This is a genomic window from Ruegeria sp. CK2 (assembly GCF_056536585.1).
In genome coordinates this window covers 1-50,823 of sequence record NZ_JBQFPW010000023.1, presented here as the reverse complement: position 1 = coordinate 50,823, position 50,823 = coordinate 1, and the positions used below count along the sequence as shown (strand labels likewise).

42 protein-coding genes and 4 pseudogenes are annotated in these 50,823 nt (G+C 53.2%); 28 read left to right on the top strand and 18 right to left on the bottom strand.

The window, feature by feature from the left end; translation table 11 throughout:
- Positions 1-713 precede the first annotated feature (713 nt).
- Entirely contained in the window at positions 714-1,865 is a 1,152-nt protein-coding gene (locus ACR0BU_RS23255) for a helix-turn-helix transcriptional regulator (RefSeq protein ID WP_298937396.1), read from the top strand.
- Between the two features lie 99 nt (positions 1,866-1,964).
- Here the strand turns inward: ACR0BU_RS23255 and ACR0BU_RS23250 are convergent.
- A pseudogene (locus ACR0BU_RS23250) lies at positions 1,965-2,583 on the bottom strand (IS6 family transposase).
- 483 nt (positions 2,584-3,066) lie between these two features.
- Between ACR0BU_RS23250 and ACR0BU_RS23245 the strand changes: the two are divergent.
- The 4 genes from ACR0BU_RS23245 to ACR0BU_RS23230 all read left to right on the top strand — a co-directional run bounded on the left by ACR0BU_RS23245 (position 3,067) and on the right by ACR0BU_RS23230 (position 6,880).
- Positions 3,067-3,624: an outer membrane protein gene (locus ACR0BU_RS23245; RefSeq protein WP_480739211.1), complete on the top strand. Its 558-nt coding sequence runs from the start codon at positions 3,067-3,069 to the stop codon at positions 3,622-3,624.
- A 1,289-nt stretch (positions 3,625-4,913) separates the two neighbouring features.
- On the top strand, positions 4,914-6,008 hold the full coding sequence (locus tag ACR0BU_RS23240; RefSeq protein ID WP_480739212.1) for a hypothetical protein: 1,095 nt from the start codon (positions 4,914-4,916) through the stop codon (positions 6,006-6,008).
- On the top strand, positions 6,005-6,583 hold the full coding sequence (locus ACR0BU_RS23235) for a toxin-activating lysine-acyltransferase (RefSeq protein WP_480739214.1): 579 nt from the start codon (positions 6,005-6,007) through the stop codon (positions 6,581-6,583). The genes ACR0BU_RS23240 and ACR0BU_RS23235 overlap by 4 nt, the downstream gene beginning before the upstream one ends.
- Before the next feature lie 108 nt (positions 6,584-6,691).
- Positions 6,692-6,880: a hypothetical protein gene (locus tag ACR0BU_RS23230; protein ID WP_298937400.1), complete on the top strand. Its 189-nt coding sequence runs from the start codon at positions 6,692-6,694 to the stop codon at positions 6,878-6,880.
- Positions 6,881-7,268: 388 nt separating this feature from the next.
- Here the strand turns inward: ACR0BU_RS23230 and ACR0BU_RS23225 are convergent, their stop codons facing one another.
- A complete protein-coding gene (locus ACR0BU_RS23225) occupies positions 7,269-8,174 on the bottom strand; it encodes a LysR family transcriptional regulator (protein WP_480739215.1) in 906 nt (301 codons plus the stop codon).
- Between the two features lie 89 nt (positions 8,175-8,263).
- Here ACR0BU_RS23225 and ACR0BU_RS23220 point away from each other — a divergent pair, with 89 nt between their 5' ends.
- From ACR0BU_RS23220 to ACR0BU_RS23210, 3 genes are read left to right on the top strand one after another with little or no spacing between them, the layout of a single operon-like run.
- The gene (locus ACR0BU_RS23220; RefSeq protein ID WP_480739216.1) at positions 8,264-9,277 is read left to right on the top strand and encodes a TAXI family TRAP transporter solute-binding subunit; all 1,014 of its coding nucleotides are present in this window, start codon (positions 8,264-8,266) and stop codon (positions 9,275-9,277) included.
- A 60-nt stretch (positions 9,278-9,337) separates the two neighbouring features.
- Complete coding sequence (locus tag ACR0BU_RS23215; RefSeq protein ID WP_299084091.1) at positions 9,338-11,254, top strand: TRAP transporter permease; 1,917 nt, start codon at positions 9,338-9,340, stop codon at positions 11,252-11,254.
- Complete coding sequence (locus ACR0BU_RS23210; protein WP_480739218.1) at positions 11,251-12,822, top strand: sulfatase family protein; 1,572 nt, start codon at positions 11,251-11,253, stop codon at positions 12,820-12,822. The genes ACR0BU_RS23215 and ACR0BU_RS23210 overlap by 4 nt, the downstream gene beginning before the upstream one ends.
- 86 nt (positions 12,823-12,908) lie before the next feature.
- On the opposite strand, the gene ACR0BU_RS23205 is transcribed toward ACR0BU_RS23210, so the two are convergent.
- Both ACR0BU_RS23205 and ACR0BU_RS23200 read right to left on the bottom strand, forming a co-directional pair.
- Complete coding sequence (locus ACR0BU_RS23205) at positions 12,909-13,634, bottom strand: putative quinol monooxygenase (RefSeq protein WP_480739219.1); 726 nt, start codon at positions 13,632-13,634, stop codon at positions 12,909-12,911.
- 296 nt (positions 13,635-13,930) lie between these two features.
- Positions 13,931-14,461 (bottom strand): annotated as a pseudogene (locus ACR0BU_RS23200) (IS6 family transposase); the annotation flags it as partial.
- A gap of 24 nt (positions 14,462-14,485) precedes the next feature.
- On the opposite strand from ACR0BU_RS23200, the gene ACR0BU_RS23195 reads away from it, so the two are divergent.
- Positions 14,486-14,959 carry a hypothetical protein gene (locus ACR0BU_RS23195; RefSeq protein ID WP_480739220.1) on the top strand — a complete coding sequence of 158 codons (474 nt, stop codon included), beginning with the start codon at positions 14,486-14,488 and terminating at the stop codon, positions 14,957-14,959.
- Positions 14,960-15,311: 352 nt separating this feature from the next.
- On the opposite strand, the gene ACR0BU_RS23190 is transcribed toward ACR0BU_RS23195, so the two are convergent.
- The 6 genes from ACR0BU_RS23190 to ACR0BU_RS23165 form a co-directional block, all read right to left on the bottom strand.
- Positions 15,312-16,736: a glycosyltransferase gene (locus ACR0BU_RS23190; RefSeq protein WP_480739222.1), complete on the bottom strand. Its 1,425-nt coding sequence runs from the start codon at positions 16,734-16,736 to the stop codon at positions 15,312-15,314.
- The gene (locus ACR0BU_RS23185) at positions 16,733-17,398 is read right to left on the bottom strand and encodes an HAD-IA family hydrolase (RefSeq protein WP_480739223.1); all 666 of its coding nucleotides are present in this window, start codon (positions 17,396-17,398) and stop codon (positions 16,733-16,735) included. The genes ACR0BU_RS23190 and ACR0BU_RS23185 overlap by 4 nt, the downstream gene beginning before the upstream one ends.
- Positions 17,395-18,498, bottom strand: coding sequence for a hypothetical protein (locus ACR0BU_RS23180; protein ID WP_480739225.1), 1,104 nt, complete (start codon positions 18,496-18,498; stop codon positions 17,395-17,397). The genes ACR0BU_RS23185 and ACR0BU_RS23180 overlap by 4 nt, the downstream gene beginning before the upstream one ends.
- Entirely contained in the window at positions 18,440-19,762 is a 1,323-nt protein-coding gene (locus tag ACR0BU_RS23175; RefSeq protein WP_480739227.1) for an aminotransferase class III-fold pyridoxal phosphate-dependent enzyme, read from the bottom strand. Before ACR0BU_RS23175 ends, ACR0BU_RS23180 begins: the two co-directional genes overlap by 59 nt.
- Before the next feature lie 15 nt (positions 19,763-19,777).
- A complete protein-coding gene (locus ACR0BU_RS23170; RefSeq protein ID WP_480739228.1) occupies positions 19,778-21,253 on the bottom strand; it encodes a GMC oxidoreductase in 1,476 nt (491 codons plus the stop codon).
- Positions 21,254-21,628: 375 nt separating this feature from the next.
- Positions 21,629-22,906: an MATE family efflux transporter gene (locus tag ACR0BU_RS23165; RefSeq protein WP_480739229.1), complete on the bottom strand. Its 1,278-nt coding sequence runs from the start codon at positions 22,904-22,906 to the stop codon at positions 21,629-21,631.
- Positions 22,907-23,331: 425 nt separating this feature from the next.
- Between ACR0BU_RS23165 and ACR0BU_RS23160 the strand changes: the two genes are divergently transcribed.
- A complete protein-coding gene (locus tag ACR0BU_RS23160) occupies positions 23,332-24,030 on the top strand; it encodes a helix-turn-helix transcriptional regulator (protein ID WP_480739231.1) in 699 nt (232 codons plus the stop codon).
- 381 nt (positions 24,031-24,411) lie between these two features.
- On the opposite strand, the pseudogene ACR0BU_RS23155 reads toward ACR0BU_RS23160, so the two are convergent.
- Positions 24,412-25,092: pseudogene (locus ACR0BU_RS23155) on the bottom strand (IS6 family transposase).
- A gap of 243 nt (positions 25,093-25,335) precedes the next feature.
- On the opposite strand from ACR0BU_RS23155, the gene ACR0BU_RS23150 reads away from it, so the two are divergent.
- Positions 25,336-26,391 carry a tyrosine-type recombinase/integrase gene (locus ACR0BU_RS23150; RefSeq protein WP_298937416.1) on the top strand — a complete coding sequence of 352 codons (1,056 nt, stop codon included), beginning with the start codon at positions 25,336-25,338 and terminating at the stop codon, positions 26,389-26,391.
- 56 nt (positions 26,392-26,447) lie between these two features.
- Here ACR0BU_RS23150 and ACR0BU_RS23145 read toward each other — a convergent pair whose 3' ends face one another.
- Both ACR0BU_RS23145 and ACR0BU_RS23140 read right to left on the bottom strand, forming a co-directional pair.
- Positions 26,448-26,792, bottom strand: a complete 345-nt coding sequence (locus tag ACR0BU_RS23145; RefSeq protein ID WP_298937417.1) for a type II toxin-antitoxin system RelE/ParE family toxin — start codon at positions 26,790-26,792, stop codon at positions 26,448-26,450.
- Positions 26,789-27,046: a type II toxin-antitoxin system ParD family antitoxin gene (locus ACR0BU_RS23140; RefSeq protein WP_298937474.1), complete on the bottom strand. Its 258-nt coding sequence runs from the start codon at positions 27,044-27,046 to the stop codon at positions 26,789-26,791. The genes ACR0BU_RS23145 and ACR0BU_RS23140 overlap by 4 nt, the downstream gene beginning before the upstream one ends.
- 394 nt (positions 27,047-27,440) lie before the next feature.
- Between ACR0BU_RS23140 and ACR0BU_RS23135 the strand changes: the two genes are divergently transcribed.
- The 7 genes from ACR0BU_RS23135 to ACR0BU_RS23105 all read left to right on the top strand — a co-directional run bounded on the left by ACR0BU_RS23135 (position 27,441) and on the right by ACR0BU_RS23105 (position 33,858).
- Positions 27,441-27,668: a site-specific integrase gene (locus ACR0BU_RS23135; RefSeq protein ID WP_298937418.1), complete on the top strand. Its 228-nt coding sequence runs from the start codon at positions 27,441-27,443 to the stop codon at positions 27,666-27,668.
- A 514-nt stretch (positions 27,669-28,182) separates the two neighbouring features.
- A complete protein-coding gene (repA, locus tag ACR0BU_RS23130) occupies positions 28,183-29,367 on the top strand; it encodes a plasmid partitioning protein RepA (RefSeq protein ID WP_037317392.1) in 1,185 nt (394 codons plus the stop codon).
- A complete protein-coding gene (gene repB, locus ACR0BU_RS23125) occupies positions 29,367-30,335 on the top strand; it encodes a plasmid partitioning protein RepB (RefSeq protein WP_298937419.1) in 969 nt (322 codons plus the stop codon). Before repA ends, repB begins: the two co-directional genes overlap by 1 nt.
- Before the next feature lie 178 nt (positions 30,336-30,513).
- Positions 30,514-31,608 carry a helix-turn-helix domain-containing protein gene (locus ACR0BU_RS23120; protein ID WP_298937420.1) on the top strand — a complete coding sequence of 365 codons (1,095 nt, stop codon included), beginning with the start codon at positions 30,514-30,516 and terminating at the stop codon, positions 31,606-31,608.
- A 23-nt stretch (positions 31,609-31,631) separates the two neighbouring features.
- Complete coding sequence (locus ACR0BU_RS23115) at positions 31,632-31,988, top strand: CopG family ribbon-helix-helix protein (protein WP_298937421.1); 357 nt, start codon at positions 31,632-31,634, stop codon at positions 31,986-31,988.
- Positions 31,985-32,266, top strand: a complete 282-nt coding sequence (locus ACR0BU_RS23110; protein ID WP_170555473.1) for a type II toxin-antitoxin system RelE/ParE family toxin — start codon at positions 31,985-31,987, stop codon at positions 32,264-32,266. The genes ACR0BU_RS23115 and ACR0BU_RS23110 overlap by 4 nt, the downstream gene beginning before the upstream one ends.
- A gap of 491 nt (positions 32,267-32,757) precedes the next feature.
- Positions 32,758-33,858: a Fic family protein gene (locus ACR0BU_RS23105; protein WP_480755765.1), complete on the top strand. Its 1,101-nt coding sequence runs from the start codon at positions 32,758-32,760 to the stop codon at positions 33,856-33,858.
- A gap of 74 nt (positions 33,859-33,932) precedes the next feature.
- Here the strand turns inward: ACR0BU_RS23105 and ACR0BU_RS23100 are convergent.
- Positions 33,933-34,613 (bottom strand): annotated as a pseudogene (locus tag ACR0BU_RS23100) (IS6 family transposase).
- Between the two features lie 111 nt (positions 34,614-34,724).
- Between ACR0BU_RS23100 and ACR0BU_RS23095 the strand changes: the two are divergent.
- The 5 genes from ACR0BU_RS23095 (at position 34,725) to ACR0BU_RS23075 (ending at position 40,654) form a co-directional block, all read left to right on the top strand.
- Positions 34,725-35,903 (top strand): ATP-binding protein, encoded by a 1,179-nt coding sequence (locus ACR0BU_RS23095; RefSeq protein WP_480739232.1) that lies wholly within the window; start codon positions 34,725-34,727, stop codon positions 35,901-35,903.
- A 174-nt stretch (positions 35,904-36,077) separates the two neighbouring features.
- Entirely contained in the window at positions 36,078-37,463 is a 1,386-nt protein-coding gene (locus ACR0BU_RS23090) for an IS1182 family transposase (RefSeq protein ID WP_480739233.1), read from the top strand.
- 313 nt (positions 37,464-37,776) lie between these two features.
- The gene (locus ACR0BU_RS23085; protein WP_480739235.1) at positions 37,777-38,730 is read left to right on the top strand and encodes a DUF1403 family protein; all 954 of its coding nucleotides are present in this window, start codon (positions 37,777-37,779) and stop codon (positions 38,728-38,730) included.
- A complete protein-coding gene (scpB, locus tag ACR0BU_RS23080; RefSeq protein ID WP_480739236.1) occupies positions 38,727-39,326 on the top strand; it encodes an SMC-Scp complex subunit ScpB in 600 nt (199 codons plus the stop codon). Before ACR0BU_RS23085 ends, scpB begins: the two co-directional genes overlap by 4 nt.
- Positions 39,327-39,538: 212 nt before the next feature.
- On the top strand, positions 39,539-40,654 hold the full coding sequence (locus tag ACR0BU_RS23075) for a Fic family protein (protein ID WP_480739237.1): 1,116 nt from the start codon (positions 39,539-39,541) through the stop codon (positions 40,652-40,654).
- 153 nt (positions 40,655-40,807) lie between these two features.
- Here ACR0BU_RS23075 and ACR0BU_RS23070 read toward each other — a convergent pair whose 3' ends face one another.
- Together ACR0BU_RS23070 and ACR0BU_RS23065 are read right to left on the bottom strand one after the other, a co-directional pair.
- Complete coding sequence (locus ACR0BU_RS23070; RefSeq protein WP_480739238.1) at positions 40,808-41,377, bottom strand: ImmA/IrrE family metallo-endopeptidase; 570 nt, start codon at positions 41,375-41,377, stop codon at positions 40,808-40,810.
- Positions 41,378-41,695, bottom strand: coding sequence for a helix-turn-helix domain-containing protein (locus ACR0BU_RS23065; RefSeq protein WP_170637803.1), 318 nt, complete (start codon positions 41,693-41,695; stop codon positions 41,378-41,380). It lies immediately after the preceding gene.
- 156 nt (positions 41,696-41,851) lie between these two features.
- On the opposite strand from ACR0BU_RS23065, the gene ACR0BU_RS23060 reads away from it, so the two are divergent.
- The 5 genes from ACR0BU_RS23060 to ACR0BU_RS23040 all read left to right on the top strand — a co-directional run bounded on the left by ACR0BU_RS23060 (position 41,852) and on the right by ACR0BU_RS23040 (position 47,557).
- The gene (locus ACR0BU_RS23060; RefSeq protein ID WP_480739240.1) at positions 41,852-42,073 is read left to right on the top strand and encodes a DUF2188 domain-containing protein; all 222 of its coding nucleotides are present in this window, start codon (positions 41,852-41,854) and stop codon (positions 42,071-42,073) included.
- Between the two features lie 69 nt (positions 42,074-42,142).
- Entirely contained in the window at positions 42,143-43,273 is a 1,131-nt protein-coding gene (locus tag ACR0BU_RS23055) for a ComEC/Rec2 family competence protein (protein WP_480739242.1), read from the top strand.
- Positions 43,273-45,561 (top strand): ThiF family adenylyltransferase, encoded by a 2,289-nt coding sequence (locus tag ACR0BU_RS23050; protein WP_480739243.1) that lies wholly within the window; start codon positions 43,273-43,275, stop codon positions 45,559-45,561. Before ACR0BU_RS23055 ends, ACR0BU_RS23050 begins: the two co-directional genes overlap by 1 nt.
- The gene (locus ACR0BU_RS23045; protein ID WP_480739244.1) at positions 45,554-46,750 is read left to right on the top strand and encodes a patatin-like phospholipase family protein; all 1,197 of its coding nucleotides are present in this window, start codon (positions 45,554-45,556) and stop codon (positions 46,748-46,750) included. The genes ACR0BU_RS23050 and ACR0BU_RS23045 overlap by 8 nt, the downstream gene beginning before the upstream one ends.
- A 60-nt stretch (positions 46,751-46,810) precedes the next feature.
- Entirely contained in the window at positions 46,811-47,557 is a 747-nt protein-coding gene (locus ACR0BU_RS23040) for a hypothetical protein (protein WP_480739245.1), read from the top strand.
- Positions 47,558-47,746: 189 nt separating this feature from the next.
- Here the strand turns inward: ACR0BU_RS23040 and ACR0BU_RS23035 are convergent, their stop codons facing one another.
- Positions 47,747-48,865, bottom strand: coding sequence for an endonuclease/exonuclease/phosphatase family protein (locus ACR0BU_RS23035; RefSeq protein ID WP_480739247.1), 1,119 nt, complete (start codon positions 48,863-48,865; stop codon positions 47,747-47,749).
- Positions 48,866-49,405: 540 nt separating this feature from the next.
- Positions 49,406-50,425 (bottom strand): IS110 family RNA-guided transposase, encoded by a 1,020-nt coding sequence (locus tag ACR0BU_RS23030; protein ID WP_299085507.1) that lies wholly within the window; start codon positions 50,423-50,425, stop codon positions 49,406-49,408.
- Between the last annotated feature and the right edge of the window lie 398 nt (positions 50,426-50,823).

The following is a 50,823-nucleotide window of genomic DNA, read 5'->3' as shown; positions in this document are numbered from 1 at the left end:
AAAACACCAGCTCCCCGACGCTGCTTGACCATTTGTGCAGGTCTACAAGTCGTATGGTCCCCGCATCTGATGACGCGGCTTGAACCGCACCGGGTTTACCGGAGGCTCCAACTCGAGAATATGATGAAGCCACAATGAGCAAGGCAACAGCTTGTCATACACAAAATCGACACGCCAAACGTGGTTGGGGTGGGATGGCCGAAGCCAAATGATTTTGCGGTAGTGGTGGTATAGCCGTTTGCGTTTCTTGTGACGCTGCGGTTGCTGCAGCCCCTGCCTTGCCCAGAGGCATTCCAGCTTCGTGTGATTCACAATCCTGCCTATGATCCGCAACAGTTCAAAAACCATGTAGTAACCGTAACGGTCACAGCTCTTGGCAAGGCGAATCATCGCAAAGCACAGATCATGATCATTCCTTGCACAGGCCAATACTGCATCTAGTTGAGGGCTTTGCGTTTTACCACGCCGCGCCGGCGACTATGAAAAGCATGGATCCGCCGACATCCATCCTTTACAGCACCATGTCCCACACCGCTTAAGCGCCGGGGTAGGGCTACCTACGTTTCACATCGGCAGGTTTTTGCTCTGTTCCCCATTCCAGTACAAAACGTCGCTCACTTCTATGATAGTCTACGGGAAATCCCGAATACCTTGCGCAACACTAGGTCGATAATCAGTCTCAAACGCTTGAAGCTGCGGAAAGACAATCGATAATGGCACGCCGAGGAGTAGTTAACTCGTTCAATCTGGATTCGATCGCTTGGCGGTCTTCAGACCAGTTTGAGTTTTTGCGCGAAGAATTCGCACCTATGTCCGGAATGCTGGTGGAACGACGAGAACCCACAAGATCACCGTTCGAGTTTAGAGTTCAGCGCTATAGTGTTCCGAGTATTGCCTTGGAGAGCGCAACTTTCGGGAATCCACTGCAAGTTCGCGTAACAAAAAAATCTATGGCGACTGCGATGTCGGATCGATTGTCTTTACACTACCGCACGGCTGGAACGGATAGTGCAGCCATTTTCGGAAACAACACAAGCGTTGCTGGACCTCAAGATCTGAGAATTATCGATTTTCAGCGACCCTTTTATTCAGACTTGTCCAGATTTCAAAGCTTGAATCTGGTGTTGAACCGCAACGACGTACTGAGTGAACTTCCCTTAATACGCGACCAAGGCGGCGAGTTTATTCACAATAGCTCACTATCCAATACGCTGCGTCAGTTGATAATATGCATTTTCCAAGAACTTAAATCTGCCCCCGATGCAGAAGCTGCTCAGATGCTCAGTCATCTTCGCCAGCTTACCATCGACACACTCCGTTTTCACATGATTCGAGATTTGAACAGCACAGAAATACCAAGTCAGTCCAGGCTGAACGTAGTGCTTAGCTACATTGAAAAGCACTACAATGAACAAAACCTGACACCTGAAAACCTCGCCGCAGCGACTGGCATGTCTCGAGCAACACTTTATCGACTTTGTCGTACAATAGGTTCACCTCGGTATTTAGTCCAAAAAACAAGACTCAGGAAGGCGGCTGAACTTATTAGATCAGGTGAAGGTACAAACATTGAGGCTCTTTCGCATAGAGTTGGTTTCTCAGGAAGGCAGTCTTTCACCCGCGCCTTCCAAAGGGAATTTGAATTGTCACCCAAGGAATACAGACAGGAATATTCATCCTGCGCCAAGAGTACTCCAGATCAAAAAAAGACGCCTTGCCGATGGAGCAAAATACGAAGAACTTCGCTTGAGCGTGTCGACAATAGGGGTTCATGCTGCTGGTTAGGTGTTAATCAAGCTGGCGTCTGCAACGGAGAGAAATTTGGCACAACACCCGGTGTAGCAGGAGGAATAGGCATTCTTTGAGCGCCTCATTCTTTCAATCCTCATCCCTCGAACGGGCACAAACTTAGGTTGTGTCGCAAACTCTTAGCAAGGCTATAGTCCACCTCCCGCTGGTCACATTTATCCTTCCAGTTTAGACAATTGCTGAAAGCCAGAAATCCTAGCGCGGGGGAATTGACGTTTTCCGATCATGTTCGCTACCTCGATGCCGTCCAACGTAGCGGAGGCAGATCCTAAAGACTTGAAACCGCACATGTGGCGAACACGCCGCTTTAAGAACCGATGATCCTGCTCGATCATGTTATTCAAAAACTTCGATATGACTGTGTGTACGTTGACCGGGCAACCAAATCGCTTCAGAGTTTGGTTCACCCCTCGAATGCCTGCCCCATTGACGCCACTCTTGTCGATCACGATTTTGTCCCGGATGCCGTTTGAAGCCAAAGCCTTTGCAAAGGACATAGTCGCGGCCGCACCATTCCTCCGCCCAGGCAGCATGAGATCAAGCATGTCTCCTGCCCAATAGAAATACATGCACTTGTCACGAGCTCGCACGAAGGTTTCGTCCATACGCCAGGATTTCTGTGTTGAGCGCTTCTTCGATTGCGCTCTTGCAGCGACCAACTGCAAATACTTTACAACCCACCTGTTGGAGACGCGCGGTCAATCCGCACACCGCGTTCGGCCTGATCTTTTCTAAGTCACGATAGGATACTGTGTACCGCAGATAGAAGTACACAACTTACAATACTGCTGCTCTGGGGAACTGGCAGCCCTTCAATGAAATCACACTAAAACATGTTTGAAAACTGCTCGGCGGGAACAAACTTCAAATTTCACACGCCAGTCCACCGGGCAACAGAGTTTGCAACACATCCCACTAGGCCGTGTTGACAGAATGAAAGTCTGACATGTGCGCGCATCACGATAGCTGGTGCCTATCTAAATATAGGATTCCGGTATTTTCCAATACAGCTATCTGGTTCTAATGCTGGATCGGGGTGATTGGACGCACTTACGGGCAATCAAACAGCAATACTTCGCAACGCTGGCTGGGAGTACAACTTCAAATATCCGCTCATCACTATCGCGTTCAGGATGCGAGCCAGATCAACATCGATAGCCTTCCAATTTAGATTGGATGTGCCAGCGCCACAGAATTCATCTTGGTGAAGAGATACTTCAACATTACCTAGCCGATCTCACTTCTGGAGTTTTATCAATGACTTATTATGTAAAATCCGCTCTGTTGGCTCTTGCTTCCGCCTTGCCAACGCATGCGCTTGCAGATTGGGGCGGCGCATATGGTGGCCTTTCACTTGGCTCAAATATTACAAATGAGCTGTCCGCCCAAGCGGGTGACATTTCCGTGAATTCTGAGGCTGACTCGAGCATTACTCTTGGCGTGTTCGGCGGTTACCATGTGCAAAATGGCGATTTCGTTTTTGGCGGCGAAGTAGCTGTCCTACGAGCCCCCGATCTTGAATTCGAGTTTAATGGACGAGAGTTCGATACAGACTTTGATCTCTTGGATCTGAAAGGTCGTGCTGGTTACGCGGTCAACAATACCTTGATTTATGGTGTAGCAGGCTTCTCGCGCGTCTCAGAAAATGACGACGATGCCACCGGGTTTAACTTTGGCGTTGGTGCTGATTTCGACTTCGGTAACAACTTCGTAGTCGGGGCAGAGTACCTCGCGCGGCGTGCAACGTTTGACAATGATATAGATATTGACGTCGATCTTGATACACTTACTCTCAAAGCGGCATTCAAATTCTGATCTAGAATTGGTACCATCTCAAAGCAAGCCGCGCCAAGGATCGTGGCTTTTCAGACTAGCTTTTGGGCTTTGGTAAGGCCATTTTGATCGAGTGGTTTCCGGTCGAAAACCTCGTGCCATTGGTCAAGGTCATGCTGCGCTATTTGGTGTTGATCAGCCACTTTCTACCCCTTCTCTCTTCGCGTTAGCCTTTAGAGAATTCTGGATGATCGGCTGATCATTCGTACTAGTTGGCCGTCGTCTGTTTTGCTGAAACATAATAATGGGTTTGGGCATTCACTCTAAACGTTGTGACGCTTGCCTAGAGTACTCAACATGCGGAAAAGGCCCACAAAGGGCAAATTGTTTTGCCTTGCCTTTCATCGCTGAGCCAAGCGAAGACGTCAAAGAACGCTTGCAAACTGCTTTGGTCCGATCTGCCAAAACCGATGACCGATAAACCAACTTGGAGCTATATGACAAGCGGATTGACCAGCGTGATCTTTGAACACATGACTTCAGGAAACTTCGAAGCTGTAGGAGTTCAGCTAAAAAATGCCTTGGAATCGATAACGTGACGAGCGAAACCATGGTGACGGCGCAAGTGCCCGAGGAGGGAAGATCAAGACGACCAGTGGCTATGGGCTTTACGCGCTCAGCAAGGGCGATGGCAAGGCGGTCGCCACTGCGGTGCGGCAAACTCGCCGTGGAAGGGTTAATTATAGAAATGGTCGGCGATACCTCGAATGAATGTGCTTGCCCGTTAAACTTAACCTGTTTGGCCAGGGCATGACCTGTTACGCTGTTTGAGCAGCGCAACGCCAGTGTGTCAGCTCGTCGAGACGCGTGATCTTGTGGTCAACGATTTGACAAGCACCCACGTGAGCCATACGTGGTGATCGACGCCCTTGAGCTTGGCGGTTTCGATCAAAGTGAAGGCGTAGCCATGGTTTTCCCATCGGCTTCGGAGCCTGCGAACATCCAGTTTTACGGCCTTGAGTAACCTCATCTGACTGATCCAATCAACCAGATCTCGAATTCCTCTTCTATTGATTATTCATAGAGCTCAACTGAATACTACCAACTGGGTTCTGCATCTCCGCACCGATCCATAGCTCAAACCTATCGTAAAATAGAAACTAGGAATTGGCGCTTCGGCGCGATGTCGTGGGATGTGTTTAATAGCAAATACCACGCGAGGCGGTCGGAGTTATGAAAAAAGGTTTCACTACAGGTGGTGCGATTGCGTGCTGAACTCCTGAATATATTAGTCAAAATCTTGTCAAATTTGTTGGTTTGAAGGTTCTAACGTGTTCACGATTTCCGACTGGTTGGCATTACATGACCTGCAAGCATCCGCGCTGCGCAATGTGCTCACGGCCCACTACATGGGTGAATTGAAAGACCATTTGTTGGAAGCTGAAGAATTGCCCGCTACGAAAACTGCTGCAGCACGTCTCAGAAGCCAAGAAGAGTGTTTCAAGACTTATGTAGTCCCTGCTTTGGCTGCGGGCTTCCCAGAGAATTCAGATGTTGCGAAGATACTTCAATGCAGCGAATTCAAATCACTGACAGAAGGGCAAGTCTATCGACCGCAGACTGTAGATCGGGGCTCGGTATTACCGCCCGTCATTGTGATGGACTGGCGGACGCGACCGGAAGACCTGATGTGTTTGGCCCACGAGGCCGCGCATACTCTTCAGATCATACTCTCTGGCAATGACACAATGCCTCCCATTGCACGCGAAACCTGCGCATTCATTGCAGAACTACTTCTTTTGCGTTTTGTGCAAAAGAATGATCCCGCCCTTCACCTGGCATTGGAACAAGTCTGGGCGGAAGAGAACGCAGCCTACCTGCTAGGTAATCTGGATAGTTTGGCTGACGGATTGCTAAACCTGAATACGCCATATCACTATTACATGAATTACCCTCTTGCGCGGCTATCGGCGGTGCGTCTCTTCGCCAGCGACAGCATCTCTCTGATAGATTTGTTTTCGAGCGGAGTATCGGCAATGAAGCATCTGCCGATAGAGGAGATGGCAGCACAAGCCGCTAAGCTCAACTATTACTTCCCCAAGCTTCCTGAACCAAACAAAAACACATCGAAACTGGATTTCTACCGAGATATTGAGGCAAACAACAATCAGGAGAGATCGAAGCTTCAAGGCTACTACACTACGCTTCAGGCTCACCTGTTCGCGGAAACCGTTCTTATCTGGCTATCAGAAAATCAGCGGCCAATGGGATGCGCGACTTGGGCTAGGCGGTACAACGACAACACATCTGAAGTTACACAGCTAACCACACCGTTCGGTGGGCATGTTCGATTACAGCGATTACTGGACAAAAAACGCAAACCTGCAAACTCGAATGACCTTCACGGACGGGGTGAGCCAGCATGATTGCCGATTACTATTACGGTGTTGGCGCTGCCAACGAGCTTCTGGCTCATTCTGAATGTCATCAGAATATCGAGACGGGCGAGTATCTCGAGATAGAAGTTGTACCTCCGCTCTGGTGTAACCAAGCGCGCTTTTACCTGAATGACGACATACCCACAGCGACAATCACATGGGCTTGGCTGTCTGAAAACGCCCAGACGGACATTCATGCGGCAAGCCGCGCTTTTGCGGAAAGCGAGTGGAACTGCGAAGTTAGGTTCTTCTTCAACGATTGGATTTCGCCCTATGACGACATCCGTGTTGTTCTAATAGATATTCCGCACAACGACGTTCCAAATGAAATCGCCACAAGCCTATGCCGCATTCCCGACGGTACTGTTCGGCCGATCAATCGCTGGACCGGGATCAATCTAAGAAAGTCCCAAAACAAGAATACGGCCTCTGAGTTGATTGAGGACGTACAGAGTGGGAAGAAAGTTTGTTCTCTTCCCAAACCCAAGAGACAGGCGCATCAGCTTGATCTCGAAAATCCGGCTGATGTCAATACAGCCACAACAAGAGGGATTCTCCAATGAACCATGATCTAGAAACCGCCAGGGCCGGCAGTAGTGGAAGAGGCCGTATCCAGACGCCGGTTTCGAATTCTTTCGTAATATCAGAAGTTTAATAGAGGATTGACGGACATGGGACTCAAATTTTCTGCCGTTTGCGCAATTGCCCTTCTTCTTGCTGCATGCTCGCAGCCAGAAGAACCTACGCCGGTTTACACTGCACCCGAATATGACAAGTTCGGCACACCAAGCTGCCCGGCAGGCACAGAACTGGCCAAAACCGAGGCGGGTGAAACTGTCTGTAACCAGGCCGCATCGTAAACAGCTCGCGGTCGGTTTATACCCAGAACTGCCCTTACGTATCGCCTAGGAAAACCGCCCACGTGGCGGTTTTCTTCTTGTCTGCGAGTCGCCATTCGGTTGTATTACTCAACGACCAGACCGCAGAGTATTAATTCGAAATTTCTTGACCCACCTTATCGATAGCACCCTTTAGAGCTGGCCGTGACCTAGCCCGAAGAGTATTCCTTCCGCGTTTGGGTTTGTTCAAACCTCGTTTCGGCAGCCTTTTCCTTTTCGCTGTCACCAAGCCAACATTGACAGTCAAATTTTACAGTTCCCGATGCATTGGTTGCGGGTATCGTGTCCAAGTCAGCATCGGGTGGGTTGAGTTTAGAGATCACTCCCTAATTCTAAACAGAGATCATGTTTAACCTGTCGTATGAAATCTCTGCCTCAATAGTTGGAGGAAACGGGTCTCTAAACGACTTAACGAAGAGTTCGTCCTTCGGATTGCTCCAAGGGGTCTATAGAACTGGGGGTGATCAAAGGGCAAAAAAACCAGACGGTCTTCCAGATAAGGTGTCGTTGTCGCCATTGGCATCGTGGTGATCAAATCAGTCTCGGCAACGATCTCTAGCACCGAGCGAATTGAATCGGTTTCACAGCCAATCTGCATTGACCGAACACCAGAGGCGATCATGGCTGCTTCAGTCTGTTGCCTCAGTAGGCTACCTCGTGAATGCGCAAGCCAGATCTGGGCTTCGAGATCAGATGACATGATTTGTTTGCGATACGTTAGCGGGTGGCCTACTCGGCACATTACTCTGACACCGTCATCGATGAGGTTTTCGAATTCCAACCCATCAACTTGCTCTGCCAGGTTCTCTGGCCCGAAGACGAGATCAACTTGGCCGCGCTTCAACATTGTCCGAAGTTCATGGACCAATCCAGTACGTATCTCGACACTACAATTAGGGTTGGCCCGAATGAATTTAGTTAAAACGCTGCTGAGAAACCTTCCCGACACAATCGGCGGTGCGCCGATACGCAATTCGCCCACGGAGCCTTTTGCTGCTTGATCCGCGACGATACCTGCTTGCTCTTCGGCCAAACGGATCGCCAGCCCGTTTCGAGCCAGCCGCAGAGCTAAGTTGTTAGGAATAGATCGGCGACCCTCCCTTTGAAACAGGGATGTACCCAGGCGGGCTTCCAGGGTCTTCATATTCCGGCTGAGCGCCGGTTGGGTTGTGCCAAGCCGATTGGCAGCGGACTGGAAAGAGCCAGCCTCGACAATAACGGACAACTGAGCCAGGTGCTTGGGATCTATTTTCATATCTGATTGTTATGTATAGAGCCGAATGTTTGATTATTCCATATAGTTTAAAACAGATAGTCTCGGGGCAACGTCTATGGGAGGACACAATGCTTTATTTCAAATTACCAAGCCGGATCATTCTGGCTGCCGCACTTGCAATGGCGCTGCCTGGAGTTGTCTCGGCAGAGATTTTCAAAGGTGAGACTGCCGGGGTTGGTGACCCGGTGCACACCATGTTTGTCGCCTTTTCGAACCAGGCCGGAAAGGTAGGTGTCGAGATTCAGGTGAATGCGGGGCAAACACTTACAAAGTCGATGCTCGAAGGGGGCAAGGGTGATATCGATTTTTTCTCGACCGTACCGTCTCTTGTCAATCTCATGGCTGGGCAAAAGAGGATGTACGAAAAGGTTGAGGGTGCGCCAGAATTCGCAAGTAACATCCGCGCTATTCTTGGCTTCAAGGCCGGGGCGTACCATCCTGTCACACTTTCCGGCTCGGGCATCGAAACATGGGACAACATCAAGGGTAAGACGGTCTTTACTGGGCCGCCTGCTGGTTCGGCTTCGGCTACGTCGGAAGCGTTGATCAAGATCATCACGGGATATGTGCCGGGCGAAGACTATACTGCGGTGCGCCTGAACTGGGGTGAAGGGTACGCAGCACTTGCAGATGGCAAGATCGACATGATGGTGCGACCGGCGGAAATCGGCTCCGCGAACATCGAACGGTTTGGCCTGTCAGGTGAGTTCCGCATTCTTTCCATCCCCGAAGACAAGATTGACAGTGAAGAGATGATGGCGCTGTTTGGTCGGCCCGGGCGTGGCATGATGCGGTTTGATGGTGACGTCTACAAAGGCCAGCTGACTGATGGAGAGATCACCGCACTTGGCTTCACACAATTTGTTGGCACCCATGCCGGTGTATCTGAAGACGTCGTATACGATGCGACTAAAGCGTTCTGGGAGAACCTTGATGAGGTTCATGCGACGGCGTTCTTCCTGAAGGACGTGACAAAAGAGAGCGCCTTTACCTCGGTCAATGTTCCGCTGCACCCAGGCGCCTTGCGCTATTACCAGGAAGCTGGGTTCTCAGTCCCCGACGAACTTCACCCCGATTCTTGATGCGCCGACAAGCCGGATTTTCAGCTCGGCCGACAAACGCACTTTTTGAAAGATGATCTGATGACGGATGCGATCCCTCTCGTTCGTTTCGCCCTGCGGCTGTTCTCTGCCGCCTCTGTGGCTGCTTGTTTAGCACTTGGCCTCATTACACTCTATTCTTCGGGCGTTGGGTTGATTGACCCGAAACTGCACCGGGCCATCGGATTTGCCTTGGCGCTGATCATCGCCGTTGCGGTTTCGCAAACACGTCGGGCCGATCAGGGAATATCGACGCAACTATACCTTGCCATTGATGCTGCCCTGGTCGTCGCCGGGCTCTGGTCGATCTGGTCGTTCCTTTTCGTTCAGACAGAAATGGAAACGGCATTATACGATGTCACTACCAAGGATGCGCTGCCTGCGCTCGCAGGTTTGGTTGTCTTGCTCGAGCTCTGTCGTCGCCTGTGGGGATGGGGCCTTTTCGCGGTCGGTACATTTGGCGTCCTGTATCTTTTGTTCGGGCAAGATCTGCCTGGCATTATGGCGCATTCCGGTTTCTCACTGAAAGAAGTCGCCGAAGCGCTCTGGTACAACACCAACAAGGGTGTTTTCGGTTCGATCACCAATATCGTGCTCAGTACTGTCTTTATATTTATCATCTTCGGCGTATTGCTCGAAGGTACAGGAGCGGGCGATACCCTGTTGAAATTTGCTTTTCTGGCCACGCGCCGCACGCGAGGTGGTCCGGCTCACGCCGCTATTCTGGCCTCGTCATTGTTTGGCACCATGTCGGGTTCGACCGTCGCGAACATCGTCGGAACCGGTACATTCACCATTCCTATGATCAAGAAGCGAGGATTTTCACCGACATTCGCGGCGGGAATCGAAGCAACGGCATCCTCGGGCGGTCAAATCATGCCGCCGATTATGGGAGCAGCGGCGCTTGTGATGGCCGATCTGACCGGGGTTGGCTACCTCAACATTATCATCGCGGCTCTGTTCCCCGCATTGTTTTACTATTTCAGTTTGTTTTCAGCCGTAACGGTCGAGGCGCGCAGACAAGGTATCGAAGTTCAAGAAATGACCGTAGATGACCACATTACCCGAACGGACATGATCAATTCAGTGCTGTTTGCCGGACCCATTCTTGTCGTGATCGGGTCACTGCTGTTCGGCCTGTCCACCTCCGCTGCCGGGTTCTATGCCGTCGTCGCTCTGTTGGGGCTTTCCGTCATCAATCCTGAGGTCAGAGGAGATCCTTCACGGATTTGGCGGTCTTTTCTCAAAGGGGCGGAAGCCGGAGCAACCCTGTTGATTGCCATTGCTGCCATCGGAATTCTTGTCGGGTCACTGGATTCTACCGGGCTTGGCCTGAAGCTGGCCAACATAATCGCGTCGATCCGGGGCGAAAGCCTGTTCTCTGCTCTGCTTGTTGCCATGGCTGGGGCACTGATCCTCGGCATGGGAATGCCGACACTACCCGCCTACCTCATCATCATTCTCGTGATGGGCCCGGCGATCCAGGCATTGGGAGTGTCAATGCTGACCGCACATATGTTTGTTTTCTACTATGGTGTTGCATCCTCACTGACACCACCTGTCGCAATCGCGGCCTATGCAGCGGCACCAATCGCCCGGGCGAATCCGCTGATGACCGCATTCATGTCGTTCCGGCTGGGTATGGCCAAATTCATCATCCCGTTCGTCTTTGCGTTCTACCCGACAATCCTGATCGTTGAGGAATTCAGTTTGCTGCCATTCCTGTGGATCGTCGCCCGCACTTGCTTTTGCATCTGGCTGTTTTCTTCGGCTTTGTCCGGATTTGATCGGCGCAAATTGTCCGTGCCGGAAATCGTGGTCCGCTTTGTGACTGCGTTCGCCTGTCTTGTGACCGAGCCTATGTTCCATTTGCCTGCCGTTGCGCTAGGCCTCGCACTCATAGCATTTGATGTCCGTGCGGGCCGGTCTGCGGCAACGAAAACCGAGGCAACCCAATGACAAAACAACCCAACTTTTTGTTTATCATCACGGACCAGCACCGGGCCGATCACCTTGGCTGTTATGGCAACAGACTTGTAAGAACTCCGAACATCGACAGGATCGCTGAAGGGGGCACTCGTTGGGACAGGTTCTATGTTGCTAACCCGATTTGCATGCCCAATCGTGCCTCGATCATGACCGGGAGAATGTGCTCAGTGCACGGGGCCCGTCATAACGGCATCCCGCTTTCAAAAGATCACACCACCTTTGTCGAATTGCTTCGCGACGCCGGATACAATACCGGACTGATTGGAAAATCTCACTTGCAGAGCTTTACCGGTCTGCCCGCAACCAAGAAGTTTGAAGCCAAAGAGGGGGCGTCCGCCCCATCCCAGCACCTGCGTGACGCGTACAAGAACAACCGCCATTCACCCGATTATGATCTGGAAGTCGCACCCAGGTGGGATACACCCTTGGCCGAGCGGTTAAAGGGTGATTTCTACGGGTTCGGTCATGTTGAAGTGTGCGCCGACCACGGGGATCAAGCCTCTGGTGACTATCTTCTTTGGGCCCGCGAACAGCACCCGGACTTCGATGGACTAACCGGCCCTGGAAATGCGCTTCCAAGCAATCGAATAGATGCACCACAGGCCTGGAGAACGGCGGTCCCCGAAGAGCTTTATTCCACGTCTTGGGTTGCCGAACGCTCAGAATCCTGGTTGACTCAACACGCAGAACAGGACGCTCCGTTCTTTCTGCAAATGTCTTTTCCTGATCCACATCACCCCTTCACTCCGCCCGGGCGTTACTGGGACATGTACGATCCCGCAGATGTTTCCTTGCCTGCATCCTTTGGCAAGGGCGACCTGCCCCCCATCAAAGCGATGCGCGACGCGATGAAGAAGGGAACCGATCCAAGGGACAACCAGAACCCGTTTGTCGTGACCGAGAACGAAGCCCGAGCCATTATCGCATTGACCTATGGCATGATCACCATGATTGACGACGCCATTGGCCGGGTTCTGGCGCGACTTGAGGCGTTGGGGTTGGCGAACAACACGGTGGTGATTTTTACCTCGGACCACGGGGACTACATGGGCGATCACGGCCTGATGCTGAAGCTGTTGCTACACTTTCAAGGGATCATCCGGGTGCCGTTCATTTGGAAAGATCCAGCGGCTTCGGCTGACGGGAAGGTAGAAATGGGCCTAGGCTCTTCCATCGATATTGCCGCCACCATCCTCGCCAGGGCCGGGATAACTCCTTTCAACGGCATACAGGGACGTGATTTGCTCACAACCGAACCACCTGAGGCAATCATCGTCGAAGAAGACAGTCAGCGCACTATGACAGGTTTTGAACGCCCACAGCGGGTGCGAACGGTGGTAACAGACAGATATCGAATGTCACTTCGTGAAGACGAGGAATGGAACGAATTGTATGATCTGAAACGCGACCCGGAAGAGGTCGTGAACTTGTTTGACGATCGTTCAAGCAAAGATGCCCGACACGCGCTGACCGAGGCGATGCTGCGTAGAATGATTGAACTCCAAGACCGCGCGCCCTTGCCCGCTTATCGGGCTTAATGCAACGCAGGAAACGTCAATGAGCCGCTAGCAGAACAAAATGAACCCGGCAATCAATAGCCCGGCTCCGAAATTTCGATACGATCTTAATTGATCGCGAGGATCTCGTAGTTGCTCACATTAGTAACGACACCGTCGTCCCAGCCGCCTTTGACCAGTTCGGAGGCTTGTGCATTAAGCAGTCCTGCAACCTGTCCTGCAAAATGGGCTTCGCGACCTGAGTTATCAGCGAAGATGTCGTAGATTGCGAAATTACTTTCGTCGATCTGAAGAGCAACCCAGAACAAGGTCTTTGGCTCGGTCTCAGCAACGATCGGGCCAGCTGCGGTCAAAAGAGCTGCCAATTCGTCAGCTTTGCCGGGTGCAGCTTCGATAGCGATATAAGTGGCTGTCGTTGCGCTGTAGAGATCAACAGGTGCCTTCGCAGAAAGCACATTCGAGTTGTATATGTTGGCAACGACGCCAGCATCCCATCCGCCGGCGACAAGAGCATCGGCGTTCTTATTCAGCGCACCTGCGACGACACCGGAGAAGTGCGCGTTCCGCGCTGCTTCATCGACGAATATGTCAAAGATCGCTAAAGTGTCATGATCTTGAAGTGCGAACCAAAGATCGGTTCCCGGCTCAGTTTTTTTCACCAAAGGCGCAGCACCGGCAAGAAACCGGGCGAAGGCTTCAGTTTGGCCGTCGGCGGCTGGCATTGTGATGTAGCTTGCGGTGTAGTTGTCCATGACATTTTCCTGTGCGTGAGAAGTCGTAGATGTTGCAATCAGTGCGATTGCGGTCAGTGCGATAAGGATATGAGTTTTCATTGGCCGTCTCCTGCTTTTGCAGTTTATCTGAATTCTTTTCGATGCACTTTTCTCACGATCGTTGCCTCAATCTCCAATAGCGAAATTCTATTCTATGATAGTTAAAAGCTATGGCCGTTGATGGTGATAAGGGTGTTGTCACGTTAACCGTCGTTCGGTTGCCGATGATATTATTTGGACGCAAGTGACATCGATGAATTCATCATCCATCAGCTACAAGCGTCACCGATTTCCCCCTCAGAGGATCTGTCGAAATCTTTGGCGTTGGTCAAAGCTAGCGCTCTGATTGGACGGATTTATTCCGCGAGCTCAGCAAATTGACAGAATCCACTTGTCGAAGATCCGAACTGACCTTTGCGGATCATGTTGGCTACTTCAATGCCCGCGAGTATCGCCGCTGCTGATATGAAGCTTTTGAAACCGAGCATCGGCTTCGTGAGCCGCTTGATGAAACGATGATCCTGCTCGACGATGTTGTTGAGGTATTTCGATCTAACGGTGTCGATCTGAACAGGTATCTGCAACCGTTTGAAAATCTTGTTTACCTCCTTGATCCCGGCGGCGTTCCTACGACGTCTGTCAATTGTAATTCGCGTTGGGATACCGTTGTGATACAGCGCATTGGCGAAGAATTTCTTGGCCGCGGCGGTGTCTCGCTTCGCCGACAACATGAAATCAAGGGGCTGGCCGTCACGGTCCACAGCGCGGTACAAATAGACCCATTCACCGCGAGCCTTCACATAGGTTTCGTCCATGCGCCAAGATTCAGCTGTCTTGGCCTTCCTTTTCTGCACCATCTGAGCGACCTTAGGCGAGTACTTTGCAACAGAGCCCACCGAGGCCGGTGCACCATGAAAAAGAACTCGCGCAAAGCAAGACCGCCCAAGAAAACGCCAGCACAGGCCAAAACCGTCTCGCCGCCGTGCAATCTGACGCCAGAGCTCTGTGACCGCCTGCGCAGAGATATGATGAAAGCTTGTCAGGCCGTGGCTGAAACTCATGGGCTGACAGTGGAAGGTGGCGATCTCGCGGATATCGACCTGCGCCACAGCTTCGAAATCAGTTTCCGCGTCGGCATTCCGATGGAAAACGGTGCGATCTACTCACCCGACAAGGCCATGTTCGAGGTTCTCGCGTCACATTTTGGGTTAGAGCCCTCCGACTACGGTCGCACCTTCCGGTCGAAAGATGAGCTCTTCCGCATCGTCGCCATCAACCCCAACAGACCAAAATATCCTATCAGCGCAGAACGCATCGCGGATGGCCGAGGCTTCAAATTCCCCGCCGACAATGTTGCGATGTATTTGCAGCGTTCAGGATTATGAAATGTACACCGTTTGTTCCGCCAAAAGCCCAAATATACAGCTTCGAGCCAGTCAGGCCAAAACCTCGCCTTGCGATGTCCAGCCAGCTCTGCCTTCAGCTTCTCGTTTTGATACGTCAGAGACTGAACCTCCGCCATCAAACGCTGGCTGACAGCCCGCAGTTCAGCGGGGTCGTCCGGCGCGGCACGAGGCTGGTGAGCATGTTTTGGGGTCACCGCTCACTCAGAAGGGTCGGCTATTTACCCCCTCGACCGACCCTTCAAGGCAGCAGCTACGCGACGCATTTCCAACCAAGGCAATCAAAAGTCAGCTTCAGCCTTATACGATGATGAAGACCACCCTATGAAGCTGCTCAATCCCTGCATCGACCATATGGTGACGCCTCAAACTCATTGACAACGCGCGTCAATATCCCAAACCACTCGGGTATTCTGGCAATTTGCGTAGAGGACTGAATACAGATCTCTCTCGCACGCGCAGCCATCTTGACCAGTTCTGGTGCACCCCGAGCGAGTGCGGCCATCTGAGCGGCGGCATTGGCTTCTATATTCGGCTCGCCAATAACAACGCCATTGACGCCATCTTTCACCTGCTTTCGCAGTCCAAAGGCAGTCGATACGATCAAGGGGCGTGACCTGAACAACGCCTCTGTTGAGGTCAGCCCGAAACCTTCCTCGCGAGACAATTGAAACACACCAAGTGCGTTTTGTTGAAGTCGGCCCACGATTTCGGCATTCACATTTGCATCATCCATCGACAGGCATGTTAGATATACTTTGTTTTTTATGTCCTCGGGCAAAGCCTCACACATTGCCTCACAGAGGCGATAGTATTTCTCGCCCTCGGGATCATCCGAAACACCTTTTGGGTCTGGCCCAGCCACCACCAATCGTGGAAGGTCCGGAGTATTAGCCTTGGTCTCATGGAATTGCGCATAAGCGTCGATCACACGATCAATTCCCTTGAGGGCATCCCAACGTGATACGTGCAAAAAATATCGAGACGCAAGAATACCAAGCAATGTAGATGATGCATGAGCTCCAAGGATTTGAGCCGCATCATTCAGTTGATCACCCGGAAGCTCTTCATAGTGCCGGTTTTTGTAGGAGAATGGGCATATAGAGGGTTGGATGAACTCCGTTGGCTTAGTTACATTGAATTGATACGCGGGGTCACTGAGGACAATCCGCTGGAACGGATGCAAAAACTCTGTCAATCGCGCCCAGGTCTCTCGCACCAACAGTTGCTTGTGAGGATGGCCAATATGACAGCGCCAAACGGCGGGGTGTGGGTGAGCTTTCAAAAAGCTAGCTGCAGCCCCAAGGGGTTGTGGATCGTGGACGAACAGCATGTCATCTGGCGCGATCAGACGTCCCAGTTCGGCCGACCCAGCCTCAGACTCCATCCGATAAACAGACATCAATGCGCCGAGATCTACACCACCTTTATTATGAAGTGCATTGTGCAAGCCTTTCGTGAATTGAAAGAACTCTTGGTCACACGGCTTGAACACGAGCCACCCCACTTCGAAACCAAGTTCACGCATAAGACATATATGAGACGGAAGCATTTCGGCGACCCCCCCGCCAAATGCGGTTGAGTTTATGTGCCAAATCTTGCGATCCCCAAGCGCATGGTGGAATTGCGCAGCAGCTTGTTTGACGCATTCAAGCAGTGCGCCATAGAGCCCAAGTTGTTCTTCGTATTTATCTAAAACTGACCCTTGAACGTTAACCTCATCAAAGCGAAGGCTGCGCGAAGTCGTGGTAACTATCATGCTTGTTGCCACTGCTCAACTTCTTGCGCACGCACTTGCATTGTATTGGCCTCCAAGAAGTTTTGGAAGTCAGGTAGCCAATCGATAATCTTGGGATGGCCATGAACCGCATCGCCGATACCGATACAATCGCACCCAGCAGCCACGGCTGATGCGACGCCTGTGTGGGAATCCTCAAATACCAGACACCGGTCGGGATCCACTTTACACTGTTTTAACATGGTCAAATACGGCTCCGGATATGGCTTTCCAAGCCGCACGTCTTCCGCCGTGATCATGACATCTGGTGGGATTATTCCTGCAACATGGAGCCGATGCATGGCAGAGATGCGCGAGGAAGACGTCACAATACAGCGATTATGTAGTGGGAGACTGTGGAAGAATTCCGCAGCGCCAGGAACAAGAGACAACCGGTCCATTGCGTCAACCTCGTATGCCGCGATCCGCTCTGCCTCACGTTGCGGCCAGAGCCCCGGGAGAATATCCGCTACAAGATCAACGTCCCGACGGGAACGAGATTTTCGGAGGACGTAGTTGGGACAGACGCGTTCTTCGATAGCCCAGCGGCGTAGCGCTGCCTCCACAACAGCTTCTGAGGCGACGAGGACGCCGTCGAGATCAAACGCAAAGCGGTCATAGCTCTCCATATCAAGCTGAATCATGATTGGTAATCTTCTAGAAGACCGTTGCGACGAACATCAAGCGACATGCAGTGCAACCCGCCACCCAATATCTGCCCGTGCCTCCAGCGCACAGGCATGGTATCAATTCCATGCTTCTCAAGCTTGCGCATTAATGGAATCTGCTCCTCTTGGAGCATCACTTTATCCGGTCCCAAAGACAATAAGTTCATCCCGATCGACTCACTGGCCAATGCGAGCATTTCACTATTACCAGAATGGGAGAGATCCATCGGATCATACCAGATCTTGTCCCAAGTGCGCATGAATTCCGGTAGTAAGTCGATGTTCAACCCGCGGTGAACAAGCAACAGTCCGGGACGTAGTGCCACGAGCTTTGCATCAATATGATTGTCAGCAATGTTGATCTCGTGGACGCGGTATTTCCCTTGAACGTGATTTTCTAGCCAAACGCGTCCTAACCGGTGATTTTCAGTGGAGCAATTAAACACTAGATCGCGCCCGAGACGGAGGATCTGCGCACCATCGAACATGGCTTCGAACTTCTGCAACTTGGGAGCTTCTTCAGTGTAGCCGCGCTCGATTGCGTAGCTGAAATCGAAGTTCTCTTCGCGCATTTGAGACCTTGGCACAGCCGTGTATCGCGCTCCATTGCGCATGTACTCGGTGAACATCTCTTTATAGAGATCCGCTTCGAAATAACGGCTGCGCACCATCGGTGGCGTTTCAATGATCTCGTTGTCTAAGACGATGAAAACGTCGCGAGTCATCATCGCATGGCCGAACGGAGCTTCCCACCAAGGCGATTTGGTGATCATCACATCGCTTAGCACCTCAGGCCGACGAACAAAGATACCCTCACCCTTAAGCTTACCTGTAATGCCCTCCAAATCCTCCAATGCCTCATCGCGAATTTGGTTCGTCGGCTTACCGCCAAAAGTCTTCCAAGTGCCGGTTTCGTCTTCGAAGTAAACCTCTTTCCCAATATTGTCGTGAAAAAACAGCCGAAAGGAAACATCGTTGGAGTAGTCGAGATCGAAGGGAACGCCAATGACAACTTCTTCAAGCGGATCCCACCCATTGTGTGAGTTCACCGTTGCGGTCAATACTTGGTCTTTCATAGTCGGTCTCCTCTATAGTTGCCCAATGATGTTTGTTGGAAAGGCACGCTTGTTCGGTCGCGCAAAAGGCATCTTTGCAATATTCGATGATCGAGGCATCGGATATTTGGTCGTCGAGGTTGACTGCTGTCGCGTACTCCACCAGGCAACGGTCCAATGAGGCGTGAAGCATATTAAAAAATTCGACATTCATAGCCACGTTAGACATGTAAGTGGCTGGATATCCAATATAAATCCCGTTGCGAAGGCAGGCTTGCGCAAATGCTTCGCCATGTGCTTTACTTGGTAAAATGATGTCAAACATCGTTTCTTTTCCGAGCACACGGGCAGGTATACCGTGGCGTTTAAAAGCTGCTTCAAACAACCGTTTCAAAGCATGGCCCCGGTCTTCTAACAGCGACGGGATAAAAGCCTGTTTGAAGATGTCTTGCGTGATATTTGCCGCGACAAATGCCCGGTTCTCCCGCAAGTACGTATTGCCGAGATAGGCGGTATTTGCCCCGGTCATCGCGGCCTCGGTTCCTATGACTGCCGACAGACCCACGCCTTGTGCCAAACCCTTGGCCAACGTGACCAGATCCGCCGGAATGCCATGTGCTTGGCAATATCCCCCCTTTGCATAGCGCAGGCCGCACAACACTTCATCTACGATCAGTAAAGCACCTTCTGCATGCGCGAGACGGGCGGTTTCGTGCAATAACTCTGGCCCAAAAACAGACGGCTCTGGTGTAAAGAACACGGCAGCGACTTTACCTTTGTGGTGACCTAACTGTTCCTTTAAGAGACGGAGGTCATACTGAAAATCTTGTATGTTTGTATCCGCCGCTGGAGCGTTTTGTGACCAAGGCGGTTGTTGAAAAGTATCATGCCAACCGTGAAAGCCTGCCGTTAGAATTACCGGTCGATTTATTGTGTACCGGGCTATCCGCACGGCAGCTTCGGTGGCGCAAGATCCTGTACGCAAAAAGAACACTCGATCATGTTCTGGAAATTGCTTAAGCAAGTTGCGCGCCAATTTTTGACGTTGCTCGCCTACGGGTGAGGGAAGAATGTCAGTTTCCTTCATCATCGCACCTGCGAAGCGCGATTTGAAGCCCACGTCGTTGCTCCCAAGCGGAGATGCTCCGCTGCAGGAGGTCAGGTCCAAATAGACCTTGCCATCGATATCTTCAGCAATAGCTCCATTTGCGGTACGGAAAATGATAGGAGACCGGGATTCACGCTCCCAATCGGTGAGATAGCCAGTGACTTCAATATCTGACATACGAACGGCTCCCTTTTAGCAAATCGAAGATGCCATCCGACGCGCATTGGCCATGATGGTATTGGTTGGGTTGCTGCTGCCGGCAAAGTTCATGACCGATCCGTCCATTGTGAACAGATTGTCGATTCCGTGAAATTTGCCCAAAGAATCAACGACGGAATGCGATGGATCGTATCCGGCGCGAAGTGTTCCATGTAGGTGCGAACTGCCCTTAGCATGTTCGAAAGGTTCGCGTGAAATCTTGGACGCGCCAAGGTTGCGCAGCACATCTTCCGCTCGCTCAGCCAGAAACTGGATCCGAGCCAAATCCATATCGGAATTACGGTACTCAAACCGAATACGCTGCACACCCATTTCGTCGGTTTCATCGCCCAGAATGATACGGTTATGCGACCAAGGTTCCTCACCCGCGATATAGTGGAGACGGATTAAACCGCAATTTGCCTCTGGCGTGGCCAAATTGGCCTCATAAATCAAACCGGCGAACCCACTTGGCGCCTGTTCATTTTCATAGAATGCGTCTGTGTACACCGTGGCGTGCGGGCCCCAATGTGGCGATGAGAAGGTATCATCGCCACTAGCATGGCCCGTGGAATACCCGCTAATCTTGAACGACAAACCACGTCCAACAAGATCATAATTGTTACCCAAACCATTAGGTGCGTGCGGCCCTTTTGATCTCAGCATCAAGGCGGCGGACTGAATAGCATTACAACAAACAATAACTTTGTTTGCTGGCAAAAAAAGTGTTTCAGAGGTCAGGGCTACCAAGCATTCCACACCATCCACGACATTTGAAGTTTTTTGCAAGATACGATTTACGAAGCATCCGTAGAACACTGATATCGAGCCTGACAGTCCGCTATCGCCCAAGATATCGCGCGTAAATACGGACGCTTTCGCAGAATTTGGGCATACTCGTTCATCACATGCCGAGCATTTGGAGCACCCCCCCTCCATTCCTGGGTGCAAGATTGCCAATGGAATGCTCTTTGGCTTCATTCCAAGATCGCGCATAGATTCAGCAATCCGCAGACCTCGTGCACTTGCCGGGTAAGCAGGAAAACCATTTGTGCCACTAACACGCAATAATTGCTCTATCTCGGTGTAGAATGGCTCAAGATCTGCCAGTTTGATTGGCCAGTCTATTTTTAAGTCTGAGGAAATATAATATGATGCTGACAAGTCTGGTTGCTGATACCGAAACGTAATGGCGTCGTAAAATTGCATACCACCGCCAACGCAACACGCCGTCCAGGGGTCACCATCGACGGCATTATCTTCAGTAATAGCTTTGCTGTAGGGTGCTTGGTGAGCGTGATGAATTTGACCAGGAAACGTGAGCCCACCATACTCTAAAATTGCGACATTCTGACCATTTTCAGCAAGCGTCCGCGCAACGATCATTCCGGAGGGTCCCGATCCAACAACCAACGCATCAAATTGCGAAAAGTCTACTTTAGATGACAAGATATGCGAAATATGTGTCACTCTAAATAGTTCCCCATGCCATATCGATAATGATTTGACTGCAAGTTCATGGCCCGCAAAAACCCAACAAGTAATCGAGTTACTAGGATGCGGTACTCTGTTGAGGTATTCGTAACTGGCCCTTCTCATTTCGATCTATCCTCAAAAATGAGGGGTTGAATTTGGCCATGCCTGCACCATGCGCTTTCCGAGATTGACGTATTGCCCCTAAAATTTCCGCGTTCAGATTTGGAGTTCGCTCACCCTTGAAGTAGCTGGTCGAGTAGCAAACGAACGCGCAAGAACCGTTTCGCGGAAACCCAAATAACTGGGATAATCTTCATCAAACGCTATGATCTGCTTTGACGGCTCAGCAGGATCGCTAAGCGAAAGGCCTCATAGCTGCTTCGCGCTACGGAACGCCATGATTGCCATCAGTGCCGCCGCACACGCCAATCCGGCACAGAATCCTATCCAAACACCTGGTGCGCCAAGTTCAACTGGCCCGGCCAACGCCATCCCCCCACCAAGTCCGACTACCCAGTAGCATGTTGTGCTAAGAACCATCGGCAAAACCGTTCGCCGAAGACCACGCAGAGAATGAACAAATACGATCTGCCAAGCGTCAAACAAGAAGAAAGGTGCGGTCCAGCGTAGTAGCCCGACCATCAAGTACTGCGCCTCGACCGACGTCTGAGAGCCGGAGAAAACACCGACCACAGCATCTGCGAATACACCGACTATGACGGCTAGCATAGCAGCAGCTGCGCCCGACACTCCACCACCCAGAAGAAGCAGGCGGGAGAGGTAACGATCTCCAGCTGCACGTGCAGCTGCGATGCGTGCCGATAAAACCTCACCCAAGGCACCGCTCATTGCGTAGTTTAATTCCATCACAGCGAAAACGACCGAGCCTGCAGCAAGCCACAGTTCAGAGTAGAGGCCGAGCAAATAGAGGACAACGATGAACAGAACGCTTTCGAGCGCCTGCTGCGCCCCGGCCGCCCAACCCACACGTAGGATCTCAGCAGCTGTCCGCATAGTCGCCATAAATTGGAAAGCCCTAAAACGCACAAAACGGACGCGCATTGTATAGCCCAACAGAGCAGTCGCCGCCGCCGCGTTTACGGCAGTCGTGGCCCATCCCGCCCCGGCGACACCGAGACCGTCCCAAGAGCCCGAACCATGAACGAGGACGATGCTACCTACAAGGTTGCACAGCACGATTCCGATAGACAGCCATGTAATTGCACCAGTATGACCAACGGCGTTCAAGACGTTCTTCAGCGCTACAAACAGTAAGGCAGGGGCTATGGCCCAAGCCAGCACGCGGGCATACGCATCGAACGCGATAACGAGGTCCGCTTCATATCCGCTAACAGTGAGAATGCGTCCCGCGCCATGCCCGATCAGCACAGCAGCCAACGTAATTGGTACTCCCACAATGATCGATGCGACAACCACGCTTCCGCAGTGGTCTGGGTCGGGCCTTTCCGCCATAAGAACAGCACCAATTGATAGTACTGCGAAGCCGACCACCATAACAGACAGTAGGATTGTCTTAGCTAAACCCACGGCAGCTAATTCGGTAGTGCCGAGTGATCCAACCACGGCAAGGTCGGTCAAGCCGACTAGGATTTCGGTAAGGTAGAAAGCGCCAATGGGAAGCGACATCCTCACAAGAGATCGTGCAGTGATTGAAGGAGTTGATGATTGCGTGTCAGACATAGAGATACCGTGCGTTTGCACAGTCACCCTAAGAGCTGATGACCGAGGGCCGCCGAATACAACCAGCGGGGTAGCTTACCAAGGGTGTGGATATCAACTGTCTGTAGAAAGATCAATCGTTACGAAGCTGTTCTTTATACGAGGCGCATTACCATGCAGTTCGAGCTCGATCTGGGCCTTCGCTGTCCCATATGCACCTCGTATGACAATGAACACTGGGCTCGAAAAGCCCGGTCGCATTCGTACGGAAGGTGCTTAAGCAAGTACCAGGGATGGCACAAAAGCGTGACCGATCCACCGTCAACGAGGGTTGACATATACCCTGACATCTCGGTTACTTACCGCAGCATTAACGATGTACAGGTTGATGAATGCTCGAAGGTATGTCGTGGTGCCAGGAGGAATTGCCTGGCATTGTGGACCCAAGCGAACTCCTGCGATCTTGCCAAAAGTTTCTTGGATCGATTGGTGTAACTGACGTGTCTCACCTAAAAACCAATCTCATGGGGCATTGTCACGTACAGACCACTTACCCAGAGAAATGGCTTTGCCACTATACCGAGAATGCGTTGCACGAAGTTGACCCCGCAATTCCGATGGGTCGGCGACAACCCAGCCTGGTTGAGTGGCAATCAGATGGATGCCGCCACCGGGACGCGGATTTTTTTGAAAAAGCGTCTAGCTTCGGCGTTCCACGCCAGGGCGCAACTGTAACCTTTACGAGCCATACTGGGATTTCAGCATTTTCACTGGCTTCTGATCAGCCCAAAGAGGAGTGGGTACACATTTTTGAGGCCCATAAATCAGAGCTGAACCTGATTGCCATGGCTTACTGTATCAAAGCCTCTCAATTGAATGGCACGGTGCATCTAACGCCCCGAGAAAAAGAAGTTCTGTTATGGGCGGCACGCGGAAAAACATCTTGGGAAACTGCAAAACTACTGGCTTTGAGCGAAGCGACAGTTAATCAACACTTACGCAATACGATGGCGAAGTTAGACGCTAGCAATCGAGTGCACTGTGTCGCCAAGGCTATTGATATGGGACTACTGCACACAGTTGATTTGTAAAACTTCAGACTTGATCTGACGGACATCTCAGCTTGCGTTGCTGAGAACGGTTTGTGCACTGTCCGATGGGTCGTGCGTTTTGATCGTCTTCTCGACAGCGATGTGTAACGTGTCACGCGGCCTGTTGAGCACATCGTTCAGCCGCGCGCGGATTGACGGTTTGCTACCGCCTTCCTGGCTGTCTTCATCACTCGCGTCTCCCGATAAGTCCAGGGTTGCGCGCAGACGCTCACTGAGCAACTGATGCTGCAGCAAGTAGGAAAGGCCACTTTCTTTTCAAGCAATCAAAGTGAAGGGCGACCTCGCAATCTTCGGGTAGAAGCGAGGGGCTCTGTTGCAAACTTTTGAGCATGGCGAGCTGATTCAGCGATCGCATCGGTGTTAGCCAGCTAGTTCGGCGAATTGCTGAAACGGACGGAGTCCGGGCGTAAATTGACCTTTGCGGATCATGTTAGCCACTTCGATTCCAGCCAGAGTTGCCGAAGCTGAATTGAAGGATTTGAAACCAAGCATCGGACGGGTTCGCCTTTTGATGAACCGGTGATCTTGCTCTACGATGTTATTGAGGTATTTGCGCCTGACCATCTCGATGGGAATGGGACATCCAAAGCCTTTGAGCATTTTGTTGATGGCCTTCAGGCCCGCAGTATTGGCGCCGCTTTAGTCGATGACAATCTTCCGTGGCAACCCGTTGACTTCCAGCATCCGGGCAAAGAACTTCGTAGCAGCTGGCTTGTTGCGCCGATCAGACAGCATGAAATCAAGGGTCTTGCCGTGTTTGTCGACGGCGCGGTAGAGATAGACCCAATTGCCCTTCACCTTGATGTATGTCTCGTCCATTCTCCAGGAGTGGTCGCATGGTCTTTTGCGTCTACGCGCTGCTTCAACAATGGCACCAGAGTATCGCGTTACCCATCGGTTCAGCATGGTATGATCCACGAAAACACCCCGCTCTCCCATGATTTCTTCCAGGTCGCGATATGAAACGCCGTAGCGCACATAGAAGAACACCGCGAACAGGATCACATCCTTCGGATATTGTACGCCTTTGAAGGAAATCATGAGCTGACTTTCGACTGGTTATCGCTGCTGACCACTCGCGCGCCAACCCAACAATCGTCAATGTCAAAAGTTTGCGACAGAGCCCCGTAAAAATGCTACCCGTCAATAGGTTTTACTTTTAAAGAGCATTATTATTTCTTTTTGCGCACTATAATGGTGCTCTCAGGAGTTTAGTATTATTCCCGATAAGTATCCCTTATCATGTTATTTGAAATCTGACCTAAATTGACGCAGAATGGGCACATGAAGCCCCCTGCCCCATATCTCCCCGCCGCCTCCCCTGCCCTGTCCCAGGCAGACCAGGACGCCCTGACCGACCTCTATGTGCGTGGCACGCCCGCCAATACATTGCGGGCTTATGAGCGCGACCTGCTCTACGTAACAGCGTGGAAAGAGGCACGCTTTGGATCGGCGTTGGGCTGGCCCGAGAGTGAAGCCACGGCGCTCAGCTTCATTCTCGATCACGCCCGCGATCTTGGCGACGCGCCAGAAGAGGACATCGCGCGACAGGCGGCAGAGGCACTGATCGCGCAAGGGCTGCGCAAATCGCTGGCCTGCCCGGCTCCCTCAACCCTGGACCGTCGCATCGCCTCCTGGTTAGCCTTTCATCGGATGAAGAACCTCCCCAGCCCGTTTGGCGCGCCGCAAGTCAAACAGGCCCGCGCCAAGGCGCGCCGTGCCGCCGCCCGCCCCCCTGCCCCGAAGTCACAGCATCCGATCACCCGCGACATTCTCGAGCAGCTGCTGGCCACCTGCCGGGGCTCCCGCCGCGATTGCCGCGACCGGGCGATCCTGATGCTGGGCTGGGCCAGCGGCGGGCGGCGCCGGTCCGAGATCACCGGGTTGATGCGCGAAGATGTCAGTTTGAAAGCGTTTGAAAAGGAAGGTCTGGTCTGGCTCTCGCTGCTGGAGACCAAGACCACAGCCAAAGGTGAAACGCCGCGGCTGGTGCTGAAAGGCCGCGCAGCCCAGGCGCTGGTCCATTGGATCGAGGTTGGACAGATTAAGAACGGGCCACTGTTCAGACCAGTCTCAAAAGCGGATCGTGTGCTGAAACGTCGGCTTTCGCCAGATGCGATCTATCAGATCGTCAAACATCGACTCCAGTTGGCAAGGTTGCCGGAGGATTTCGCCTCGCCGCACGGTCTGCGTTCTGGGTTCCTAACCCAAGCCGCACTGGACGGTGCCCCAATCCAGGCCGCCATGCGCTTGTCTTTGCATCGCTCCATGGCCCAGGCGCAGAAATACTACGATGATGTCGATATTGCTGAAAACCCGGCAACGGACATGCTGGGGTGAGCACTTACTAAGAGTTCAATGGAATGCCAGCCTGAGGGAAACTCTGACTGCGATGCCTATGTCTTTTTCCCTGCCGCATCCGTCAAAGTGGCCAGCGCGGAAACATGTCGTGGCAAATTACAACGGGAATGCAAGATATCGACTATGATCACACTATCCGGCTGGTCCAAGTAAACCAAGAAATGCTCTCCCGCCCGTACATATCTGAGATCCGCCGCCTCCCCGACCAAAATGGAACAACTGCGGCTGGCCACCCTGCCCTCCGTGATGGCCTGACATCGCGCTATCAGTTCTTGTTCATAAAGATCGGCCTGATGCGGTCCAAACTTGTCGATTGTCCATCGGGCAATTTCCACCAGGCTGGATTCAGCACGGCGTGTCAGTCGAAAGGGTCTATTCACGCTTTGGATCGTGCCCTTGCAAAGGCACGACGGATCGCATCAGAACCGCTGCCTTCTGCCAGATCTCCGACCTGAGCCTGCGTCACACCCTCCTGCAGGCCTTGTTTGAGAGACACCAGTCCTGCTTCTTCCCGCTCCAGAAGACGAAGGCCCGCACGCAACGCTTCACTGGCGTTTTGATAACGACCGGACGCAACCAGATTCTGCACCAGTTGATCCTGCGATTCTGTAAGTACAACATTGCGGGTTACCACGGCATAAGCCTCCTGATTGGCAGTATATGCCAACGAGGGGGTTGGTTCAACAGTTGAGAATTCCACACGCGGCAATTTGATCGAGCTGTTCTTATTGCCGGCCTGACAGAGCAGATGAGTACCCACTGTCGTGGCTGGGTAAACCATCACCCCTTTACTTTCGCACATTCCAAACACCGGGCCGACCTCCTTGCCCCGAACGCCTATCCGATCACCCTCGATATTTCCGAACAGCAGATGGTCACCAGCCAAGGTTCGCACCGAGACTGCCGTGACCGGGCGATCCTATTACCGGACTGAACTCAGATAGATGGCAGCGTTCGGTATTCGGCGCGATTTATTTTTTTGGAGGGGAGTGTCACTGAAGGAATTCAACGAGAATGACATAATTTAGATGTCGCCGCAGGTAGTCGAGACCAACCAAAAGGGCGAGGCTCCACGGTTGGTGCGGAAAGGCCGCGCAGCGAGGGCGCTGGCGTGTTGGATCGAAGTGGGTCAGATCGAGGACAGCCCCCTGTATCACACGGTCTTGAAATCTGGCTGGATACGGAAACACCGCCTCAACCCGGACGCCATCGCCCAGATCGACAAACACCGACTGAAGCTAACAGGACTACCGTAGGATAATGCCTCACCGCAGGGGCTGCGTTCGGGTTTCCTGACTCAAGCCCCGCAGGACGGCGCTCCGATCAAGACCGGCTTGCACCTATCTCACTGGCCCAGAAATGCGGTGACGATATCGCCCAGAACCCGGCTGCGGATTTGTTGGGGTGTGATTCAACCAATCAGCTCAACTAACCCCCTACCCTTCCCTGATACCCTTCTCACAACGCACCTCGCTCATTCATGACACAGCCTTCGGCAGGACATGCTCCACTCAAAGCGGAGCATTTAGCGAAGTTTCACGCGCATGCCTGCTTGATCTGCGGAAGATCCACCTCTGATTTGAGAGCCCACAATTCTCTTCTACCGGGTTTACAACTGTAAACCACCCTGCTCTGATACAAAGCGCATGTAGTCTGCCGGTCAGCGCAGCCCACAATATAGGCGAAAATTCTTGACTTAGGGTAGTGAATCACGGCTGTTTGTCTCAAGTGGCGCGAAAATGACCACATTCTTTAATTTGAGGCAACTACATGATTCCCGTGACACCACTTACGGCAGATCGACCATCGGCACTCGCCACGGAAATTTCCGAGAGATTGAACTCGGCTATCCGAGAGCATCTTCTTGCTGCCTTTGCACCTGACAACACAAAATCACTACGCACATTCGCAGCACCAGAAGCGGCCGAACTTTTGGGCGTCTCGGGTCAATTCATGCGCAAGGTCCACTCAGAAGGTACAATTCCTGAACCAAAAGACGTGCGAAGCGGTCGACGTTACTATACTGCGCAAGAGCTTTGGGAAGCACGTGAAACGCTTGAGAAGACCTCGCGCAAACAAGGACGCTACATCCCTCGCCGGACGGAAGGAGAGAAACTTCAAGTCTGGCAGTTGATGAACTTCAAAGGCGGTAGCAGCAAAAGCACTACAACAATTCATCTGGCTCATTTTTTCGCGCTTCGCGGATACCGTGTGCTGGCCGTTGACCTAGACCCCCAAGGCTCGCTTACATCCATGTGCGGCATCAGCCCTGAAATCGAGTTCGATGGGCTAACGATATACGATGCCATTCGCTATGAAGACCCGGTTAATATGGCAGATGTCGTGCTTCCGACATATTTCCCCGGATTGTCTGTGGCACCGTCACGGCTTGTTCTTTCTGAATTTGAGACGGAATCCGCCGTCCACTCTAACCCTGACCATCCGTTTTTTACGAGAATACGGAATGCTCTGGCCCAAGTGGAAGACGATTTTGACCTTGTTCTTATTGATAGTCCACCACAACTCGGGTTCCTAACCATCGCGGGGATGGCTGCCGCCAGTTCTTTGCTCGTGCCCTTAACACCTTCTATGTTGGACGTGTCTTCGACAGCTCAATTTCTCGAACTTGCTGGTGCTTATATGGCTGTCATTGAAGACGCCGGCGCCACTCTCGAATACGACAGCTTCAAGTTCCTTATAACACGTGACGAGCCAACAGACGTTCCATCTCAACAGCTGGCTTCGTTCATGCGAGCACTGTTTCAGGACCGCGTTATGTCTGCAACGGCTCTGAAGAGCACTGCGATCAGTGACGCAACAATGCTCAAGCAGTCGATCTACGAGGTTGTGCGTTCGGAAATGACACGCGCAACCTATGACCGGGCAAAGAACTCAATGGATGCGATCGGCTCTGAGGTAGAGCAAATGATCCACCAAGCATGGGGACGTAGCTAATGGCTAGAAAATCTCTTCAAGAAATGTCGGGTATAGCGAGCACGATTGCACGTTCCGGATCTAAGACCGCAGACAGACCGGTAAGAGCCAACGCCCCTGCTCTCGGTGCGCTTCAAGGATCCCTTGCCGCAATTAGGGAAATTGACCCATCTCTCATTGACGATTGGGGACCGATTGATCGGCTTGGTGAGTTTACAGCTGTAAACCCTGATGAAGATGACGATAGCTTTGAGAGTTTGAAATCGAGCATCCAAGACGGCGGTCAACAAGTGCCCATCCTCGTTCGGAAGTCGAAAACCGAAGGTCGTTACGAGGCGATTTATGGGAGGAGAAGGCTCAAAGCATGTCGTGAGCTCAAAATCAAAGTTCGCGCCAATGTTCAAGATATCGACGATGCGTCGGCGCTCCTTGCCAAAGGCCTTGAAAACGCAGCGAGGCGCAACCTGTCCTTCTACGAAAAAGCTCGCTTTGCGGAAGCAATTCAGACCGCTGGGCATGATACAGCCACGGTGAAACGAGTTCTGAACCTGTCAGCATCAGGATTGTCCCACCTTACTAAGGTCACGCAAAACGTTCCTTTTGAGGTCGGAGAAATGATCGGCGCCGCTCCAAAGTCAGGCCGCCCGAAGTGGACTGCACTTGCTGAGCACTTCTTGGCAGGCAAGCTGACAATTGAAGACGCAACGGACTTGCTTCAAGCCGTCGTGCCATCGGTTTCCTCAGATGACCGGCTGGAAACCCTACTTAAAGCGGCCGCAAAACGTGGTGCCCGACGAAAGGACGGCGTTGGTGAAACCAGCCCCATTGATGGCGTGACTATCAAGTCCGGCAGCGGGTCTCTTACATTGTCAGTTAGAAAGACAGGTTCGAACGCGGATTTTGCTGAGTGGTTGGACAAAAATCTGACGAAAATCATCAAGAGATCACACGCCGAGTTTACAGCTGTAAACAACAAGCAAAATAACTGAGGACGAGCAGAAAGGAGGAAGGCAAGCAAAGAAAAACCCCCGAAACCGGAGCTTCGAGGGCTGCTGCGCTAAGCGCAATTCTTAGATTAGACACCTAGAATCTAGCAGTCCCCGAATCGCCATACAAGAAAAAACGCTCCTGAGCGAACGGGTATTTTTTGTCTGCTGACATAAACTCATGAAAACAGCGACAGCAATGGCTCCGTCAGGAGCAACCTTGTCGAGCGCGACAGGGCAGGGGACTTATACGCCCAAGAAATGGATTCTTCTTCGAGCCGTTGAAGAGGCGAGAGAGCCGCTTGGGCTGAAGTCCACTTCTCTCAACGTCCTAAGAGCAATGATTTCCTTTTTGCAAGGAGATCAGATTTCAGTCGATCAGGATGATGAGCATATCTGCTTCGCATCCAACGCCGCGATTGCCAAACGAGCCCATGTCAGCGTTCCAACTGTTGAACGTCATATCTCGACTCTGGCCAAGCTTGGGATTGTCCGACGCGTAATGAGCTCAAATGGTAAACGTTGGGCACGCCGAGACCGACAGGGCAGGGTGGTCACAGCGACCGGTCTTTCCCTGATGCCATTGTCTGAAAGGCATGCTGAGTTCCTCCAGGAAGCCCAGAAGCATGCTGACCGCGTTCTCGAATTCACGTTACTCCGCGACAAGGTATCGGCCGCTCTGGCTCGTCTGAAAGAGCTTGTAGCAGACGGTGGCTCTATCACAGATTTGATGACCTCCGTGCGCAATGCGCTGCGCCGTAAGCCGGATGCGCGTGTCCTCCGGAAACTTCTGGCTGAAATCTCTGTGGAAATCTCAGAGATAACACCGGCTCATACCGAAAAAATGAGGGCCTATGACCATAAAATTGAGGGGCACAAAGAGGACTCTTTGAATCCGATAGTTAAGAAAGAAAAACACTCTCATGTTCAAGTTTCTCCAGATCAAATGGAGCGCAGCTTTCCACGTTTGTGCTCGGAACTTCGCTTTGCCCGGGATCAGTCACATTGTGACCGGCTTATGGACGATATCGCCGAGTACTTACGATTTGGTCAGACCTGGTATGCTATGAAATCGACATATGGCCCAGCTCTCCGTTTCATGGTGCTCGGATATATTTTTCAACGAGCTGAGAATATAAAATCTCACCAAGCTTATTTGATCTCACTGATCTCGAAAATCGATCGGGGAGATATGCAACCAACCGCATTGTTGGCGCATAGTTCAAAAGTCCGCGGCAGTGCAGGCCATACCCATGATATCTCCTCACGCTCATGAGTTCAGAACAACAGATGTAGTTCATGCCATCGGTCTATTGTGAATTGACTGCCAATGTATTACATTGTACTACACTGCGGAAACAGGTGATTGCGATGAGTACCAGCCCATATTCAATCCGTCTCGATGAAGACCTGAGAAAGACCCTGGAACGGGAAGCTGCGATCGAAGATCGACCGCCTGCACAACTCGCCGTACGGGCAATTAGAATGATGTTAGAATCCAAGGCCGCTAAACGTGCAGCCATTGATGCGGCTGTTGAAAAAGCAGACCAAGGCATGTTCATCACGGCAGACGAAATGAATGCCTGGATAGACAGCTGGGATACCGAGAATGAACTTTCGGCTCCGGTAGCAAGCGGGCAATCCAATAGCCAATGAAGATTGTATTTCTCGAAGATACGGCCCGGGACATTCAATGGTTCCGTTACTACTACACGTCAGTTTTTCCTGAAGGCAGCGAAAGGGCACGAGCTCAGCTCAAAGCCATTCAGCTTACTCTTGCAGCCAACCCTTATGCAGGTCACTCAAGTGACACACGCCAAGACATACGGGAGCTTTCAGTGCCGCGAACCCCATTCACGCTGATCTATCGTGTAATGCCCACTCAGATAGAAATTCTGCGTCTCTGGGATACCCGCCAGGGCGCGGATTACTGAAATCAGGAGCTTAAAATGGTGGCGTCAAGCGGGCAGGCAACTGAGCCTACTCTGCTGTTTGATCGCTAGATTCTGAACAAAGGGCGGAAATTCGACGAAGCTCGAAGTTCGCGCTTGCGGCGAATGACCGCAAAACGAGCTGCAACCTGAACGGTCGGTGAATGGCCGTCGCTAAGTCTCGCCATGGGGCAGCTGTACATGCAATCCAGAAAACGCCACCAAGAACAAGGTGGTGGTTGATCGGTTTGCGCTCATTCGGGGCACGGACCGAAAGGATGAACCGTTCAATGAACACCCACTCCTCGTCCGACATTGGGTTTCGTGCCAAGCTGGTCTCCATTGCAGATACCGGCTAGAATCACAATCAGCGGGCGCAGTGAATCCCTTTTGTCAACACGACCTAGCGTGAACATGTCGTAGCTTTGCTTGCATTCAGTTGATTTGACAAATCCATACATTCAGATCAAATCAGGTGGAAAAGTGATTGGAATATGCGTATTAATCTCGTCATGACGCAAGTTTGGCAATCCAAGTACTGGCCCATTTTCAGTTATGACCATGAGCGGGTAGAACCTTACCTAGCAACATCTTCTCAAATAGTTGGTGAAATGACGGGCCTTATTGACGGCCTTCCGAATGATGACAGGGCAGAGTTTCATCTGTCGCAGATCGCCCAGGAGATTATGTCTTCATTTGGGATCGAAGGCGTGCCCTTGGACGCCACAGAAATTCAGGCATCAATTGTTGCGTCGCTAAGACATCGTGACAGGCACGCCATAGCGCGCCGATCTGATGCAGTTGCAGAGCTGATGGCGGCCGCGAGATCTACGGTGGCACCACTCAGTGCTGAAATACTGTTCGACTGGCACCGATTGCTTTTCTTTGGCATTGAAATGGAAAATCTGGGACGATGGCGACGCTTTGATCTCGAGATCGTCCGCTCTGCGGTTGCAGGTACCAATGACGTGTTATATGAAGCGCCGCCGCCTGAGCGGCTTGATCAGGAAATGACTGTCTTTCTGACTTGGCTGGCGCAGGATCAGGGTACACCGGTGCCCATCAAGGCGGCGTTGGCGCATCTGTGGTTTGAATCGATCAATCCATTCTCTGATGGGAATGGACGAATAGGTAGAGCGTTAATTGAATTTGTTTTTGCGCAACGCAGTGCATTGTCTTTTTCGTTCTCACGTCAGGTCGAGCGGGACAAGAAAGCGTATTATCACGCGCTACAGGCTGGCCGGAAAGAGGGCAGGGGGGCTATCGACGCAACCGAGTTCGTCATCTGGTTTTTGCAAACATTGGAAAACGCGGCATGTTTTGCTCGGGAAGAAGCGAAGTTCGTCTTGCGGCGTAATCGCTTCTTTCTGCGATTTGCAACAAAACTCAACGAACGCCAGGAGCTTGTCCTGCGTAAGCTGTTTGAACAGGGTCCTTCACGTGTCGATCTTGGTATTGGTGCCAAGGCATACCGCAAGATCAGCGGTGCATCGACGGCCACAGCGACCAGAGATTTAAACACATTGGAAGCTGCAGGTGTATTGAAACGCTCTGAGGCTGGTGGACGTTCAACCGTCTATTGGTTGAATTACTAGGTTGGGCATTGTGGAATTCGGGCTTTGTCGCAAATTTTTTCATGGATCAGAGCGAGAAACTTGTCTGGACGGAGTTATCCCGCGAGCTCAGCAAACTGACGAAAACCACACTTCAGCTGGCCAAGCTGCCCCTTTCGGATCATGTTGGCTGCCTCGATCCCCGCAAGTGTCGCCGCTGCTGAGGTAAAGCTTTTGAAGCCGAGCATCGGCCTCGTGAGCCGTTTGATGAATCGGTGATCCTGCTCGATTATGTTGTTCAGGTGCCTTGATCTGACTGTGTCGATCTTGACCGGTATCTGCAATCGCTTGAAGATCTTGTTCACCTCCTTGATCCCGGCCGCGTTGCTTCTGCTTTTGTCGATGGTGGTCCGTTTCGGAATGCCATTGTTGAACAAAGCATTGGCGAAGAACTTCTTTGCGACCTTCGTGTCGCGCTTCTCTGAAAGCATGAAATCAAGGGTTTACCCGTCGCGATCCACCGCACGTTACAAGTACACCCATTCACTGCGAACTTTGACGTAGGTTTCGTCCATACGCCAAGATTCAGCGATTTTTGCCTTCCGTTTCTGCGCATCGCGAGCGGCCTCAGGTGAATATTTCACGACCCAGCGGTTCAGAGTAGCATGATCAACCATCACCCCGCGTTCCGCTATAATTTCTTCCAGGTCGCAGTACGAGACGCCGTACCGGACGTAGAAATAGACCGCGAACAGGATCATAGATTTTGGGTAATGAGTACCTTTGAAGTCGATCACTGGACATTCCTAAACAGTGTTACAGAACAAGCACCAGTTGGATCAAACCGCGCGAACGTGCAACAGGGCCATCGAAGTTTAACCTTGTAAATCTTCTGTTGAATGGAATAAATGCAAGGTATGATCGAGCGCGGTGATAGAAAATCAGTTGAAGCATCTCTGGAGAACCAGGCGGGCGTCGTTCTGCTTGGGCCGCGGCAAGTCGGGAAGACAACGCTCGCGCAGGACATCGCTGAAAGCCGCGACGCTGTCTATCTTGATATGGAGAGATATGCTGATCGCCAGATACTCGAAGAGCCTGACCTTTATCTCGACGAACAGGTTGGGCGCCTGGTGGTGATCGATGAGGTTCAGCTTATGCCTGGCCTGTTTAAGGCATTACGTGGTCAAATTGACCGAGGACGAAGACAAGGACATCGGACTGGGCAATTCCTGCTGCTGGGGTCAGCCTCGAACACGCTTTTGCACCAAAGCGCAGAATCCCTGGCTGGCCGGGTCAGTTACCACGAGCTGACACCTTTCATCTTGTCGGAAACCGGAGCGGTATCGATATCCACCCTGTGGTTGCGGGGTGGATTTCCAGATAGCTTCCTTGCCAAGAACGACAAGACCAGCCTGGCATGGCGCGAGGATTTCATCCGCACCTATCTGGAACGCGATGTTCCGGCTTTCGGGTTGCGCATTCCAATGGAAACACTGCGCCGGTTTTGGACGATGCTTGCCCATGAACAGGGCGGGTTACTCAATGCGGCAAAACTTGCGGGAAACCTTGGCGTATCGGGCCAGAGCGTTGCGCGCTATCTTGACTTGCTGGTCGACCTGATGCTGGTGCGTCGCTTGCCGCCCTGGCATTCCAATGCCGGAAAGCGTTTGGTCAAGTCTCCCAAGATCTATATCCGCGATTCCGGGCTGGCCCATGCACTTCTTGGGATCGAAACGCGCGAAGACCTACTTGGGCACCCGGTTATCGGCGGCAGTTGGGAAGGCTTCTGTATCGAAAACCTGATCGCCGCAGCGCCACACGGAACAGAAGCAAGCTTCTATCGCTCTTCAGCAGGGGCCGAGGTGGATTTGATGTTGAAGCTTCCCCGAGGCGCCCTCTGGGCCATAGAGATCAAGCGGACGACATCTGCCAAGGTGACGCGCGGGTTTCACATCGCGACAGAAGAATTGGACGCCTCAGAACGCATACTTGTCTATGCAGACGAAAGGGAAGTGCCGGGGCCGGGGGGAGTGCGGGCAATGCCCCTCATGAGTGCTATGGAACGGCTGGCGTCCGCAAAGGCGTAGTAGCGACCGGGGCCGATGATAGCGGGTTCGAAATTGAACGTTGTAGCCCACTTCAGGTGGAACCTTGTTGCAATTGAAAATACCGTCATGAAGGGCGTATTTTGTTGAAAAACTCTTCCTTGATCGACGCATGAACTGCTGATTCAATTCTTCCAATGGGCGTGAGGATTGGCGATGATGGGACCGAGGCAGGAAGCGCAATCGTCGCTGTTCTATGAGTTCTCATTGGAGAACCACATTCCCCAAGATCACTTGCTTCGGTCGATTGATCGCTTTGTTGATTTGAGCAGCATTCGAGCGCATCTCGCGGATTTTTACAGCCACACCGGTCGTCCATCGGTCGATCCTGAACTGCTGATCCGGATGCTGCTGGTCGGCTATTGCTTCGGCATCCGATCCGAACGGCGGCTTTGTGAAGAGGTGCATTTGAACCTGGCCTATCGCTGGTTCTGTCGTCTCGATCTGACTGACCGCGTGCCTGATCATTCGACGTTCTCCAAAAATCGGCATGGCCGGTTCCGTGAGAGCGAGCTGCTGCGTCATCTGTTCGAGACGACTGTTGCGCGTTGCATCGCGGAAGGTTTGGTTAGCGGTCAGCGCCTGGCAATTGATGCCAGCCTGATCGAGGCGGATGCCAACAAGCAGAATTCGACACCCAAAGAAGAATGGTGCGCCTCTGACATCGACCCGACCAATGCCCCTCGCGCCGTTCGCGAGTATCTCGACACGCTGGATGAGGCGGCTTTCGGGGCTGCGAGCGAGGTCCAGCCTAAGTTCACCTCCCATTCCGATCCGGCGAGCCAATGGACGGCCGCCAGAAAAGGCCCCGCATTCTTTAGCTATTCTGACAATTATCTGATCGACACGGATCATGGCGTCATCGTCGATGTGGAAGCCACACGGTCCATCCGACAAGCTGAGGTCGGATCAACTAAGACCATGCTGGACCGGGTAGAGGACAAGTTCGATCTGCATCCCGAACGCCTGATCGCGGACACCGCCTATGGCACCGGACCGCTTCTGGGCTGGTTGGTCGATCGCAAGATCGCACCGCACATCCCGGTCTTCGACAAGTCCGGTCGCAACGATGGAACATGGACCCGCGCCGACTTCGAATGGGACGCCGAAAACGATCTATATGTCTGTCCCGAAGGTCACGCCCTGAAGCAGTTCCGCCGTAACTACTCAGACCCGAACAGGGGGCCGACTGGCAAGGGCACGGCGCGCTATCGCGCCTTGAAAGAAGTCTGTCAGATCTGCCCATCCAAAGCCAAATGCTGTCCGAGCGCCGATGCGCGGAAGATCACCCGTGAGGAGCACGAAGACGCTCGTCAGGTCGCAAGCGACATCGCCAAGACCACGCAATACGACATCTCGATGAAACTCAGAAAGAAGGTCGAGATGCTCTTCGCTCATCTCAAACGCATTCTTGGTCTTGGCCGCCTCCGATTACGCGGACCATGCGGTGCAAATGACGAATTCCTCCTCGCCGCCACCGCCCAGAACCTCCGCAAGCTGGCAAAGATCTTTCCCGCACCGCAGCAAACGCGCAAAGCCTGACCCGAAAGGCGCTCGCGTCGCATTCACACGCCCACTTTCTGCGCCAGCAACACGTTGTTTTTCCACAGAATCGGCGGAATCCGGACCTTCGCTGCAGGTGTGCTGTCCTAATAGACAACCTCCAAAGCGGACGTTCAAGATACAGTGGTGGCGCCGAGGCGGTCTTCCAAAATAACTGATTCTGGACCTGTATTGTCCAAGCGAGTCTGGGTCCGATAATGCAACATTATTGGACATGAGCGAGAGCCGCAGGGTGGGGCGGTTTGCACACTATATTGTAGCGGAAAGCGCCGTGCCGGGATAGTGTTGTGGTATGACCTATCAGCCAGCAGCGATCAGCGACGACCTAAGCAACCTACCCAAACTCCCGGGCTGGGTCACCTCTGGGCGTGCAGAAACCCTTGAAACTGTGGCTTTTCGATCTGGCGCGGTCCTCACGGTGCTTGATCAGCTGGTAAGTGATCAACGTCATGGTGTGCCAGTCAAACTGCTGGCCAACAAGTTGGCGCTGACCGCAGCCACGGCGACCTCGAAACTCGAAGGTCGCTTGTCCCGAGAGGTCGATATCCGTGACGCCTTTCATCTGACGCCGGCGGGCGAAGCGCGCGGGCCGGATGGCGATCTGCTGGCGTACTGGCGGGAGGCGGCGCGACTTCGATTGACGGGACGCGAGTGGCACGCGGGGCTCGTTGGGTCGGAGTTTGAAACGGACGTTGACGGCTGGCTGCAATCAGCAGCAAACCAGAGTCAGTCCCATGGGCCTCTGACGGGATGTGTTGCGGTGATGCGCTCCATTCTGCAGGCGGATGACCGGGCCGAACGGGTGGCGTGCCTGATGTCAGATATCGTGCTGGCACGGTTTCTAAACTGGCCATCTGTCTTGCCGATCTCGTCTCAGTATCTGACCAAGGCAATGCTGCGCGATTTGCTCGGCGACGGGCAGGGAGCCGATCTTGTGGTCCAGCAGCGCCTATTGCAGTCCATTGAAGAGACCATCCGACTGGCGCGAGACCTGGCACAGCGAGCGGTGATCCTCGAAGCGGTAGCTCCCAAGCTTCGGGCCAAAGGATCCGATGCGGCCGTCACCGTGTTCATGTCTGAGGATGCTGTGGCCCCGTCGACCATGCTGTCGCCGATGATCGAAGGGACCGCCATCCCGATGACGGATCGCGCCGCGCGGCGATTTTGCGACCGGCTGGTGGAACTGGGTGTTGCGTGCGAGCTGACCGGGCGATCGACCTTCCGGCTCTATGGGATCGCGCCATGACGGCTGCAGCCAGGAAACCGAAACCGGCGGAGAAAGGCGTTGCCGTCTTTGACCGGGAGCTCGACGATCTCCCGCAGGAGCTGCGCTGGCGCGAATGGATGGGCCGGATCGAAGCGGTGCTCTTCGCGAGTGCATCGCCGGTCGGCCGCGACGACCTGGCGCGCGTGGTAGGGCAGGGGGCCTCGGTCGAGATGTTGATCGACGACATCCAGGCCGAGCTGGCCGGCCGTCCGTACGAGTTGGCTCAATTCGCCGGCGGATGGATGTTCCGGACCAGGACGCAGTTCGCCGATGCCATAAAGGCGGCGGCCGACCTTGGCGAGCAGTCGCTGGCCTTCACCGAGATGGAAATGGGGGTGCTCTGCGCCATCGCCTATCACCAGCCGATCGACCGGGCCGGTCTCAAGGACATCTTCGGTAAAGAGATCAGCCGCGATCTGCTCGCCCGTTTACGATTCAAGGATCTGATTGCAAGTGGACCGCGGGCACCACGGCCGGGCGCGCCGCATACCTTCGTGACGACGGAGACGTTTCTGATGACGTTTGATCTGCAGAGCCTGCGGGACTTGCCGGAGCTGGAGCTGTCAGATTCTTGATGTCCGAAATATGTAGTATTCTTCTGACACGTACCTTCGGCCGCTTTCAATCGGTCGGGCTCCGACTTTCAATCAGTCGGAGATAAGAGCAGGTTTTACGTGCAAATGCACAGCAGAGTTTACGCGTGTTTGCACGTGTTTGAGTTATAGGATTGACTTCTATAGCTCAAAAATGCTCATTCTGTGAGTTATAGGAGGGAATTCTATAACTCATGGCATGGAACTGGCAGATATCCGGTTGGCCGGATTTCCGGTATGACGAGGCCGCACTGGCAACGCTTGAGCAGCGTTTCCTGCTGTCATCAGGGGAAGTCCTGGGGGCCGTCCACCATGTGAACCCGTCCGAGCGTGATCAACTCCGCATCGATCTCTTAAGCGATGAGGCCATGAAAACCAGCGCAATTGAAGGCGAGATGCTGGACCGGCGCAGTGTGCAATCCTCGCTGCGCCGACATCTCGGATTGGAACCGGACACCTATCCGAACAAACCTCGGGAACAGGGTGTGGCTGAGATGATGGTCGACGTCTATTCGACCTATGCCGAGCCCCTCACGCACGACACCCTGTTTCGGTGGCACGAGATGCTTTTGTCTTTTGACAAACGGTTGGAGGCTATCGGGTCCTACCGGCAGCACAAGGATGCCATGCAGATCGTCTCGGGGCGTCTTGATCGCCCGGTCGTACATTTTGAGGCCCCATCATCTGCGCAGGTTCCGGATGAGATGGACCGGTACGTCGATTGGTTCAATCTGACCGGGCCGGGTGCCGAAGAACCCCTGCCTGCGTTGACGCGCGCTGGTCTCAGCCATCTCTACTTCGAAAGCATTCACCCGTTCGAAGATGGAAACGGTCGTTTGGGTCGGGCTCTGGCCGAAAAATCCCTGGCTCAGAGTATTGGCCAGCCAAGCCTCATCGCGCTGGCCTTCACCATCGAGCGAAAGCGGAAAGACTACTACGACCAGCTAGAGCGGCACCAGAAGACACTGGATGTCACAGCTTGGCTGGTCTGGTTTGCTGACGTCGTTCTCGCAGCGCAGCAAACCACTCTTGAACGCGTGGGCTTCTTCATTTCCAAGGCGCATTTCTATGACCGGTATCGCGATGCGTTGAATGAAAGACAGGCCAAGGTGATTGAGCGGATGTTCCGAGAGGGGCCTGAGGGGTTCAAAGGTGGCCTGAGTGCGGAGAACTATATTTCAATCTCCGGGACATCTCGCGCCACGGCTACAAGAGATCTACAAGAACTTGTCGAAGTTGGCGCCCTCTCGCGTACTGGCGAACGCCGATACACACGGTACTGGCTGAAGCTCAAAGAGCCGGGTGCATAGTGCATGGTCGGCCGGGTAGGGCGGGAAGCCGTCATTCGCTGCAGACGCGGCAGCTTTTCAGCGTTCGACTATAAGCGGACCTTCAGCATCGACCTCGCCACATCTGTCCGCATATTGGGCGACATAGACTTTTGCGATTGAGAATTGCTGGACTCACCCGCGGCGTCGGGACAGCTGGTAATCAACACCGGTCATTCGAATACGCCACTTCAACATCTCGACGCTTACAAGATGTTCCTCACATGCCTCTTCGTCAGAAAGGCGACGTTGCCGAATTGACATGAGTGCGGGCCGAGGCAGTAGCAGTGCACCGGCCAGCCAGTCGGCCTCGTCCTCTTGATCCTGATCGAAGTTGCCCGGAACAAGAGAACCATCTTCAAGGATGCAAGCTTTCGCGAGCTCATGGCCCAAGATTATGTGAGCCAGTTCGTGCATCACGACGTTGTTGCGGCGCCCCCTTGACGAAACAGTCTTGTAGACGACCAGGTGGTCTGCGCCCAACCTCATTGTGAGCGCTGACCAGGATTGATCGGTCTCGTCTCGCAATACTGACCTGGCCTCCGTCGAGATCCCGTTAACTTCATCGGTTGACCAAATGGTGACGCGGAGTTCCTTAGCCAAACGGTCGGCAGACAACGCACTGTGATCCGACAAGCCAAACTGCTTTCGAAACTCAACCGACCGGCGCTCACATTGAGATTTGAACCCTCGTCTAAATGCCACTTAGTGTCCCCGTGCCTCGACTTCTTTTTCGAATTGCCGTGATGCTTGGGTGATCAGTTCAGCGAGGGCGAGTGCAGTCTTTTGGGGGACCGCCTTTCTGTTCTTGAATGCAATTTGAAGATCTCCAACGCCTGTAAACTTGGAAGGTTCTTCTCCTAACCATTCGCTCAGTTTGTTAAGTGTCCCGACATCAGGGACATGCCCCTTTTCAATCCTCGTAAGAGTGGTCGGGCTGATCCCGATTTCTTTCGCCGCGGCCCTTACGCCCATGTTTCCCCGTCGCCTTAAGACCAGTGGGGCCAATTCGTTGATGTTCATATGCCCTCCTTTGTGTTTCACAGACTGGTATTAGTGGTGCGAAGACTGTTTACTCTTCATCAACCCCAGCCTATACCAGTCTGTGAAACACTTGAATCACGCCGGAGCGCCTCGGTCAATAGTTGCGAGCCTGGCGTAGCAAAAAAGGAGAAGCCCATGTCTAAACGCATTCATGTGGTCCCCCATGCAAAAGGTTGGGCCGCACGTCGGGAAGGAGCTGCGCGAGTCGGATCTACGCACTCAACTCAGGCAGAAGCGACGGCCGCCGCCCGCGCGACAGCCATTCGAGAGCAAGGCGAAGTTGTGATCCACAGGCCAAACGGAAAGATTCGCGACGCGAACTCGTATGGCAATGACCCCTATCCGCCGAAAGGCTAGGATTAAAAACGACGATCCAAAAAACAGAAAATGCCCAATCTGCTCGGGCAATACATGAGGACAGTAGTAATGCAGGCAAAAGTGAATTTCTTTCCGCTCGGCAATGCCGACACGGCAAGGCTTGACCTCGCTGACGGGCGCAAGATTCTCATCGACTTCGCGGCAATGCGTGACGATGAGGACGACGGTGATAAACGTTGTGACCTCCCTGAAACGCTTCTTAGCGATCTATACAAAACGGGTCGGGACTACTTTGATGCCGTGTGCATCACCCACATCGACACCGACCATTGCAAGGGGTTCGGTGAATTTTTCTGGCTCGACCACGCAAAATGCTATCAGGACAAGGATAGGATCAAGATCAAGGAACTCTGGGTTCCTGCGGCAGCGATCCTTGAGGAAAGCCTAAAGGACGATGCTCGTCTGGTTCGTGCAGAGGCACGCCATCGTCTCCGTCAGGGCAAAGGGATTAGGGTCTTCTCAAGGCCCGAACGTCTGAAAGACTGGATGGATGAGGAGGGCATCGATTTCGAAAGCCGAAAGCATCTCATCGTAGATGCCGGCACCCTCGTTCCCGGCTACTCACTGACGGGCCCAGAACGCGTGGAATTCTTCGTGCACTGTCCTTTCGGGTGGCGGCAGGACGAAAACACCATTGTGGACCGTAACGAAGACTCAATCGTCATGCAGGCAACATTCATCGAAAGTGGCCTAACGACGCGACTTTTGCTCGCGTCGGACGTCAGTTACGAAACTCTTTCGGCAATCGTTCAAGTAACGCGCCACAACGGCAACGATGACCGGCTTGCATGGGATCTGATGAAGCTCCCACACCATTGCTCCTACAGGTCCTTGGGTCCTGAGCGGGGTGCCGACGAAACGGTCCCTGATCCTGACGTCAAATGGCTGTTCGAGGACCGGCGCCAACCCGGAAGTGACATCGTTTCGCCGTCCAGGCCGATCCCAACCAAAGGCTCGACGGCCGACAAAGACGTCCAGCCGCCGCACCGTCAGGCGGCCGCCTACCATCGCCGGATCACTGCTTCGCATGATGGCGAGTTCATCGTCACCATGGAATACCCGTCGAAAGGCAGCCCAAAACCATTCGCCTATAATGTTACGGGGCTTGGTATAGCGCTCGTTCTTTCTGCTCCGATGGTTGCAGGCACAGCGGCTGCTGCGTCGCCCAGGGCCGGTTGATGGACATAGAAGCCTGGCTTTCTGCAATGTACGGAGAGGAAGTTGAGGTTGGGGACCTAACGCTTCCGCCCGCAGTCTCGTTTGCGAAGTTTGTAGATCGACATGCTGCTGATGTTGCCACTGTCAGCTGTTTGCGCCGCGGAAAGCAAGGCGAACTCATCGAGCTGACTTTCAGAACTGGCAGGCCTCAGCAGAGTGTGGTCCCAATCAAGCGCACCGAGCGGCTTGGTATCCGCTTCGACCAAAGCGATACCATGCCCTTCGTCTATGTGTTGCGTAGCGACTTTCCAGACACCGCACATCAGAATCTCACAGCTGAGGGCGCTCCGCGCGCGATCTGTATTGACGATCGGAGTTGGGCCGAAGCGCGACTTACGTGGACCCCAGCCGAGCTCGTTCACCGCATATTGACCTGGTTCCGACGTGCCGCTGAAGGAAACCTGCACGATGCACGCCAGCCAGTCGATCCTCAGATGTTCGGGACGGGATACAGTCTGATCATGTCCCGCGCATTGATCGAAGATGCCAGCGTGCATGACTTGATTGCTATCCCGGATGACACCGGCACCTTGATGCGCGTGATCCCACGCTCCAGTTTGAGTGGCGCGACGGAGGCACTCCCGCTGACGGTCGCCGCATTCAGAGTGCCCCCGGAGCAGATGGTTCGACTATCTTTTGCGCCAGGAAACCTTGGTAGTTTGGAGGACATGCTAGTAGCGCGTGGGATCGACCTTTTTGCTGAGCTTCGTGCGCGGTTTGGCGAATGGTTGAGTGATGCCAAAACCAATGCGCGACGGATAAACTCCTGTCTTGCCGTAATTGTTGAGATGCCAATCAAAGCTCCCGATGGCGCTGAGCAGGGTACTGATCTGCGTGCCTTCGTGACTGGCAAGAAGGTCGGCGACATAGCGGTCGCACTTGGTGTTGCCCACAAGACAGCGAGCAAGGACCAGGGTGGCGCCGCGGGCTATGTAAGTGCCCTAGTCGGAGGTGCGGTTGATGAGGCGGAGGTCGGCGAAATTGCAGTGCTTCCCGTCGAGGTCCACGCGACCTTCGATCGTGCCTTGGCGACGCGAATTTCCGGCCGTACGGTCGAGGATGATCGTAAAGCCGTGATTGTCGGCGGCGGCGCAATTGGCGCGCATGTCGCCCCGTGTCTTGCGCGAGAGGGGCGGTTCCGCTGGACAGTGATCGATGATGACATTCTGTTGCCGCACAACCTTGCGCGGCATATCGCGTTTGCGGGGAACATCACGGAACGCAAGTCTGATATACTCACCGGCGCGCTTGCCAGCATCCTCGACGAAGAGGGCGCTATCGCTCCAGGTATCGCTGCCCACGTCGGTTCCAATGAGCACCAAAGTGAGGATGTCGACCGAGCGCTTGAAGACGCTGATCTTGTCATTGACGCATCCGCTTCATTGCTGGCTGAGCGCTACTTGTCTGATCATGAATCGACGGCCCGAAGGATCAGCATTTTCTTCAGTCCAGCGGGTGACGCCGCCGTACTCCTTGCGGAGCCGAGCGATCGCAGTGTGACACTGCGTGATCTGGAAGCACAGTATCTTGGCCATGTCATTCGCGAAGAGGAACTCGCCGGGCACTTAGCGACCTCAGCCAGCACAATTGCCTATACCGGTGCGTGTAGGGCCATTACTAACCAGATTCCGGCATCGCGAGTCATGGCGCTGAGCGGCCTTGTCGCGGAAGGGATTGGGCAGGCCGCTGATTCCGAGGAGGGTGTTGTCTGCATTTGGTCTCTCGGTGAGGGGAGTGCGGTGACAAGTTTCGCCTATCCCGCTGAGACGGTTCGACGGTTCGATATTGACGACTGGCAGATCGCACTTGATGACGGCCTTCGTAGATGTGTCACAGCCATGCGAGAAGAGGCGCTTCCGAATGAGACGGGTGGCATCTTGCTCGGCGTCGTTGATATCCCGGCACAGCGAATTCATTTGGCCGGTGTCGGTCCGGCACCCGCCGACAGCGACGCTTCTCCGGGTGGCTTCACACGCGGCACTGACGGTGTTCAAGACATGATTGACCAAGTCATGGCCGAAACTCAGGAGCAGGTGAGGTATGTTGGCGAGTGGCACTCGCACCCGCCACGTGCCGGAGTGATGCCCAGCACAACTGATCTCGTCCAGATCAACTGGCTCGCTTCAATTTTTGACATGGACACGCTGCCTGGCTTGATGTTGATCGCCGGCGAGAACGAGCTTGCTGTGGTCTTCGCGCGCCAGGAGGACAGTCCAAAACCGCCGGCAGTGGAGAAGGCTGATGAGTAAACCTGTCATTGGCCTGTCGTTGTCGGGCGGCGGATCGCGTGCCATAGCGTTTCATCTCGGATGCTTGCGGGCGTTGCACGACCTCAGAATTCTCGATGACGTCAGGGTTCTATCCACCGTGTCGGGTGGCAGCGTCGTTGGTGCACTATACGCGGCCAAGGACGAGCCGTTCCCTGCATTCGAGACCAAGGTCCGTGCTCTTCTCGCACGCGGCCTCGTTCGACCTGCTTTGCGCAAGTCCGTTACGACCACCGAAGGCCTTCGTGCCGCATATTGCGTTGTGCTTTTGGGCGCAATCAACCTGGCAATGGTGGCGATCTCGGCTATGCCACGATTAATTGCAAGGCTTCTGCCCGCTGCGGCCAGAAAGGCCTGGAGCCTTGAGAATATGCGGGCACCGCTACCGCGTTTCGCCAGCCGGACAACCATCCTGCGGCGTGTGTTCGATGAAGACATCTTTTATAGTCAAAAGCTCCGCGACCTGCCGACGAAACGCCCTTTACTGATCATCAATGCCGCCGACTTGCGCACCGGGTCGGCATTTTATTTTTCGCGCGAGAAGTCAGGATCCTGGCGTCTGGGTGAGCTGGCCGGATCTGAGACCACGCTCGCTCATGCAGTGACGGCTTCTGCGGCATATCCTCTGTTGTTGCCCGCACTTGACGAACGTCTTGTGTTTAATAGGCCCGACGGATCGCGGCGCGAAGAACACGTAACACTTACGGATGGAGGGGCTTACGACAATCTAGGCCTCGCACCGCATTGGCCTGATCGGGACGCGGAGGTCAGCCTCAATGTGTCCGGCGTGGACACAATAATCTGCTGTCGTGCTGGGTATGGTCTGCGATTTGACCCGCCGAGCCAATTCTTCATCTCGCGACTGACAAGCACCTTTGCCTGCATCTTCGACAGGGCGCAAAATGCAGGCATCAAGCGCCTGTTCGATTTAAAGGCAGCCGGTCGGATCGATGGATTCTTGATGCCCTTCCTTGGGCAGGATGACAAACGCCTTGCTTTCCCGCCTTCAGATCTTGTTTCTCGTGAGGAAGCACATGGCTATCCGACCGACTTTGCCGCGATGCCAGAAGACTGGATTGAAAAACTCAGTACGCGGGGCGAACAGCTTACCCGCGCTCTGATTGCCGAGCACATGCCAGAGCTACTCATAAGCAGAGCGACCAAAGATTGAGTTATTCTCAATTTGTCTTTCTGCTAGGTTAGCTTGGCAAAACATTTCGAGGGAACTTCATTGGCCACTAACCTTCAAGTCGGCGAGCGGGTCTATGTTCCAGTTTCAAAACTTGGGAGCGGAACACAAGCGCCATCCTCTTTTGTAGTAAAAGAGGTTCTTTCGGTCGAAGCGCGAAGCGTTCGGGTTGATGTTGGTGATGCCAATACAAAACTAGTGGCAAGCAGTTTGTGCCATCGAAACATTGGCATCCTACTCGTGAACATCGGCGATTTTGAAACTGAGCGCACACTGTTGGATCCGCTGGCAAAATCGGTGCTGCAGTTCTGTAGGCTTCTGGTGTCAGACGAGTTCATTCAGGCCTACAAAGTTCGCTCAACGCAAGAAATCGCCGAATTGTGGTCCAAAGAGCATGGCGCATATTCGCACATTGTCCTCGTTGGACATGGTAGCAAAGCCAGTATCAGATTTGCGAACGGCGGATGGGCTTCAACCTTCGAAGTGATGAGTGCTTTTGATCTCAATGGCGTAGCGCCGAAGACATTTATCAGCCTTTGCTGTGAAACGGGCTACAGATCATTCGGTGGAACTGCTTCATCCCATTCGGTCTGCGGCAAATTTATCGGTCCGTTCCATAGTGTACATGGTGCTATAGCATCTCAATTTGTCCAAACGTTTTTGTCCTACCATCTTCTAGAAGGAGAGACGGCGACAGTTGCATTTAAACACGCCAGGAAAGGCGTGCCGGGTAGTACGAGCTTTAGGCTATGGGCCAGTGAAAAACTCTTAGCAGGTGCAAGAACATGAGTTTTTCTTGCGGGCAGCGGAGACCGTCAGAAAATAAATCATTCCAAGATACACAAACCGCACTTGAAGCCGGAAAACAAAGCACTCTTCGAGTGCCATATCAGTTAATATAGCGCTGTAAATCTGTATCGTAGAATCACGTAAAGCCGCAGTTCAGATTTTTTGCCCTTCGATGATCAATATCCCCGCCTACCGATAGTCAATCACGATTGGACAGTGGTCGCTGGGAAAGACGTTCTGGAATCCGAGGACGGTAGTGCCGCCGGTGAACGGTTTAGGTTCCGGAAACTCCCCTTCCTCTGGCTCGTCGCAGGTGGTTATGTAACCGCTGGGCTCATCAAACCGGACTCCGAAATGCGTAGCCTGAATCTCAATAGCTATGCGTTCTTCAACCGACAGGCTCAAGGTTGGGTCATGAACAAGGGCCTCCGGGCGAAGCAGGATTTCTTTGCCTTCGCCGACCTGATCCGCAGACGGTCCAGCAACTAGGAAGAAGTCCCGCGATCCGATTGAGCTCGGCATATAGGGTGTCCATCGAAGCGCTGTTCCGTCAAGAGAGACCGGATTTCCAAATGTCTCATAGAGTTTTCTTGTGCGGAAGCTACGGCTCTGGGGGTAGTCTTTGGGCCAGCACTGACTTTCGACAGAAGGTTCAACTCGTATATCCTGAACGGTCGTACGAAGAAATGCGATGTGCCGATCGTCGGGCTTGAGAAACTTCCTGTTGTAGTCTCCTGCCACAACGACGGTTATGCCGCCGGCAATTTGCTGGGCCATCCAATCGCCTAAGATCTGGATTTGTTCATCTAGGACGGCACAGTCGTCTTGTACGTCAGGCCGATCGATCGGGTCATTTGACGCCTCGTCAGCACAGCTGGCTTTGAGATGAACCGACATGACGATCATCGAAGCTCCGTCGTTAGAGAAAGACAGCCCAACACCACCACGCACCGGCCTGCCAGGCCCTCCGCACTCCGAAACATGGATTAGCGAAAGTTCATCAAGAAAGACGGGTTGGATATCGGCAACCTCTAGGTCGGCCTTATGTGCAATAGCGGTATAAATGTCGCCATGATCCTCGGCACAGATATCGGCGGTGCAGCGGCTTTCAAATATGACTTCGTACTCTGGTCCCAAGGCCTTTTGAGCTGCCGAGATACTACCGACTTCCTGCAGTGCAATGATATCTGCATCTTCTCGAGCGATGATCTCTCGAATACGTAGAAAGTCATCTTCTTCACGGCTGTGGCTGCCTTCCCGAAGGCTGATACCGATTTCTGATGCCAAATTGGCTATGTTCCAATTCATTATGCGGAGCTCTTCAGATTGGGCTGCTGTAGCAGCCAAAACTGCCATAAGTGTTAACGCTCTAATCATTCACGTTCTCCAAACCTATGCGTTCAAATTGCCTACATGATGCCGGATGCCATACCGGAAGTCAGGAGAGAAAATCAGACTTGGCAGCACAAACGTGCCATTTACTGATTGATCGCGCTGGTCCAAGGTCTGTGAATTTCTGATGATCTACCGTTTCGCTTGTGTGGCGAATCTCCTATGGCGGCTGCGTTGCAGCGTCCGAGTGAGAGGTCTAAGGTCGTCTGTGGGTGGCTCCTGCATTGCAAGAGTTTTTTAGCGATTTTCGCGGTCGTTTCGTCAGTACTGTCGTCTGTCCGGCCTGTTTATGTTTTGGCATTGCCTCCACTGGCCCTGATGAATTCCGCGAGCGAGGTTCCAATCGGCTTATCGACCTCGGAGGGCCGCTGACCTTCCCGGAGTGTCCTTGCTCTTGGTTGACTTAATTCCGCATCATCACTTCAACGTCTTGCATCTCGTGGGCAGTCTGCGCGGTCAGAACGCTGGCTGCCGGTATTCCTGTTTCTTTGTCAGCATCGCCCAGATGGAACGCGCTGCCTTGTTTGCCATCGCGACTGTTGCCAGCCGAAACGGTTTGTCGGCAATGATCTTGGCTGTCCAGAGATCGACCTTCTCTGGCGACCGTTTTGCCATGACCGCGCGCGATGTCATACCCACAACCAGCAGCTTTCGAATGTAGCGATCACCCTGCTTGGTGATCTTGCCCAGTTTCTCCTTGCCGCCGCTCGACTTGTTGAGCGGGGTGAGGCCCAGCCAGGCGGCCAGATCTCTTCCTGTTCGGAACTGATGCGCATCGCCGATCGTGGCGACAATCGCTGAGGCCGTGATCGGCCCGATCCCTGGCATGCGCATCAACCTGCGCGCATCTGCGTTCAGCAGGGCATGTTGCTCGATCATCTTGGAATATCCGTCGATGCGCTCGTTCAGGCCGATGAACTGATAGCACTGAATGCCGAGCATGCCGGTCGCGATCTCCGGCATGTCCGGGTGAACCCCAGCCAAGTGACGCTTCGCAAAAGCCGTCACCGCTTCGATCCCAATGGGCAGAATATGGCCGAACTCGCGCAGCAAGCTACGGATCATATTGGCCAGCTGGGTGCGCTGCCGGACGGCCAAATCCCGCGTACGATGGATCGACAGAATGGCCTGCTGATCTTCAGTCTTGATATCTACGAAGCGCATGGTTGGACGGCGGACCGCCTCGCAAATCGCTTCTGCGTCGACGGCATCGTTCTTTCCGCGCTTCACATACGGTTTGACATATCCGGCAGGCATGAGCTTCACATCATGGCCGAGCTTGCGCAACTGACGGCCCCAGTGATGGGATGAACCGCAGGCTTCCATGCCAACCGTGCACGGTGGCAGCGTCTCAAAGAACGCCAGCAGCTTCGCGCGCTTGATCGGCTTGTTGAAAATAACCCGGCCGTTCTCAGAAATGCCGTGCACTTGAAAAACGTCCTTGGCCAAATCGAGGCCGACGGTCTTTACTGTCATTGGGTGGCTCCTTTCCTAGCAGTCGTTGATAACTGCACTTTGGCGCATTGCGACGCCGGTGGAGCAGGAGCCACCCACCTCATCCGCTTCGGGCTCTTTAGACCAATTGGGGACGTCGCAGAGAATGGCCGCATCGAGTCCATGCGTCCAACTTACTGTAGCGCGGCGAATGTCGGGTTTCGGTATTTGGCAAAAGGTGTATCCTGACATCATCCTTCCAAACAATGAGGACCGCAACTCTGTGCCAACACAGACAATCAGCAAGCGCGTGCCTTGGGTCCTTGCCTTGGGAATGTTCGTTATTGGCACGACGTCGCTCAGCATATTGGGCTTGGGACCGGCGCTGACGCGCGATCTGGCCACGGACCCAGCAGACGCGGGGTGGCTCGTCACAGCAT

Coding starts and splice junctions, on each gene's coding strand:
- ACR0BU_RS23255 (WP_298937396.1), top strand. CDS start 714: ATGGCACGCCGAGGAGTAGTTAACTCGTTCAATCTGGATTCGATCGCT.
- ACR0BU_RS23245 (WP_480739211.1), top strand. CDS start 3,067: ATGACTTATTATGTAAAATCCGCTCTGTTGGCTCTTGCTTCCGCCTTG.
- ACR0BU_RS23235 (WP_480739214.1), top strand. CDS start 6,005: ATGATTGCCGATTACTATTACGGTGTTGGCGCTGCCAACGAGCTTCTG.
- ACR0BU_RS23230 (WP_298937400.1), top strand. CDS start 6,692: ATGGGACTCAAATTTTCTGCCGTTTGCGCAATTGCCCTTCTTCTTGCT.
- ACR0BU_RS23225 (WP_480739215.1), bottom strand. CDS start 8,174: ATGAAAATAGATCCCAAGCACCTGGCTCAGTTGTCCGTTATTGTCGAG.
- ACR0BU_RS23220 (WP_480739216.1), top strand. CDS start 8,264: ATGCTTTATTTCAAATTACCAAGCCGGATCATTCTGGCTGCCGCACTT.
- ACR0BU_RS23215 (WP_299084091.1), top strand. CDS start 9,338: ATGACGGATGCGATCCCTCTCGTTCGTTTCGCCCTGCGGCTGTTCTCT.
- ACR0BU_RS23210 (WP_480739218.1), top strand. CDS start 11,251: ATGACAAAACAACCCAACTTTTTGTTTATCATCACGGACCAGCACCGG.
- ACR0BU_RS23205 (WP_480739219.1), bottom strand. CDS start 13,634: ATGAAAACTCATATCCTTATCGCACTGACCGCAATCGCACTGATTGCA.
- ACR0BU_RS23195 (WP_480739220.1), top strand. CDS start 14,486: ATGAAAAAGAACTCGCGCAAAGCAAGACCGCCCAAGAAAACGCCAGCA.
- ACR0BU_RS23190 (WP_480739222.1), bottom strand. CDS start 16,736: ATGATAGTTACCACGACTTCGCGCAGCCTTCGCTTTGATGAGGTTAAC.
- ACR0BU_RS23185 (WP_480739223.1), bottom strand. CDS start 17,398: ATGATTCAGCTTGATATGGAGAGCTATGACCGCTTTGCGTTTGATCTC.
- ACR0BU_RS23180 (WP_480739225.1), bottom strand. CDS start 18,498: ATGAAAGACCAAGTATTGACCGCAACGGTGAACTCACACAATGGGTGG.
- ACR0BU_RS23175 (WP_480739227.1), bottom strand. CDS start 19,762: ATGTCAGATATTGAAGTCACTGGCTATCTCACCGATTGGGAGCGTGAA.
- ACR0BU_RS23165 (WP_480739229.1), bottom strand. CDS start 22,906: ATGTCGCTTCCCATTGGCGCTTTCTACCTTACCGAAATCCTAGTCGGC.
- ACR0BU_RS23160 (WP_480739231.1), top strand. CDS start 23,332: ATGCTCGAAGGTATGTCGTGGTGCCAGGAGGAATTGCCTGGCATTGTG.
- ACR0BU_RS23150 (WP_298937416.1), top strand. CDS start 25,336: ATGAAGCCCCCTGCCCCATATCTCCCCGCCGCCTCCCCTGCCCTGTCC.
- ACR0BU_RS23135 (WP_298937418.1), top strand. CDS start 27,441: ATGTCGCCGCAGGTAGTCGAGACCAACCAAAAGGGCGAGGCTCCACGG.
- repA (WP_037317392.1), top strand. CDS start 28,183: ATGATTCCCGTGACACCACTTACGGCAGATCGACCATCGGCACTCGCC.
- repB (WP_298937419.1), top strand. CDS start 29,367: ATGGCTAGAAAATCTCTTCAAGAAATGTCGGGTATAGCGAGCACGATT.
- ACR0BU_RS23120 (WP_298937420.1), top strand. CDS start 30,514: ATGAAAACAGCGACAGCAATGGCTCCGTCAGGAGCAACCTTGTCGAGC.
- ACR0BU_RS23115 (WP_298937421.1), top strand. CDS start 31,632: ATGCCATCGGTCTATTGTGAATTGACTGCCAATGTATTACATTGTACT.
- ACR0BU_RS23110 (WP_170555473.1), top strand. CDS start 31,985: ATGAAGATTGTATTTCTCGAAGATACGGCCCGGGACATTCAATGGTTC.
- ACR0BU_RS23105 (WP_480755765.1), top strand. CDS start 32,758: ATGCGTATTAATCTCGTCATGACGCAAGTTTGGCAATCCAAGTACTGG.
- ACR0BU_RS23095 (WP_480739232.1), top strand. CDS start 34,725: ATGCAAGGTATGATCGAGCGCGGTGATAGAAAATCAGTTGAAGCATCT.
- ACR0BU_RS23090 (WP_480739233.1), top strand. CDS start 36,078: ATGATGGGACCGAGGCAGGAAGCGCAATCGTCGCTGTTCTATGAGTTC.
- ACR0BU_RS23085 (WP_480739235.1), top strand. CDS start 37,777: ATGACCTATCAGCCAGCAGCGATCAGCGACGACCTAAGCAACCTACCC.
- scpB (WP_480739236.1), top strand. CDS start 38,727: ATGACGGCTGCAGCCAGGAAACCGAAACCGGCGGAGAAAGGCGTTGCC.
- ACR0BU_RS23075 (WP_480739237.1), top strand. CDS start 39,539: ATGGCATGGAACTGGCAGATATCCGGTTGGCCGGATTTCCGGTATGAC.
- ACR0BU_RS23065 (WP_170637803.1), bottom strand. CDS start 41,695: ATGAACATCAACGAATTGGCCCCACTGGTCTTAAGGCGACGGGGAAAC.
- ACR0BU_RS23060 (WP_480739240.1), top strand. CDS start 41,852: ATGTCTAAACGCATTCATGTGGTCCCCCATGCAAAAGGTTGGGCCGCA.
- ACR0BU_RS23055 (WP_480739242.1), top strand. CDS start 42,143: ATGCAGGCAAAAGTGAATTTCTTTCCGCTCGGCAATGCCGACACGGCA.
- ACR0BU_RS23050 (WP_480739243.1), top strand. CDS start 43,273: ATGGACATAGAAGCCTGGCTTTCTGCAATGTACGGAGAGGAAGTTGAG.
- ACR0BU_RS23045 (WP_480739244.1), top strand. CDS start 45,554: ATGAGTAAACCTGTCATTGGCCTGTCGTTGTCGGGCGGCGGATCGCGT.
- ACR0BU_RS23035 (WP_480739247.1), bottom strand. CDS start 48,865: ATGAATTGGAACATAGCCAATTTGGCATCAGAAATCGGTATCAGCCTT.
- ACR0BU_RS23030 (WP_299085507.1), bottom strand. CDS start 50,425: ATGACAGTAAAGACCGTCGGCCTCGATTTGGCCAAGGACGTTTTTCAA.